Here is a 57,671-nt window from a genome sequence, read left to right as displayed (position 1 = left end):
GAGGGGCATGCCAGCCATCGTTGTCAATCACTTTTTCGTTTTCAATGTAGAGGTTAGCGCCGTCATCTGCCGTGAGGAAGAAGCTGTATATCGCTGTAGAAGGCACATCTATATAGCCGGTGATTTTTGCACCGAAAGACTGGCCACCATGACCTAAACTATCAGGCATGATCGCGTTATGTACATGGATAACGCTATCTGCTTTTTCTTTCAGTTTAGTAACACTCTTATATTCACCATAGTAGTAGTCCAGCCGTAAGCCTTGCTGTAAACCGGAAACATCAACAGGTTTGAAGTAAGACTGCTTGCGATAATTGAGCGTGTAGATATCACTACGGTTACCGGAAGGGCTAAACCCTGCCAGCTTAATACTTACAGTACCAGGGATGATATAGTTGGCCGGGAATTCGGCAGAGTGTACGTTAGGCGCAGTACCATCCGTAGTATAACGGATAGTCATATCCGCCATTGGCTTCGCAATGTTTAAGACAGTCTTATCAACGAAGACGTTGTCTTCTGTGAAGCCTTCGAGGTCTGGCATACGGTAATGAACATTCAGTCTGTCCAGGCGTTTGTATTGCGTGTTGAGGCGCTGAAGATAGCCGTCATAATCAGAACGGTGTGTCCACAGTACTTCAGCGAGGGCAGTCATACGGGGCATGAACATGAAATCAGCACGCTTCTCATTAGGGATCCATTCTGTCCAGATGTTGGCCTGTGCACCAATGATGTATTTGGCTTCATCAGCAGTGAGTGCTTTAGGCACCGGTTCGAAGTGATATACGTTGGAAACAGAATTGCGATCAGGGATACCATCGAAGTACAATGGGTTACCGGGAGTCATGATCACATAGTTGCCATTCTTTGCCGCTTTGATGGGTGCATCAGGTACCCAGCTGCGCCAGTACATCAACACCGCTGTAGGACTGATACCACCTTCCAGGATCTCATCCCAGCCGATCAGCTTTTTGCCTTTGGAGTTAAAGAACTTCTCCATGCGTTTTACGAAGTAGCTTTGTAGTTCTTCAACTGTTTGCAGGTTGTTCGCTTTCATCACTTCTTCGCAGCCGGGGAATGTTTTCCAGCTGCTCTTTTCTACTTCATCAGCACCAAGATGGATGTATTGAGAAGGGAATAAAGCCGCTATTTCAGTGAATACGTCTTCAGCAAAAGTGAAGGTAGTTTCTTTACAAGGGCAGATGGGCGTTGTAAAGAATTTACCCCAGGATGTGCCACCAGTACAGCTCAGGTAAGGATAAGCATTGATAGCCGCCATCATATGACCCGGCATATCTATCTCAGGAATGATCTCGATGTGACGCGCCGCTGCATATGCGATCACGTCTTTCATCTGTACCTGTGTATAAAAACCGCCGTATAAAGTTTTGCCATTCCGGTGAATGATATGGGATTTATCCATCTCCATATCAGGATTGGTCTTTGCCTTCTCCATACAGATAGAATCCTGGTTGTTGAATTCTCTCCAGGCTCCCTGTTGTGTCAGCAGCGGGTATTTTTTGATTTCAATACGCCAGCCCTGATCATCGGTAAGATGCAGATGAAGTTTATTCATTTTGTACAATGCCAGCAGGTCTATGAATTTCTTCAGGTAAGATACGGAGAAGAAATGCCTGGAAACGTCCAGGTGCATACCACGCCATGCATACACAGGATGGTCGGTGATATCTGCTGCAGGAATAGAGATCTTTGTTTGTTTACCGGTTTTTACCCCTTCAATGGAAGGAGGCATCAGCTGACGGATCGTTTCTACCGCACGGAAAGCACCGGTAGCTGTTTTAGCCGAGATCAGCACCTGGGTGGTACTAATATTCAGTTTGTAGTCTTCTTCTCCTTCCAGCTGGTTATCCTGCCGGAATACAATGCTGCCTTTGGCAGCCACGGGTAATACCCTGCCAATGCCCTGTGTGATCAGCGCCTGTAACTGCGCTGCTTCATTACGGAACATAGCCGGCGCTACTAATTTCGTGTTCGCGGTAATTACAAACTCACCCTGTTGCGGTACCAGCTGCTGCGGATATGGAATGATTCCGTAGCGTTCCTGTGCATTGACTGCGGAGTGCAGTAATACACAAAGTACCATAGACCATAATGGTTTAAACATAATATCTCTTTATTGCATGATTAGGAAGAAGGCAAAATACCAAGAATATCAACAGCAAACTGATGCCATATTGCTCTTTTATGCAGTTATATTCGCGCTATATCTAATCTTTAGCTGCTCGAAAAACAGGTGTTCTTCGATTTCACGGACATGCCCCGGAGCAAGTTCCCCCAGTTCAAGATCTTCAATTGAGGTACGGATCAGGCGCTGACAACGATGCCCGATGGCCATCACCATTTTACGTACCTGGTGGAATTTTCCTTCTGTCAGCGTAATTTCAAGCCAGGTATGCGGTAACAGCTCTCTGAATGCCTGTGGCCGGTGGAATAGTCCGGCAGGCTTTTCCACGATCGCGGCATGACAGGGAGTAGTGAGGTAATCCGCTCCGCCAGCGATAACAATTGTGATACCGGTTTTCAATTGTAACAGTTCTTCCGGGGTCACCACACCTTTTACCATCACAAGGTAAGTTCGCTTATGCGGCACCTCTCCCTGGAATAACAACTTTGTTACTTTTTTGTTGGTAGTGAGGATGAGCAATCCTTCAGAATGGTTATCCAGACGACCGATAGCATGTGTCCCCTCCGGGAAATCGAAATCAAGATCGCCCAGGAGCCGCACTTTATCAGGACTGATAAACTGGGAAACCATCTCAAAAGGTTTGTGTATTATAAAGTACCGGTGTCCCGAATCATTCATCTTGCTAAGATATGACCAAATCTGATCAATATTTATTCTATCATTTATGCTAACTATGAATAATTTACAACCATGAAACAAATATTGATTGCTTTTTTACTGGCAGGGACCTGCGCAAGTGCCCAGCTTAAAAAGGATTATCCTATTCAACCGGTGGCTTTTACACAAGTACATGTGTCCGATAGTTTCTGGGCGCCTAAAATAAGAGTGAATGCAGATGTGACCATTCCGTACACCCTGGAACAATGCCGGAAAACAGGACGCATCGATAATTTCAAAAGAGCGGCACATACTATTCCCGGCGATAAAATGACGGAATATACTTTTGATGATACTGATCTCTATAAAGTGATAGAAGGGGCTTCTTATGGCCTGCAAATGAAGAAGAACCCGGAACTGGAGAAGTACCTGGATACACTGATCGCAATCATTGGCGCTGCACAGGAAAAAGATGGTTATCTGTATACTTTCCGTACCGTAAACTCTTCCACTCCTCATCCCTGGATGGGCAGCAAACGCTGGGAAATGGAAGAAGACCTGAGCCATGAACTGTATAATTCAGGGCATCTTTTTGAAGCTGCAGTGGCGCATTATCAGGCTACCGGCAAACGCAACCTGCTGGATATCGCAATCAAAAATGCGGATTTACTGGTGAAGACTTTCGGATTTGGGAAAGAAGAGAAATTCCCTGGGCATCAGATCGTGGAAACAGGCCTCACTAAAATGTACCGCGTTACCGGCAAAAAAGAATACCTGGACCTGGCAAAGTTTTTTCTGGACGTACGTGGACCAGGCACACCTAATAGCGGAGAATATAATCAGTCGTACAAAAAAGTAACCGATCAGCATGAAGCAGTAGGGCATGCGGTCAGAGCTACCTACATGTACACCGGCATGGCCGATGTGGCAGCGCTTACCGGCGATCAGAAATACCTGCATGCGATAGATGATATCTGGGATAATGTGGTGGATAAGAAGCTGTATATCACCGGCGGTATCGGTGCTACCGGCAACGGGGAAGCTTTTGGGAAAGATTATGAACTGCCCAATATGTCTGCCTATGCAGAAACATGCGCAGCTATAGCGAATGTTTACTGGAACAGCCGGATGTTCCTGCTGCATGGAGATGCAAAATATATCGATATCCTGGAACGAACCCTGTATAACGGTCTGCTGTCGGGGGTTTCCCTTAGCGGTGACCGCTTTTTCTATCCGAACCCATTGGCGTCTATGGGGCAACACCAGCGTAGTGCCTGGTTTGGATGCGCCTGCTGTATTTCCAATATGACACGTTTTCTGCCGTCTATGCCGGGGTATATTTATGCGCAGGATAAGAATAACCTGTACGTGAATCTGTTTGTAGGCAGTACTGCCAGTATCCAATTGCCAGCCACTAAGGTTAGCTTAACGCAAAAAACTGATTATCCCTGGAACGGAGCGGTAGCCATCACCGTTAACCCAGCTAAAGCAGCTGCCTTTGCATTGCATATCAGGATACCAGAATGGGCTAAGGGGCAGCCGGTACCAGGAGACCTTTATCATGATAAAGACAGTACCTCAGCACCGGTGGTGATCACCTTAAACGGTAAACCGGTGAAGTATGAACTGGTGAAAGGATATGCGGTATTACAGAGAAGCTGGAAAGCCGGAGACAAGATCAATATTGATTTCCCGATGGAAGTACAGAAAGTACTGGCCAACAGTAATGTGAAAGAAGATAAGAACCGCTTTGCACTGGAACGCGGTCCTATCATGTATTGCCTGGAAGGACCAGATAACAAGGATGCTACCGTGCAGAATATTGTGGTGGATAAAAATGCGGTGATCAACGCCGTGTATAAACCGGATATGCTGAATGGCGTTACCATACTGCAAATGCCGGGCGCTTCTGCCAGCAGGCAGTTGAACAGCGATGAGCTGATCAATTCCGTACAGACGGTGACGGCTATCCCCTATTATGCCTGGGCTAACCGCGGCGCCAGTGAAATGACCGTATGGATCCCTTATGAGGCATCTGCAGCCAGGCCCAAACCTGCGCCAAGCATCGCTTCTAAAGCCACCATTACCGCTTCTGTACCTAATAAGCGTATGTACATGGCACTGAACGACCAGTACGAGCCGGTAGATTCAAAAGATAACAGCGCCCTTTATATGCATTGGTGGCCTAAGAAGAATTCACTGGAATGGGTACAGTACACTTTCGACCAGGAGTATACCGTCTCTTCTTCACAGGTATACTGGTATGATGACGGTCCGTTTGGCGGATGCAGAGTACCGCTTACCTGGCGGATCCTTTATATGAAAGATAATGAGTGGGTGCCTGTTGTGAATACGACTCCTTACGAAATAGCGAAAGACAAATACAATTCCGTACAGTTTGAACCGGTGAAAACAACGGCTTTGAAACTGGAAATACAACTGCCGGTAGAAAATGCATCAGGGATTCATGAATGGATTGTGAAGTAATACTAAAAAATTTAGTTTACTTTGTAGTCACATGTCACTTTTCATCACATCATTGAATTCGGGAAGCAACGGGAATTGCTATTATATCGGGAATGACCGGGAAGCTATCCTTGTTGATGCCGGCATTTCCTGCAAGGAAACGGAGAAGCGCATGCGTCGCCTGGGATTGAGTATGGATAAGATAAAGGCGATCTTTATCTCTCATGAACATACGGACCATATCAAAGGCGTACAGGTGATATCCAAAAAATACCAGTTACCGGTTTATATTACTAATGATACTTTACTGAATGGCGGACTTACCCTGAATGAACAACATGTGTTGTCCTTTCAGGCGTATGTCCCTGTTCAGATAGGAGATATTTCCGTGACAGCCTTCCCTAAATTTCATGATGCGGCAGAGCCTCATAGTTTTATAGTGGCCTGTAATGAAATAAAGATCGGGGTGTTTACGGATATAGGAGCCCCCTGCGAACATCTCATCAAACATTTCCAGCAATGCCATGCGGCATTTTTAGAAGCGAATTATGATGAGCAGATGCTCGAACAGGGACGGTACCCATATTATCTGAAAAAGCGTATCCGCGGCGGGCATGGGCATCTGTCCAATACACAGGCACTGGAGTTGTTCAGGACACATAAGCCTGCCTTTATGAGTCATCTGTTATTATCTCATCTCTCTAAGGATAATAATAACCCCGAGCTGGTGCTGAACCTGTTTAACCAGCATGCCGGCGATACTAAGATCATTGTTGCTTCCAGGCATGAAGAAACGGAAGTGTATTATATCAGTCAAACCACTCCCCCGGTCGTAAAGATCAAACCACTACAATTATCCATGTTCAACTAAGATCATCTTTTAACCTGATCCTCATCATATTCCTTTATTTACCTGCCGCATAATTTTGTACTATGTACAATGCAAATTATATCTCAGCAGCAGAAGCCGTGAAATGCGTAGAATCCGGCAACCGGGTATTTATCCATGGTAGCGCAGCTACTCCCCAATACCTGTTACAGGAACTTCAGCACAGACACGCAGAGTTACACGACGTGGAATTAGTGAGTATTACTACCCTTGGAAATGTTGATTTTGACAACCCGCTTTACCGCAAAAGTTTCTTCGTAAATTCTTTATTTGTCTCGGCGGCTACACGTTCAGTGGCGAATAGTCATGACGGCGATTATGTCCCCATCTTCCTCAGCCAGATTCCTCAGTTGTTCAGGAGGAGTATACTTCCGGTGGATGTAGCGCTGATATCTGTATCCCCTCCGGATGAACATGGTTACTGTTCCCTGGGAACCTCTGTGGATATTGCCCGGGCAGCCGTGGAAATGGCTAAATATGTGATTGCACAGGTAAATCCGTTAATGCCCAGGACGCATGGAGAGGGCTTTATACATATGTCCAAGATTCACGCTGCGGTATGGCAGTCCGCCGCTTTACCTGAGCTGGACTATTCCAAATGTACAGAGGTAACGGCTCAGATAGGCCGGAATGTGGCTTCCCTGGTGGAAGATGGCGCCACTTTGCAGTTGGGTATAGGCAGTATCCCCGACCAGGTATTAAGGAATTTAAGTCATCTTAAAAACCTGGGATTACATACAGAGATGTTGTCTGACGGAGTGATCCCTTTATTAGAAAGTGGTGTGATCAATAATACGCAGAAGAAAGTAAATATCGGCCGTTCTGTTACCGCTTTTATGGCGGGCACCCGTAAACTGTATGATTTTGTGCATGACAATCCGTCTATCAGGGTAATGGATATCGGTTATGTGAATGATACAAGCGTTATCCGTCAGAATCCCAAAGCTACGGCTATTAACAGCGCGATTGAAATAGATCTTACCGGACAGGTTTGTGCGGATTCCATTGGCACTTATCAATACTCCGGTATCGGCGGACAAATGGACTTTATGAGAGGTGCGTCTTTGTCTGATGGCGGCAAACCTATCATTGCGCTACCTTCTGTGACCAACAAAGGAGTTTCCAGGATCGTGCCTTTCCTGAAAGAAGGAGCCGGTGTGGTCACTACCCGTGGGCATGTACATTGGGTAATTACAGAATACGGCATTACCGACCTGTTTGGTAAAAATCTGAAACAACGGGGCAAGGCGCTGATAGAACTAGCCCATCCTGATCACAGGGAGCAACTGGAAAAGGCCTTCTTTGAACGGTACCATTAATTATCAGAGTGCATGATACGCTTACGGTGTTTCAGCCCCCATTTAGCTAATTCTCCTATAATATCTTCCAGGGTTTTACCATAAGGGGTGAGTTCGTACTCTACGGTTACCGGTTTGGTATCGTATACCGTTCTCTTTACCAACTCATTCATTTCCAGATCCCTGAGTTCTTTGGAGAGCATTTTAGAGCCAACGCCTTCTACTTCGCGTTGCAGCTCCATAAAGCGTCTTTTGCCAAAGCTCAGCGAGCCGATGATGGCTATTTTCCATTTGCCGTTAAGCAGGTCCAGGGTATCATGAATGGCTCTCAGTTGGCCGACACAGGCCTCGGTCATTTCTGTCGCTTCTATTTTCTTACTCATAACATCTCAGTTAGTTTCCTCAAAGAAAGTACTTTCGTATTGGAAAGCACTTCCAAAAGTAAAGTATGTTGCCGAAATTTGCAATTATGAAAATGAAAGTAGAAATCTGGTCGGATGTGATGTGTCCGTTCTGTTATATAGGTAAGCGCAAATTTGAGGCTGCCATGAGTAAATTTACCGACGCTGCCGGTATAGAAGTGGAATGGCACAGTTTTCAACTGGACCCGACCATAAAATCCGGGCATGACAAAGACCTGTACCAGTATTTATCTGAAAGAAAAGGTATTCCTTACGAACAGGCAGTGCAGATGAATGCTCAGGTGGCTGCAACGGCCGCAGCAGCGGGGATTACGTTTAATCCTGCCAATGCCGTAGTGGCTAACTCCTTTGATGCACACCGCTTAATTCATCTTGCCAAAAAGAATAACCTGGGTGATGAAGCAGAAGAGCGTTTATTCAAATCCTATTTTACAGAAAGCAAGGATTTCGGGGACCATGCGGTACTGACCCAATTGGGTAAGGAGATTGGCTTAGATGAGGCAAGTGTAAAGGAAACCCTGGCCAGCGATGCCTATGCAAAAGATGTGAATGCAGATATTAATGAGGCACAGGCATTGGGAATCAGAGGTGTCCCTTTCTTTGTATTTGACCGTAAATATGCTGTTTCAGGTGCGCAGGCATCTGAAATATTCCTGGAAGTATTAGATAAGTCTTTTGCTGAATGGCGTAAGGAAAATCCTGCTTCGCCATTTGAAACAATAGAAGGTGAAGTTTGTACACCGGATGGAGAATGTAAATAAGATATCAGGGGTTGCTGCCTTTCGGTAACCCCTGAGTACATGCTAATTAACTTCGGCATATACGCTGCGCGACTTTTTAATCCCCTTCATATTAGCATTTGCCCACTCTGCCAGGGCATTCAGCAACGGTACCAGCGTTACGCCTGTATCCGTTAAAGTATACTCTACTCTTGGTGGTATTTCCTGGTACATCTTACGGGATACTAACCCGTCTTCCTGCAGCTTTTTCAATGTTACCGTCAGCATCTTCTGAGAGATATCCCCAATGGTTTCATACAGATGGTTAAAACGCATGGTCCCTTCCTCTCCCAGGGTGGTGATCACCAAAACAGCCCATTTATCACCTATACGGTCCAGCACAGTTCTTACCGGGCAATCAGGATCTCTGTTACGATTTTTCAAATTATTTTCCATGTTAATCAGTTGATGTTCAGTATTACTTACCCCAAAGTAATTGGCAAACCTTTCAGTACCTTATTGTTTGATATTCAATAACTTAATATCTTTGACTTACCAAAAGTAACTTACTACCGTTGGGTATGTAAAGATACTATATATAGTCACTAAATAAACAATTATTATGATTCTTGTAACAGGAGCAACCGGTCATTTAGGAAAACTCACCATCGATTTCCTGCTCAAAAAACAATCTGCAGATACTATTGCTGCTTTAGTAAGAGATACTGCCAAAGCAAAAGACCTTACCGTACAACTGCGCAAAGGTGATTATTTCGATTACCCTTCCATGGTGGAAGCATTTAAAGGTGTGGATACATTGGTACTGGTATCCTCAGGTTCCCTGGAAGACAGGGTACAACAGCATAATAATGCTATTAATGCTGCTAAAGAAAGTGGTGTAAAACATATTATTTATACCAGTATGCTGCGTACTTCCCTTACATCCAAATTTACTGCCGGCATTGATCACTTTCATACAGAAGCTTCTCTGAAAAGTTCAGGTATCCCTTACACGGTATTACGCAATACCTTCTATGCAGATGTAATTACCCTGCTGGCTGGCGATGCACTTACAAGCGGTAACTGGTACTTTGCAGGGGGTACTGCCCAGGCTAACTTTGCTTCCCGTAAAGAGATGGCAGAAGCGCTGGCGAATGTAGCTGCTGATCCTTCCGCACATAAGAATAAAATATATGAGATCACATCAGGCAAAACTTACTCACTGCCTGAAGTAGCTGCTATCATCAGCAAAATCACCGGCAAGACTTTAAACTATACGCCTGTATCTCTGGATGACCAGACAGCTGCCCTGAAACAGGCTGGTTTACCAGAACCTGTTATTGGATTACTGAACAGTATTGCAGAAACAATTTCAAGCGGTGAACTGGACTTTGTAGATCCTGCTCTGGAGAATCTGTTACACAGAAAACCACTGGACCTGGAAGCAGCGCTGAGAGAAATACTGAAATAATTGATGCTGTCCGGATAAAAAAAGGTTGTTACACAATGACAACCTTTTTTTTATTAACGCAAATACACTCCAATTCTGAATTCTTTCTGGATTTATTATTAAAACCAAATTAAAACCTCCTTAAGTATTTTTAATAAATTCTCAATTCTGAATTCTTTCTGTAGTTAGCGTTACCAATGCGTTAAGGAAAGATTACGCTTACATTAATTCATTATTTGCCCTAAAATTTAATATGCCCCCTTCGTAGTATTGTCCCACCAAATCTACAGCTAACATGAAGGGACGTTCTTTCTTCTACATCCAATTATTTGCGTTATTATTTTTTTTCCAGACACTTGTTGCGGGAGATATCAAAGGACATATTTTTGATAAAAATACAAAAGAACAACTGATAGGTGCAGCTATTACACTGCAACCTTCAGGTAAAAAAGTACAGTCATCCCTGGATGGCAGCTTTAGCTTCAAAGGCCTTACGGCAGGGCATTACAGTCTATCCATATCCTATGTCGGTTATACTGTTTCAGATACCAGTATTGAAGTAACAGATAATGGTGTCAGCAACATCAGTATTTATCTTTCTTCAGGCATTTATAACCTGTCGGATGTTGTAATTAAATCAGGCAAAAATGAGGGTTCCGATGAATATGCCAAAAGAAGGGAGCAGACAGCCAACAACATTGTAAACATTGTTTCTGCGCATGCTATTGCGATATCACCTGATATCACGGTAGCCAATGTAATGCAGCGTATCTCCGGTGTTTCTATTGAACGCGGCAGTTCTGGTGATGGTCAGTATGCAATTATAAGAGGCATGGATAAAAGGTATAATACCACGCTTGTGAATGGCGTGAAAATCCCTAGTCCGGATAACAGGAACAGATATGTTCCACTGGACATATTCCCCGCAGAATTACTCGACAGAATAGAGGTGATCAAATCACTGACACCTGATATGGAAGCAGATGCTGCCGGTGGGGTGATCAATCTCGTAATGAAAAACGCACCGGATAAGTTTAAGCTGGAAGGCAACGTAGGTACGGGTTATAGCCAGATTATGCTGAACAGGGATTTTGCTTCTTATTCGAGATCTCATGTAAGTAGTAAATCACCTTCTGAAATCACAGGGCCAGGTCTATATGCACCCATATCAGCATTCCCTTATCAGAATATAATGACAACTACCGGTAAAGCGCCTGTGAATAAGAATGTTAATCTTACACTGGGCAACCGGTTTTTAGATAATAAATTAGGTGTTATTTTCTCAGGCAGTTATCAGAATGCATACAGGGGAAGCAATTCAAACTCATTATTGCAAAGCCCTACAGTACCACCGGCTGCGGATGCCGGTCATCAGCAGCAACCAGCCTTCTCTGATATATTTGCCCGTCAGTTTAATTCACGAACGGACCGTTCCGGACTTGAAACAAAGATTGACTATAACTTCAATGCAGGCAACTCTATCAGTCTGTTTGCCACTTACCTGCAGTTAAATGAACAACGGGTAAAAATAACCAGCGACTCACTGTTAGGTGGTTATTCTACTGCTTATAATTATGTAGGTTCCTACTCTATTTACCAGCGTCAGGAAATAAGAACAGACCTGCAAAACATTTCCAATGTTACTTTACAGGGTAAGAACACATTAACGAATAAGCTGACAACTGACTGGTCACTGGTAGCTTCAAAAGCAAAAAGGGAGGTACCTGATAATGCGCAATTCTCTACCGCACAAGCGGTAAATCCCAACACCAACGATGGTACATTCACCATTTCACCAGCCGTAGTAGGAAATGAATCCCGTGAATGGATCCATAATACAGATAAAGACCTTGCAGGCTATCTCCATCTTCATTATAAAGCGGGTACCAAAAGCCTGTTTGGGTTTGGAGGGATGTACCGTCATAAAGAAAGAGATAACTACGACAATGCATATAAACTTACACCTGTAAGTGATTCCAATTCAAATACCCAGCTGTATGTATCCATACCGGCATCGAAGTTCACATTCGTACCTGCCAATGCTGCTTTAGGTAACGCGGCAGGCAATCCCGGTATTTATAATTTCAAAGAGAATGTAGGCGCTGCTTATGCGGACCTGAAGTACAATGTGAATGACCGTATTGAATTATTAGGTGGCATAAGGGTAGAGAATACACATCAGAATTATGTATCGTCTTTACCGGTAACTGTAGATGGGAAGTCGGCCGATATCAGTTATCTGGACGTATTGCCCAGTCTCCAGGGTAAATATTCCCTTGATGCAAGAAGAGCTATACGGTTCTCTTATTTCAGGTCTATCTTCCGCCCTGCTTATGCAGACCTGATCGCATTCCCTGAGCGTGGAAGCTCCAATGACAATTATGAAACGCAGGGTAATCCGCATCTGCAGCATACTGTTATTGATAATATCGATCTGCGTTATGAGATGTTCCCTAAAGGGCTTGATCAGTTCATGGTCGGCGCGTTCTATAAATTCATCAGTAACCCGATCGAGTATGCTTTTACACAGAATGGTTTTGGTGGCATCATACTTTCTCCCAACAATTTCGGGAACGCCAATAACTTTGGATTTGAGGTAGTATTCAGAAAGTACTTCAGCAACTTTGGCGTATCGGGTAACTATACTTATACGCACTCTGTTATCAACTCCACGAAATTCTTTTATTATCAGTCTGCTTCAGGCGAAGCCATTAATGCAAAGGTGGATGAGAGAAGGCCCTTACAGGGACAGAGCGCTCATATAGGCAATTTCTCCCTGCTCTACAAGAGTACCAAAAACAAGATAGATGCACAACTGGCACTGGTGTATACCGGTGAAAGGATCAATACGCTTTCCCTGTACAGAGGGCTTGACAACTGGGAGAAACCGACTGTGAACCTCGACTTTTCCGCACAAAAGGAATTTGGTCATCACTTCATCATTTATGCAAAAGTGAATAACATCCTCAATACGCCTTTCCATTTAATTATCAAACAGAACAACAGTAGTTACAATGGTAAATACAAACTGCCATTCCAGGAAAGTCCGGATTATGTAACCGTACAATACGACAAATTTTACGCTTCATATTCTTTAGGGTTCAGATTCAATTTTTAAAAACAAAATAAACACACATGCAACAAATTAAAATTGGCAGTATCTATGCTTTACTGGCATTTGCAATTGCATTAACATCCTGCTCAAAGTCGGATTCTTCTAACGTTTCTGTTGGACAGATACAGGTAGGACAGGCAGTAAGCGCCTCCACACCTTTATCCGGCGCTATCAAGGGTACGATGCTGACAGGTGAAACCTACACGATCAATGGTGATGTAACCATAAACGCCGGCGATACACTACTGATCCAGAAGGGTGTAACTGTTAAAGTAAACAATGCAGCTGCTATCGTTGTAAAAGGAACGTTTGTTAGTCTGGGTACCAAAGATGCCCCGGTAACAATCACGGATCCATCAAGAACAAAAACTACCGGTTCATCTACGGCCACTTCAGACTCTGCTTATGCCGGCGGATGGTCAGGGATTTATTGTGATAAAACCTGTCCGTTGCTGGTAATCAAGTGGACGCATCTTGATTTCTCCGGAGCAGGTATACAGTCCATTCCTTTTACAGGTCCTTCTGTAGGAGATCAGTATTGCATTTACTTCGGCAATCCTAACGGTAACTTTATCCTGGAAGATTCCTGGATCTATGGTACACCGGATGATGCGGTACGTTTCTATGGTGGTCATGTTAACATCATGCGTAACACGCTTGAGAAATGCGGTGGTACTGGTGGAGATGGCTTCAATGCAAAAGGTGGTACACAGGGCAATATGGCGTACAACCTGATTATAGGAGGAGCTACCAATGGTACTAAATCTGCCAATGACGGTGGTATCCAGCCACAGTGTATGATCGCTATGTATAACAATACATATGTGAATGACGGTTACAGGAATGCAGGTACGTTTGGTGCAAGAGGTGGTTCTGTAGAAGTAGAGAACAACTCAAGAGCGCTGGTATATAATAACCTGATCGTTAACTGCCGCTTTGGTGTAAGGATCGCAGGTGGTAATAATGTGACTGCCAAAGTTTACCTGGCAGATACAACAGGCCCACACACAGGTGATCCGATTGCCCAGACAATGTATGGTCATAACTTCTATTACGCAGATGATGTAACACTGGCCAACCAGTTCTTACCAACTAATATTGCGCAGGCAGTGGTGACTCATCCACAGGCTTCAGATGTTCCTGATATGGCTACCTTCCTGGGCGCATCCTATACTTTTGGTATGCAGTACGATGGCACTTCACTGGTTAGTAAGAACGATCCTTTGTTCGTGAACTATCCGCTGCCTAATAAGAACTATCAGACACAAGCTTCTGTAGATAGCTATAATTTCCATTTACAGGCCACATCACCAGCCGTTGGCAGAGGTTACCAGTCATTCACTCCTATCTCAAATGTACCTGTTGATGCGAACTTTGGTTCCAGCGGTATTACTGGTCCGGGTAAAGACTTAGGCTGCTACCAGTTGGATGGTACAGGCAATCAGCACTAATATTTATTTGTATGTCAAATTTAGCTCCGTTAGGAGTCTCCTAAGTCGCGAATGTCAGGGGACTCCTAACGGAGTCTGGGTTTGATAAGATATTATATTCTACAAACACGTCGCTCCTAACGGAGCTAAATTTCATCAATACACATAATTAATCCTATATTGATAATTAGCATCACAGCTACCCAGCTCTTTAGTAACCCAATTATTGTTTTAATGTATGAATACTATCCGGCATTCCATTATTCTTTGCCTGGTTATATCCAGTGTTTCCTGTAAGAAAAATACTGCTCCTGTTACGACTACCATCACTATTGATACTACACTTATAACAGGTATAAAAGCAACCTTACCGGCAGTATTGAAAGAATCATCAGGATTATGTTATACAGATGGGCAGTTATGGAGTTTTGGAGACAGTGGTAACCCCAATAATATTTATAAGATTGATACCACTACCGGGGCTGTATTACAAACGGTAACCATCGCTAATTATGTGAATGTTGATTGGGAAGATATTACTGCCGATGCATCCTATATTTACATTGGCGATTTCGGGAATAATAGTGGAGACAGAACGGATCTGAAAATTTTACGGGTAAAAAAATCAGATCTCATTAATAGCACGAGTGTGAATGCAGAAGCGATCAATTTCTCCTATACAGATCAGACAGATTTCACGGCTAATGATAACAGTAATTTTGATTGCGAATCGCTGCTGGTTATGCATGACAGTCTGTATATTTTCACCAAGGATGCCGGTGATCTGAAAACCCGTTGTTACAAGATGCCTGCTATACCCGGTACTTACGCACTCTCTCCTTTTACAACATTTGATTCACAGGGGAAGATTACCGCTGCTGCCTATAATCCTGACACAAAAGAAGTGGCTTTACTGGGTTATATGAATAAGAAGATACAACCCTTCATCTGGTTATTGAATGGTTATACCTCGGATAATTTTTTCAGCGGCACAACCAAACGGTTTAATATAGGGAACCAGTCCGACTGGCAAACAGAAGGATTAGATTATATTACTTCAGGCAGGCTGTTTATGAGCTGCGAAAACAGTAGCAGTCATGCTGCTACCTTGTATTATGTGCAGAAAGAAGGGTTTTAGCTTATTTCTTTAATTGCTGATCGATCAGGGCGACCAGTTTATCAAATTCTTCCGGACTATATCCTGTAGACTGATAAATGATTTTCCCGCTGGCATCGATCAATACATTCCTGGGAATACCATCTGTTGCAAATTTGCTGAAGATGCTACGGTCCAGATCAGGAAGAATAGGGAATGTAAAGCCTTTCTTTGCTTTGAAAGGAATGAGTTTTTCCCAGCCTTCTTCTCTGCCAAAAACAAAAAAGGCAAATTTGGGATTGTCTTTGTGTTTATCCCATACTTTCTTTTGAGCTTCCGGTAGCTCTGCATTGCAGGGAGGACACCAGGTAGCAAAGAAATTAATCCATACCAGTTTACCTTTATAGTCGGAGATATTTACTTTTTTTCCTTTTTCTTTTTCAAAAGAAAAGGAAGGTACTTTATTACCGATAGCAGTATAAAAACCTGTCTGGGCAAAGGTGGCGATCGTGATAAAAGATAATAATACCGGGAATAATATCCTTTTCATATGTATAGTTTAAAACTTATTCTTCTGCTTCAATTGTATCTCCTTCCATTTCCAGATAAGTGACATTGATGTTGAGGATCTCTCTGGCAGGGATAATCACCATGTCACCGGGTAAACGGATAGGATCGCCGGGTTCATTGGCATAAAAACTGGATCTTTCCGTACCCGGTGCACCCTGCTGATCAGAAATAGCCCTGCTGCGCAGGTCCCTTCTCATTACCTGGGTAAGTACAATATAATCAAGTTCGGTAGATTTTGTCTGGAAGTAATAATTTTCAAGATACCCTGAATAGATCAATGTCGCTTCTTTGGAAGTAGTCACCACATGCAAAAGGATCACATCAAAGTTCTTATCTGCATATTTACCATCGAATAGTTCGTACCATTCATTTCCTGCCCCCAGGAGGGAGATGATCTTATTACTCAGCCATTCATTTTTAACGATACGCCAGCTTACCAGGAATGCCACGCCAAAGGCAAAGAGTACATATGAAAGGAATATCACGATATCCCATCCCAGTATCTTATTACTGATATGAAAATCGCGGTTGGAATAGATGATATTCAGGATGAGATCATACTTCACCTGTATGCCCAATAAATAGATAATTGGCAGCAACACAAGATGCGTACATATGGGTACTAATATAAAAAGCCAGATAGTGTCTGTGATGGAAAGAGCCCCTAGTAATTCCTTTAATTGGCGATGGTTGTTGAGGGCTAACCTGAAGGAAATGGCGGGTATAAAAAGCAATGTTATCAGGAACGCACCTATTGCAATGTTCATGTATTATATCAGGGTAGAGAAACGTTTACCTTGCGCACTGTAAATTCAATGATTTTGTTCGTATTGTCCAGGGCCGCCTTGAATTTTACCGGCTCCCCGTTTGAAATCCGGTCACTGTTATTATCCACCGCTTTTGATAAAGCACTTGCAGCTTTACTGTTGCGGAGAAATGCGAGCCCGAGTTTACTGATCTTTGCCTTCATAAAGTATTAATTTGATACCTACAACACAAATATAACAAAAAAGAGGCCATTTTGCAAACCGTAATATCATTACGATCATTTATGTTTATACACAAGTAAGCGTAAAGCATTGAATACCACTATAATAGTAGACCCTTCATGTCCTATTACAGCCGGACCGATACTCGCTATGCCCAGCAGGGTAAGCGGGATTAACACCGCGACCATACCCAGACTGATAAACAGGTTCTGTTTGATGATGCCGTTGGCCTTGCGGCTGAGTGCGATGGCGAAAGGCAGTTTGTCCAGCCGGTCTCCCATCAGGGCAATATCCGCAGTTTCCAGGGCTACATCTGAACCGGCGGCTCCCATAGCAATACCTACGGTACTGTTCGCCATTGCCGGGGCATCATTCACCCCATCTCCGACCATGGCCACTTTCCCTTCGGAAGCGATCAGCTCTTTGATGGCAGCGACTTTCTGTTCGGGTAACAGGTTTCCCCAGGCATCTGTAAGACCAATTGCCCTTGCAATCGCATCTGCGACCCGCTGACTATCCCCGGATAACATGATCATCTTCCGGATACCACCTTCTTTTAAAAGCTGCAATACTTCCTTTGCCTCTTCTCTGGGAGTGTCCATCATTGTAACGATCCCTAAAAATTTATCATTTTTCTTTACTATCATGGAAGTATGCCCCTCACTTTCCAGCGAAGTAATCTGATCACTTAATTCAGGCGTTATAGTGCTTTCAAACATCAAACGGTTGCCTATCTGAACAGTACTGTTCTGCCATTTCGCTTTCACTCCTTTGCCCTGTATTGCTTCCAGTTCCTGCGCCTGAGCGATCGTTATACCTTTCAGTTTTTCTGTACCGTCTGTAACCAGTGCCTTCGCCAGCGGATGATCACTCAATGCTTCTACAGCTACAACAGCTTCCAGTAAGTCCTCTTCGCTGATTCCTTCTGAAGGGATGATGTTGGTCAGCCGGGGTTTTCCGGCAGTAAGTGTACCTGTTTTATCGAATGCCAGGGCGGTGAGTGTACCAAGGTCTTCTAACGGTCTGCCACCTTTTATCAGCACACCTTCTCTGGCGGCCCGGGCTACACCACTTAACACAGCGCTGGGAGTGGCTATAGCCAATGCGCATGGACTGGCAGCTACCAGCACAGACATGGCACGGTAAAAACTCTGACTGAAGGTTTCGTTTATTACTAAAAATGCAAAGCATAACAGCACGACGAATATCAATACAACCGGTACAAAAACCTTTTGCAGTTTATCGGTAAACCGTTGAGTGGGAGATTTCTGCTGCTGCCCTTCGTTAACAAGTTTTATTAATCTTGAGATAGTAGAATCTGATGCAGGCCTTGATACTTTTATTTCCAGGGAACCGTTACCGTTGATGGATCCCGTGAATACATTGCTCTTTACCTGTTTTTCTACAGGCATACTTTCTCCGGTGATGGGCGCCTGGTTTACACTGCTGTTACCTTGTACTACTTCTCCATCTGCGGGGATTTTAGTGTTAGGTTTTACAACGATGATATCCCCCGGTTTTAACTGTTCAATTCCTACTTCCTTCCCGTCTTTCAGCCAGGCCGTTTTAGGCGCCAGTTCAGCCAGGGCAGATATCGATTTATGTGCCTTGTTCATGGCATAGTGTTCCAGCGAATGTCCCAGGCTAAAGAGGAACAGTAATAATGCACCTTCTGCCCAGTCGCCTAAGATAGCTGCCCCTACGGCAGCCACCAGCATTAAAGAATCGATATCAAAAGTGCCTGATCTGATATTTTCAATGGCTTCTTTGGCGGTGTAGAAACCACCAAAGAAATAAGCGCTTATATAAAATGCAAGAGGGACCCAGTGAATATTGGTGATAAATGACAAAGCGAAACCAGTTGCCAGCAGACCACCGCAGATCAGACTAAAAATGAGTTCCGTATTTTTACCAAACCAACCTCCGTGTTCATGATCGTGTGTGTGAGGATGCCCCTGCTTATGTTCATGATCGTGATTACAATTATGCTTTTGTTCCATTTTCATAGTTTAATGTTCTTCCTCTTCTTCACTATTTTTCATCTTCGAATATAAGGCATAAGCGCCTTTCAAAACTACCTTCGTATTTAATTTATCAAAGCCCTGCGGTAACATAATCTCTGTGAACCCCAATTCACTGCTACCCTTTTCAACAGCTATCATTTCATACTGATATTGTCCTTTCTCAATAAAAATGTAAGGTTTGTCCTCGAACTGTACAATGGCTTCATCAGGCAAGGCATCTACCATAGCGTTTCCTGTTTCTATCCAGGCTGTCAGGTACATACCAGGTAGTAGTTGTTTGTCTTCATTATCCAGGTGGCAATGTACCTGCACCGTACGTTCATCACTGATCTGCCGGCCTATCAGGTGTACTTTTGCTGTGCGCTGTTTACTTTCATTCGCCAGTGTGAAACGTACCCGTTGTCCTTCTTTCAGTTTGGGCAGGTCTCTTTCAAAGACGGTTAATTCAGCATGCAGGTGTTCCGTATTCACGATTTCAAACAGCTTGTCACTGGGGTTTACAAAAGCGCCTACATTGGTGTTCACTTCTGTAACATAGCCTGTGATGGGGCTATACAGGGAAATAATGCTTTGTATTTTTCCCGCGTCCAATGCTTTCATATCAATATTCAGCAGTTTTAGTTTTTCTTTAAGGCCATTGATCTTTGCCATTAAAGAGAAATAGTTTGCCTTCGACTGCTCATATACTTTTTTCGCGTTCACATTTTCTTTTGCCAGCGAGGTTTCCCGTTCATAATCCGCCTGCAGGTATTCTTCCTGGCTTTTATTCTCCAGGTAGTCCTGTTGCAACTGGATCAGGTCCGGGTGTTGCAGCGTAGCAACAACCTCGCCTTTTTTTATCAGAGAGCCCTGCAGCAGTTCTGTATTCTTAATAAATGCCCCAAAAGGAGCTGCAATGGTAATCAGGCTTTGCGGTGGAACATCCAGTTTCCCGTTGGCTTTGATATTACTGCTGATCTGCTTTAATCCGATTTTACCGGTTGTTATACCGGCATTGGTATATTGAGCGGATGTTAATTCAACTATGGAGGAAGCTCCTTCTTCATGAGGCGCTTCTGCTTTTGGGGTTTTACTCCCGCAGGCGGTGATGATAAAAAATAAGCTACTGTATATGAGGCGTTTCATTTTTTGTTGGTTTAATCATTTCAGATAACACATAAAGACAGGGCAATACCAGTAAAGTAAGGATGGTAGCTGTGAGCAATCCACCGATGACTACAGTGGCCAGCGGTTTCTGTACTTCTGCCCCGCTGCCGTGCGACAAAGCCATTGGCAGGAATCCCAGGGAGGCTACGGTGGCAGTCATGATTACAGGGCGTAAACGGGTACGTGTTCCCTGCAGGACAATCTCTTTCAGGCTGGTAAGTCCTTCTTTTTTCAGACGGTTGAATTCAGCTATTAATACGATACCGTTTAGTACGGCTACCCCAAATAAAGCAATGAACCCTACAGCGGCGGAGATACTGAAAGGCATGTCCCTTATCCACAGCGCGATGATACCGCCGATGGCAGAAAGCGGGATAGCGGTATAAATCAGCAGCCCCTGTTTGATAGAGCCGAAGGTAAAGTAGAGTAACACGAAGATGAGTAACAGGGCTACCGGAACGGCCACTTTTAAACGTGTTCTTGCCTGTTGCAGGTTTTCAAAAGTTCCTCCGTAGGTGATGTAATAACCGGGCGACATTTTTACTTTCTCTGTTATTTTCTGCTGTAGTTCGCTGACGATACTTTCCACATCGCGGCCGCGGACATTAAAGCCGACGGTGATGCGGCGTTTGGCATCGTCACGCTGTATCTGGTTAGGCCCTACTTTCAGTTCTATGTCTGCCAGCTCAGTGATGGGCACCTGCACACCATTGGGAGCGGTGATGTATAATCCTTTTACATCATCCAGGTACTGGCGGTTTTCCTTATCCAGTCGTACGACAAGGTCGAAGCGTTTTTCGCCCTCATATACAATGCCGGCGCTTTTACCTGCAAATGCGGTGTTGATGACATCATTGATGTCTTCAATGTTTAGTCCGAAGCGGGCTATCAGATCCCGTTTGTAGTTGATGACGATTTGTGGCAGTCCTGTTACCTGTTCTACGTAGAGGTCTTTTGCACCTTTGATCCTTCCCGCCACTGCCCCTACTTTTTGCGCATAAGCAGCTAACAGGTCCAGGTCTTCTCCGTAGATCTTTATCACTACGTCCTGACGGGCGCCGGTCATCAGTTCATTGAAGCGCATTTGAATCGGCTGCTGGAAACCGAAGGTAACACCGGGCATTTCTTCCAGCGCTGCGGACATCCTTTCTGCCAGTTCCGGCGTAGCGGTGGCTTTGTTTTTCAACACCACGATAAGATCGCAGGCTTCTACAGGCATAGGATCTGTAGGAATTTCCCCGCTTCCGATCTTGCCTACCACTTCTTTTACTTCATTGGGGAAGGTTTTTAAGATAATGCCTGCGGCTTTATCAGCAGCCGCAATTGTTTCAGACATGCTGCTGCCTTTTAATACACGCATTTCCACAGCAAAATCGCCTTCGTCTAAAGAGGGGATGAACTCAGCCCCCAGCCGGTTGAACAGTAGCAGGCTAAGGCCCAGTAATATCATGGCCGACATCACGATACTCTTTTTGAAACGCAGTGCAAAGCGGATCAGCGGGTTATACACCCGGTAAAAGAAGTCCATGATCTTATCGGAGAAGGTACGTCTGGAAGAGATGTTTTTGTTCAAAAACAAAGCGCTGACCATTGGCACATAGGTAAGCGATAAAATAAAGGCCCCTGCGATGGCAAATGCCACCGTTTGTGCCATTGGACGGAACATTTTACCTTCTATGCCCGCGAGGGCCAGAATGGGGAGATAAACGATCAATATGATGATTTCCCCGAAGGCTGCAGAAGTACGTATACGGCTGGCGGACTGGTATACTTCCTCATCCATTTCTTTCTGGGTAAGTTTGTTACCGGTATTACGTAATCCGAGGTGATGCATCGTTGCTTCCACGATAATCACGGCGCCATCTACTATCAATCCAAAATCTATAGCACCCAGGCTCATCAGGTTACCGGATACGTTGAAGAGTCGCATCATGCAAACCGCAAACAACATTGCCAGCGGGATTACGGAGGCCACTATCAGTCCTGCCCGGAAGTTGCCCAGCAGCAATACCAGTACAAAGATGACGATCAATGCCCCTTCTGCAAGGTTACGGGTGACTGTCGCGATCGCATTGTTCACCAGTTTTGTACGGTCCAGGAAGGGTTCTATCAGCACACCTTCGGGTAATGTCTTTTCTATCTGTGTAATGCGTTTTTTTACATCGGCAATTACAGCAGAGGAATTCGCCCCTTTCAGCATCATCACGATAGCGCCTACCCTTTCACCTTCGGTATTCCGCGTCATAGCCCCATAACGGATGGCATGTCCGAAGCTTACTTTCCCAACATTGGCAATCAGCACGGGAATACCATTGCGGTTGCTTTTGACCACGATGTTACTGATATCATCCAGTTGACTGATCAGCCCTTCACTCCTGATGAAATAGGCATTCGGTCTTTTATCTATATAAGCGCCGCCTGTATTCTGGTTGTTTTTCTCCAGGGCGGTAAATACGTCGCTGATACCCAGGTTCATGCTACGGAGTTTCTCCGGGTCCAGGGCTATTTCGTATTGTTTGAGGTATCCTCCCAAGCTACTTACGTCTGCTACTCCCGGTACGCCCAGTAACTGTCTGCGCACGATCCAGTCCTGTATAGTACGCAGGTCCATGGCAGAGTATTTCTTTTCGTAGCCGGGTTTGGTATGAATTACGTACTGGTAAATCTCTCCCAGTCCGGTAGTAAGCGGTGCCAGTTCAGGGTTCCCCACTCCTGCCGGGATCTGTTCCCGGACAGATGCCAGGCGTTCACTCACCTGTTGTCTGGCCCAGTACACATCTGTTTTATCTTCAAACACGACGGTCACCACGCTAAGGCCAAAGCGTGAGAAGGAACGTACTTCTGTAATTTCCGGGATAGTCGCCACGGACTGTTCTACCGGGAAAGTAACCAGCCGTTCAATATCCTGTGCAGCCTGTGAAGGCGCGGTAGTAATGATCTGTACCTGGTTATTTGTTATATCGGGTACGGCATCGATGGGCAGTCCTCTCAAACTGGAGATTCCCCATATGATCAGTACCAGTGTAAACAATGCTATGACCAGCTTATTCCGTATGGAAAAGCTGATGATCTTATCGAGCATGCAACTGATTTAATTGAGTAATAGATGATTCCTGCGATGTGGGATCAGGCCCGTGGAGGGTTCCAGCAGGAAAAGCTAAAGCTTTGGAGAGTAGCCGGTTGATAAGCTGCGTAATGTGGTTCGTTGGTGCTTTCAACGGCAGCCATCTGTAATGGCTTTTCGAGGATTACGGGAACGGAGCAACTATGGCAGCTGTAAAAAGGAGAACAGCTCCCTTGTGGTTCTTTATGACCGCCGGCACCCATTTCCTGATCTGCAGTACACTTATCGAAAGCGCAGCAGGGAATGACTGCCATCAGCAGTACATAAATGGATAATATGAGTGTGAGCATCTTCAAACCGGGTCAAATATAAAATATTCTGTACTTTAAAGGAGGATAAAAGATTGCAACGTTGATGAATATTATACTTTAAGACTCTCTGAAAGGCTTCGGAAGATACATCTCCTCCGTTTATCTTTCGTTAATTACGGAGGATAAACGGAAGAGATGTATCTTCCGAAGCTTTTAATGAGTTATTCTGGTGTACTTTTAGTTGCCTGGCACCGGAGAAATTAATACTTTGCTATTCTTCTGGCAGGAATATTTGTTACCTTGGCGGTCAGATCGTTTGCATACCCGAGTCCCTTCATCTTTCTCGCCATATGTTTTCGGAACTCTGTTTTACCATCTCTGTGGCCCATGTCGTAAAATATATCTAATCTTAGATTCTTGCGAAAATATCTAACCTTCAAATAGTCATCTAACATCTGCTCAGTTACGAGCCCCACCTCCTTCAGCTTTATCGCCATCTCTTTTTTCGCTTCGGCTTTACCATCTGCGTAACCAATCTTATAATATGTATCTAATTTTACGTTCGCACGATAATCTTTATCCTTCAAAAGGATCTCCATTGTTATTGGCATTGTATTCAATTTAAGATTAACATTGTAATTACGAAGTTTCAGGAGATAGATATGATTACTTACAACAGCTCTATTTCTTCAACAGGAATATTTGTTGCCCGGGCAATCAACTCAGTTGCGACCCCAAGCGCTTTCATATTTATTGCTATCTTTTTTTGGGCTTTTGCTTCCCCTTTTGCTTCCGCTATTTCTCCCCATCTCTTGTAAATGATATCTGATTCTACATTCTTGAGATAGTCTTCATCCTCTATAAATGTTTCCACTGATAATATCATGCTGTTTAATTTAAGATTAATATTGTCATTACGAAGTTTCCCTAAAACCTTCAACTGGTTATAGAAGTGGCTTTGCTGAAGGTTTCCATCAGCGGATGTCTTTACTTCCTGCAAAATATTTGCTATTGCTTTGTCTTCCCCATCCTTTTCAAAATTAGCCAAAATTGCAAATATTTTTGTTGCAGGGTCTTCTGATTCCAGAAAAAATTTATAGTCGAAATTTTTTAGTGAAAGAATGTGATACCAGAATTTTAAGTTTTCAAAATCGAGATTTGTAGACATTGTAACTTTACCTTTACCAATAAAAATGACGTATTGCTTTACAGGTATACGGTATTTACGTTGCAGCATCACCGCATACTCTGCCATGCGGTAAACCATGTTTTTATCATTCTGAGTTTGCCACTCTAAATGGAGTACAAACGTATTATCATTTTGGTCTGTGACTTTCTTTATTAAATCTGGCTTTCTTTCCTTTGTATACTGCAGCTCTCCGGGAATTTCCTCAGTATCAGAAATATCCAGATCTAATATATTTTTGATAACAACAGGCAATAGAGATTCCATATTCTCTTTGACAATCTTATCATATTTATTTCCCTGTATTGGGGACATAACTTCCTCTTTCATTTAATTAGTTAAATGATTAAAAAATAAAACGAGTTATGTTCAACAGGAGATAAAACGAATGAGAGTTAATATAAAAACAGCCCGTGATGATGATTCACCAGGGCTGCTTCAATATTGTTCAGCAAATGTAAGAGAAAAGTAAATCCGACAAAAAAAATATTTACTCAGATCGTAAACTTTTTACCGGATTTGACAATGCTGCTTTTACTGACTGATAACTAACAGAAAGGAATGCGATCAGAATGGCCATTATGCCAGCAAAGAGGAACATCCACCAGCTGATGGAAATGCGATAAGCGAAATTGTCCAGCCATTTGTTCATGACCAGCCAGGAAACAGGAAAAGCGATGATCAGGGCCACCGCTACCAGTTTGATGAAATCTTTTGAGAGCATTGCGACAATACCCGCCGCACTGGCGCCCAGCACTTTTCGCACACCGATCTCCTTGATACGCTTTTGCGTTGCGAAGGTGGCAAGGCCAAACAATCCAAGACAGGAAATAATAACAGACAGTACAGAAAATACGTTAAACAGTTTACCCATGCGTTGCTCCGCGATGTATAAGCGGCCCAGGTCATCATCAACAAAACCCTGTAAAAAGGGGTATTCGGGAAATATAGGTTGCAATATGTTTCTGACATCACTCATGCTACGCTCAATACCTGCGGTCCTGGTTTTTACAACAATGAAGCCGGCAGTACCGTTGGCATAGCCATCATACGTTCTAAGTATAAGCGGTTCGATGGTCTGTTGTATAGGTTTGAAATTGAAATCTTTCACAATCCCGATAATCTCTCCTTCCCGCTCATCTACTGTTATCTTTTTACCCACTGCAGTAGCAACATCCATGTTAAATTTCTTCAGCGCTGTTTCATTCACAACATAATTCTTACTATCTGCTATATCATCCTTCCGAAAAAATCTTCCAGCCAGCAGCTTCATTCCAAATACACGGACAAAGTTTTCATCAACCCATATCTCCGGAGCAATGAATAAAGTTTCCTGATCCATACCCGGCCAGGTTACCTTCTGCCCCGTCTGCAGATCTGTGGGCAAATGACTGATCAGTGTATAGTCAGTGATCCGCGATTGTTCACTCAATTTCGTTTTCAGGGCTCTGAAATTTGCACTGAAGTCGCCCGCATCAGGGACTTTAGTATACAACAGGTTATCCTTATTAAACCCGATATCACGGTGACGGATGTACTGCAGCTGGTTAAATACTACCAGTGTACTGATGATTAAAATCACTGAAATAGAGAACTGCAATACTACCAGTCCGTTGCGGAAATAATTGGTACGTCCATGCAAATACTTTACTCCTTTCAACACCTTTACCGGGTTAAAAGAAGACAGGAAAAGAGCGGGGTAACTTCCGGAGATCACTCCCACTGCCACTGCAATAGCTAAGAGCAATCCTATATTTTTTACACTTAAAAGGTTGATAGAAATGGATTTTGCAGCAAGTGCATTAAACAAAGGCAGCAATAATATGACCAGGCCAATGCTGATCACCAGGGAAACAAGCGATAATAATAATGACTCGCTTAAAAACTGGAGTATCAATTGAAAACGTTGCGCTCCCACTGTTTTACGTAGCCCTACTTCTTTCGCCCGCTGGCCTGAAATAGCTGTAGATAAATTCATGAAGTTAATACAGGCAATCAACAGAATAAATATGGCTACCAATAAAAAAATAGTCACATACTGCTTATTTCCTCCACCCGCAACATCCATAAATAAACCGGGCTGCAGATGAATATCGGGAAGGGCCTGCAAATTATACGTACTTTTTATGTGAAAATTATCATTGCGGTCATGCATACTATTTACCTGCTTTTCCAGGGATGCGATGGCGGCAGGATTTCCATCTGCGTGTTCGTCGATCCACAGGTAACTGTATACATCAAAATTCCCCCATATCTCGCTGGGGTTCCTCTTCTTATCATATTGTTGTTTGGGCAACAGCATATCGAACTGCAGGTGCGAGTTATGCGGAATATCTTTCAGGATAGCATTCACTGTCAAAGTCATAGGTACACCTCCCGCATTATTCTCTAAACGAATCACTTTCCCCATTGCATTTCCGATACCTCCGAAATATTTCTTAGCGGCACTTTCTGTGATCACTATTTCATCGGGACTGGTAAGTAAGGTAGCAGGATCTCCTTTAACAACCGGGTAATTGAACATTCTGAGGAAGTTCGAATCTGCGTAAAAGATATTCTTATCGTCAAACTTCTGATGACCGATGGTAACAGTACTTTTTAAGGGAGCAATAGTTGTGGCCATTTTAACAGCCGGAATCTCCTTCTTTGCTGTTATACTCATTGGAATGGGCGTGATCGCCATATTCATATCCATTACATGTGATGTAATGCGATAGATATGAGCAGCATTTGTATTGAACCTGTCATAGCTCCGCTCGTCCTGTACCCATAAAAAAATGAGAATACTACAGGCCATCCCTGTAGCCAGCCCTATAATATTTAATCCGGAGAATAATTTATTCCTGGTCAGATTACGAAAGGCTGTTTTCAGATAGTTCCGGAACATAGCGGATAATTTATTTAATGGGGCTTATGCTAAAAAAGGGCCACTTTACTATATAATTGATAATCAATTAATAAAGATATCTATTTTGACAGATAATGTCCGGCTTTGGTACGGAAGCTGTCCGTAATTGGACATTATCCAAAATATTATTTTGCAAATAATACCAATTGGTATATTTTTACATTGTCTTAAGCGATTGATATGAGTAAAGCAGAAAGAACCAGGCAATATATCGTGGAGAAAACCGCTCCCATTTTTAATACGAAAGGGTATGCGGGCACTTCTTTAACAGATATGACCGAGGCTACCGGCTTAACGAAGGGGAGCATCTATGGTAATTTCGCCAATAAAGATGAAGTAGCATTAGCATCATTTGATTATAATCATAAGAAAGTGATCGCTATTATTCAGCAGGAGATGGAGAAAGAGAAGACTATGAAAGGTAAATTACTGGTATATGCCAATGTGTATGAGAACTTCATGAAACTGCCTTTCCCAAAAGGAGGATGCCCACTGTTGAATACTGCCACTGAAGCAGACGACACGCATCCGCAGCTGAGAGAAAAAGTAGGCGACGCGATTACCAGCTGGAAAAACAAGCTCGTAGCTTATCTGAAAGAAGGGGCTGAGAACAAAGAATTTAAAATGCCGGCAAACCCCGATCAGTGGGCGCTGACGATGATAGCCACCATTGAAGGCGCTATCATGCTAGTACAGGCAACCGGTAAACTGAACTACAGGAAACTGGTGTTACAGTCAGTAGAAAAAATGATCCTCGATCTATAACTCTTTTTTTAATTATAAATATACCAATCGGTATAATATTAAAACAAACAAAATGAAAACAACAAACAATACCGTTCTTATCACTGGCGGTAGCCTGGGTATAGGCTTTGAAATAGCAAAATCTTTATCCGAACAGGGGAATCATGTGATCATCACCGGCAGAAATGCAGAAAGACTGGAAAAAGCTGCTGCTCAATTAAAGAATGTAACGCCGATCGTTTCCGATGTGGCCAATGAACAGGATATTGATAAACTGGTGCAGACGCTGAACACACAGTTTCCGAAACTGAACGTCGTGATTAATAACGCAGGTTTTTCTTACGTGTATAAACTGGCAGATCATGCAGACGCTGCAAAGAAAGCCAAAGAAGAAATGCAGACCAACTTCTTCTCCATCGTTTATCTGAATGAAAAACTATTACCGCTGTTAAGTAAACAAACTGAAGCAGCTATCGTAAATGTATCTTCTATCGTAGCTTTTACGCCTGGTATTAACCTTCCTGGTTACAGCGCCAGTAAAGCCGCTCTTCATTCCTATACACAGGCACTCAGATTTACCTATCAGGCCAGCAGCGTGAAAGTATTTGAACTGATGCCTCCTCTTGTGAATACAACTTTCTCTACCGAAATAGGCGGTGAAAATGGTATCCCTCCTAAAGTTGTAGCAGATGAACTGTTGCAGTCATTAGCAACAGATAACTACGAAATTCGTGTAGCTGGTACAAACGACTTCTACAAATTATACCTCTCCTCTCCTTCTGATGCATTAAATGCAATGAACGCAAACAGATAAAAAAAATTGACCCTTATTATACCGATCGGTATAATAAGGGTCTTTAAGTTTCTACCCATGAACAGAACAATATTGCTGGTTACCGTTATTGCTGCTGCAGTAATGGAACTGATAGACACCTCTATCGTTAATGTGGCGTTATCGCACATGAGCGGTAATCTTGGAGCTACCCTGGAAGACACTTCCTGGGTCATCACTTCCTATGCTATCGCCAATGTGATCATCATCCCTATTACCGGTTTCCTGACCACCAAACTGGGTAGACGTAATTACTATATCGGCTCCATCATCGCCTTTACCTTCTTCTCTTTCATGTGCGGACAAGCCAGCAATATCTGGGTGCTCGTTGCTTTCCGTTTCCTGCAGGGCATAGGCGGCGGTGCTTTGTTGTCCGTATCTCAGGCAATTGTGTATGAACTGTTCCCTAAAGAGAAACTGAATGTGGCCAGCGCATTGTTCGGGATCGGTGTGTTCATTGGCCCAACGATAGGCCCCACTTTAGGTGGCTATATCACGGAGTTCTATTCATGGCCCTGGATATTTTATATCAACATTCCTATTGGTATCACTGCAGCGTCTGTATGCTATTCATTATTACATGAACCACTGATCAAACAAACAGCGGGAAAGGTAGACTGGCTGGGGATATTCCTGCTGGCTACAGGAGTAGGCTCTTTGCAGACAGTACTCGAAAGAGGTGAAGTGGATGACTGGTTTGATGCTAACTACATCGTATGCCTTTCTGTGATGGCTTTCTTTGGGTTATTGCTGTTCATCTGGTGGGAATTAAGAACAAAAACACCTGTCGTCAATTTAAGGGTGTTGAGAAGTAAGAATCTGAGTGTGGCGGCAATACTCACCTTTGTATCTGGGATAGGGCTGTTCAGCTCTGTATTCCTCACACCAGTGTTTTCCCAACGACTACTTAATTTCACGCCTTCACAAACAGGGTTACTGTTGTTACCGGGTGCATTGCTGGCCATTGGCGGCCTGATAATATCGGCCAGATTGCTGCAACGCGGCATTTCTCCTGTGGTGATGATTACTACTGGCATGCTGCTGTTTATGCTGTTTAGCTGGCAGATGTCGAGGTTAAGCCTGGATGCCAATGCATCGGATATTACAGTATCACTGATATGGAGAGCGATAGGACTGGCAGTCATTACAGTGCCGCTGGCCTCGCTGGCCGTCTCTTCGCTGGAGCCAAAGGATATTCCCCAGGGGGCTGCGCTGAATAATATGATGCGACAGCTGGGCGGTTCATTCGGGCTGGCGATTGTGAATACCTACCTTACACAGCGGAATGCAGTACATCGTTCCGACCTGGTAGCCAATATTACTACGGATAATCCGCTGGCAGTGAAAAGGCTGGCCGACTATACCAATTCATTCATCAGTAAAGGCGCCGGATTACTGGAAGCAAAAGGAAAGGCATTGAGATTGATCGACATGAATGTAACCAGGCAATCCAGTCTGATGAGCTTTGATGATGCTTATCTGCTGATAGGGCTTGTTTTCCTTCTTTCTTTACCTATTCTTTTATTAGCTTCGGGGAGAAAAGGCAAACCGGTACAGGTAGCCTTGTCTGACCATTAATGAAAAACAACTACGATACAATAGCCAGGTATTATGATTTCCTTAGCAGGACAATCTTCCAGCGTTCTATTATCAATGCGCAGGTATATCTTTTATCCCATATAAAACCAAATACTACCGTGCTGATCGTAGGCGGCGGAACAGGCTGGATACTTGAAAAGTTCCAGCCTTCCGGTCTTGAGATCACTTATGTAGAGATCTCCGAAAGCATGCTGACACTCTCTAAAAAAAGAGTACAGTATAACAATGTACAGTTCGTACATCAATCTATTGAAGAATTTACTTCCTCTCGTCAATATGATATCATCCTCACTCCTTTTCTCTTTGATAACTTCTCTGCCACTAATGCAGCTGTTATTTTTGAGAAATTACACACTTGCCTGAAAACCGGTGGGGACTGGTTATTTGCAGATTTTGTTGATGATCCCAAACAATTATGGCAGCAGATCATGCTGAAAACAATGTACATCTTCTTTAAAGTGTTCGCAAGGATAGAAGCCGGGAAACTGAATGATATGGATGGCCTCTTCAGCCGTTATCAATACCAGAAAATTGATGAGAGATTTTATTATGGCCGGTTTATATGCGCTGCCGTGTACAGAAAAGAATTATAACTGTCACCATTGTATGACGAACCCTTAGTACACGTACAATATTTTTAGAGAAACGATAAGATTGTCTTTAATAGTTGTTCGTGAGTAATATAGTTACCTTTTTCAAATTCGGCTTCTGCGTCAGCAAGTTCGTTATTGTACTCGAGAATGTTGATATTTTCAATTGCAGCTTGGCGGCTTTTTATAAATGTCTTTAACATTAACACTACGGATTTCTCTTCCGCGTCATTTAGTTGCATAAAATAGTCATGCATCTCTTCATCAATAACTTTAGGCATATAATATTCTGCTTTATACATATTTAATGATTTTTCCTATCCAACCAGATATTCCCCCTTCCCCATAATTTCTTAAGCTATGTTAATGGTTTTACTCACTGTTTTATACGATATTTGTTGTAACAAACAAAAAAGATATGGCAAGTTACATTTTACATAAGGCAGATACACGGGGACATGCAGATCATGGGTGGTTGAGTAGTCATCATACCTTCAGTTTTGCCAGTTACTATAATCCGGAAAGGATGCAATTCGGCGCCCTGCGGGTGTTTAACGATGATAAGGTAGCGGGTGGAAGAGGTTTCGACGCCCATCCGCATGATAATATGGAGATTATCAGCATTCCGCTGGAAGGGGACCTGGAGCATAAAGATAACCTGGGGAATACCGAGATCATCCGGCAGGGAGATATACAGGTAATGAGTACCGGTACCGGCGTATTCCATAGTGAGTATAATGCCAATAAGGACAGACCGGTGTCTTTTTTACAGATATGGCTGTTTCCCAATCAATTGAACGTAACGCCCAGGTACGACCAGATATCACTGGATATCAGGGACAAGAAGAACCAGTTGCAACAGATCATTTCACCTGATAAGGATGATGCCGGTACCTGGATCTACCAGGATGCCTGGTTTAATATGGGACTGTTTGATAAGGGAAAAGAGGTTAATTACAAGGTTAAAAAAGAGGGGAATGGCGTGTACGTGTTCGTATTAAGTGGCTCATTTACAATAGATGGACAGGCAGTAGGGACCAGGGATGGTATAGGCGTTAGCGGAGCCGGTAGTATTAATATAGTAGCTACGGATGAAAATGCAGAACTGCTGATCATGGATGTACCAATGCTTTGATAACCAACTTTATTTTATTATAGAAAACTAAATTATTTATGTCGATTAAGTTTGCTCAGACGAAACACCAGGTAATAGATTTAATTAAGCACCGCTGGAGCGCACGCTCCTTTGCAGAAAAGGCGATATCAGAAAGGGATATGCAAACAATACTGGAAGCTGGTTCATGGGCTGCCAGTGCCAATAACTCCCAGCCATGGCGTTATGCCTATGCTCATAAGGGTACAGAAGGATTTGAGACGCTGCTGTCAACATTGGCTCCGGGTAATCAGCCATGGGCTAAAAATGCTGCGGTGCTGGTGGCAGGGATCGGTATCAAAGAATTACCGGATACACAACAGAAGAACGCTTATTATCTGCATGATATAGGGATGGCTAATTCCTTTATATTGTTACAGGCATCCAGCATGGATATTTACAGTCATGTGATGGCCGGGTTCAGTAAACAGCAGATCTCAGAAAAACTGTCCCTGCCGGAGAATGAGGAGCCGGTATGTATCATTGCACTGGGTTACCTGGCTGATGCAGAGAAACTGGAAGAGCCGTATAAATCAAGAGAGATGGCGCCACGCAGCCGCAAGCCGCTGGCCGAATTTACCACTTTGTTAGATTAAAGAATATGCAAATCGATCAACTGAACATACTGGCGCTGGGCCGTAATCCGGAAATCATGCTGGTCATGAACAGGCTGCTCAATGCTCCTGCAAGATGGTACGGCGTAACCGTGAACACAGAGGAAGAAATGCTGGCAGCTTTTGCCACAACTTCTTTCCACATTGTATTGTTATGTGCCGGGGTAACACCGGAGGAGGAAGTCCGGCTGAAGGCACAACTCTCTGCACTGAATCCGTCGGTGATCGTACGGCGGCATTATGGCGGTGGCAGCGGGTTGCTGAACAACGAAATCAAATTTGTATTAGACCAGGAAAATATTCAACTGGCATCATGAAAAAGAATATTGCTCATACCCTTGCAGCTTAATTTTATGGAAGAAGTAGTATTAAGATTAAATCAAAAAAATCACGGCGCTTTTTACCTGATGCAGAATGGCGAACAGGTGGGAGAAATGGTGATTGGCGTGAATGATAAGAACCTGACGGTTTATCATACGGAAATTATGCCACAGGCAGAAGGTCACGGTCTCGCCGTGAAATTGCTGGAAGCGATGGTGGCATATGCCCGCGAACATCACCTGATGGTGATACCGTTATGTGCTTATGTACATGCTCAGTTTAAAAAGCATCCGGAAACATATGCCGATATATGGCAGAAACAAACAAACGAATAAAATGCATACGAAGAACATGGTTACAGCAGGAAAGAAAATAAGCGAAGCATCCAAAGTGATGATCATGATTCATGGACGTGGTGCCAGTGCGGAAGATATTCTCTCCCTGGCTAATTACCTGCCGGTGAAAGATTTTGCACTCATTGCGCCACAGGCGTCTGGTGGCACCTGGTACCCTTACTCTTTTATGGCGCCTCCGGCACAGAATGAGCCTTATTTATCATCTGCTTTATCTGTGATAAAAGAGATTACTGCAGATGTTATTGCTCAGGGTATTTTACCTGAGAATATATACTTCCTCGGGTTTTCCCAGGGAGCATGTTTAACACTGGAATTTGTGACCAGGAATGCGCAGAGATATGGCGGAGCCGTTGCGTTTACAGGTGGATTGATCGGGGATAAGATTTATCAGGAGAATTATACGGGAGACTTTGGCGGAACGCCTGTATTTATCGGCACCAGTAACCCTGATCCGCATGTACCGGTGGACAGAGTGCTGGCCAGTGAAAAAATATTACAGCAGATGCATGCAGCTATAACCGTAAAGGTATATCCGAATATGGGACATACTGTGAGTCAGGATGAGATTGAGCAAGCGACTAAGCTGATCTTCAAAAGCCAGATATGAGCTTAAACAGCTAAAGCTTTTTATACATCGAACTTTTCACTTTACTTAAAAATTCAGGAGATACACCGATATACCTGGCAATCTGATGCTGAGGGACCCGCTGTACAATATGCGGGTACTTCTCTATAAATGCCAGGTATCTTTCTTCCGCCGTCTGGGAGACATTGGCATAGAAACGTTGCTGCAGCACGCCCAGAGAGCGTTGTACCATGTGCCTGAACAACCTTTCAAACTTCGGTACTTCCTGAAAAAGCCTCGCTTTATCTTCGTAGTTGATCATCAGCAGTTCACAATCTTCCAGTGTTTCGATGAACTGTATGGAAGGCTTTCTTTCTGAGAAACTGGATAAATCGCTCACCCACCAGTCTTCCACCGCAAACAACAATATTGTTTCTACCCCTTCTTTATTGACGTAATACGTACGGATACACCCCTTCAATATATACGCTTCAAAGTCACAGACCTCCCCTTCCTTCAGCAGGAAACTTTTCTTTTTCACTTTTTTATATTGCAGCATGGAGTGGAATACTTCCAGTTCTTCTGGTGTAAGTTGTATGTCCCTCGCTACAAACTGGTCTATCCTTTCGAACATAAATTGTCTTAAAATTGTCTTAAAATATCCGATTTAAGTACAATAATAAGCAAATGAAGCGTATCTATGAGCTACCGCTCCTGTATAAAATGATATGCTTATTCTATCTTAGCATATATTTTGACATAATTTTGTACTAAATAATAAATTCCGCATGGAATCTTCACGAGTTAAAAAGTTATCCCGTTTAAAGTGGATCTTACCGGTCATTTTGCTGGGAGCATTAACCAGCGCTGCTTATCTTCCTACAGAATGGCCCGAAAAGGTGACCGCTGCATTGGATTTATTTGGCAAACGCTTCCCACAGGAAAAAGTATACCTGCACCTTGACAAAGATTATTACGCTTCCGGCGAAACGATCTGGTTCAAAGCATATATCATGGTACAGGGCCTCCCCTCTCTTGGCGCCAGTAATCTTTACGTAGAACTGCTGGACAAAAGCGGCACCGTTATCATGAAGAAACGTATCATGGCAGGTGGCGCCGGCGCTGCAGGCGATATTGAACTACCTGAAACCCAGAAACCCGGGCAGTACCAGATCAGGGCATATACCGCCTGGATGCTGAATTTCGACCCTGCTTTCCTGTACTACAGGAACATCGAAGTATTTGATGCCAGGAACCGTACGCCTTCTACCGGTAAGGATAGTGTCCTACCCCGCGATTTTGCCGTACAGTTCTTCCCTGAAGGGGGGGACCTGCTGGAAAATATAGCTACACAGGTAGCCTTTAAGGCAGTTGATCAGAACGGCTACCCTATTGCGGTAAGCGGAAATATACAGAACAATAAAGGCAAAACCATTGCCACCGTACAGACGCTACACGATGGGATGGGTTCATTTGAACTGACAGCGCTCCCCGGGGAAACCTACCATGCCGTAGTGAAAAGCGCGAATGGCCAGGAAAAGAATGTGATACTGCCTGTGGCTAAAAATACCGGGGCCGCACTGAAAGTATACAACAGGGGTACACGTATATTCTACCAGGCTTCACCGGCGAATATCGAAGATACCACCTATGACCGGTTATTCTTAGTAGCACAGATGCAGCAACAGCTTGTATACAGGGCCTCTCTGAAAGTCTCTGACGGCAGGATAAGCGGTTTTATCCCTACCGCCAGTATTCCCAGCGGCATCTTGCAACTGACGTTATTCAGCGCCGACGGGAAACCGTTGTCTGAACGACTGGTATTTGTTAAGAAGAATGATCAACTGGTTATCAATCTGAAAAATCCTTATATCAATACAGATGAGAGGTCCAAGAATAAGATTGAAATAGAAATACCCGATACTTTAAAAACAAGTTTATCTATTTCTGTGACTGATGCAGACCTGGTGATGAAAGATCCCGATGAGAATAATATTTATTCCAATCTCCTGCTCACGTCCGATCTGAAAGGATACATTTATAATCCGGCCTGGTATTTCTCGGATACGAGTAAACTGGCCACAGATGCCTTAGACCTGGTGATGATGACCAACGGATGGAGAAGGTTCAGCTGGGAAAAGATCATCAACAATGATTTGCCACAGATCCGCTTCCCTTATGAACAGGGGATTTCTATAAAGGGTACTGCCTATGTGGAAGGCCGTGTTCCCCTTAACAACGGAAAGATTTCCATGATCCTGAAACATCCGCTGGACAGCACGACTGCCTTTACCTCTGCCACGACTAACCAGATGGGGGAATTTACTGTAGATAATTTACAGTTCATGGATACGCTGGATATATATTATAAAGGCAGTGACAAAGACAAATCGAAAGCAGTAAACGTAAAATTCAATTCTCATTTCTTTGATAACTATGTAGCGCTTAAATCACCTTATCCTTTCCGGGTACCGGCTCCTTTAGATAAGAGCGTGCTGACCAACTTCCTGAATGCAGCGAATGAAAGTAACCGGGTGAACAGGGCTATCAGTAACAGAACGATCCTGCTGAAAGAAGTGAATATCAAAGAAAGACGTATTGCTCCTGAGGAAACCATTGATAAGAAATATGCTTCGGGGATGTTTGCCGGCGGGGATGGGTATTCATTTGACCTGACCAAGGAAGCGCCTACTTCTTTTAACGTATTTCAGTATTTACAATCGAGGGTAGCCGGTTTGCAGATAACCGGGGATTATAATAACCCTACCTTATCATGGAGAGGTGGTACGCCCACGTTGTACCTCAATGAGATGCAAACACAGAAGGATATGATCAGCAGTCTGAATATCAATGATATTGCGCTGATCAAGGTATTCCGTCCTCCTTTTATGGGTGGCGTTGGCGGTGGTTCCGGTGGAGCGATTGCCATTTATACCAAGAAAGGCGGGGATAGCAATGATCCGGCAGTGAAAGGTTTTGAGTTGTATAAGAAAGGTGGATATAGTATCCTGAAAGAGTTTTATTCACCTGATTATTCTGTGAGGAAAGAGGTACATGCACTGGCAGACAAACGACTGACGCTTTACTGGAACCCAAGTGTGAATGTGGATTCTGCTTCTCATACGGCAAAGATCGCTTTTTATAATAATGACTTCACCAGGCATTTCAGGGTGATCGTAGAAGGAATTGCTGAGGATGGCCGTGTGGGACGTGTAGAGGATACTTTTTAGATTTATTCTGATCAAAGAACAATTTTTATATGATGGTGCTTCGCACCATCATATAAAAATTGAAGGGGGTTTTGCAGGGCTTCGCCCTGCACCCAAAAATCAAATTGAATGGATTCTCCGAGGGCGGCACGAATAGCGATTACATTATTCTTCTTTATTTCCGGATTTGGATATTCTTCCTGGGCTTCGAGGATTCCTGATATCCAGCGAAAATTAGCGCTCAATGAGGCGCAGCTGGGGTTTGTCCTGTTTGCTTTACCACTGGGGCTGATCCTCACCCTGCCAGTTACCGGTATGCTTTTAAGGAAGTTCAGTAGTCGCAATATCATGATGGTGGGCGCCATGGTGTTTAACCTGATGTTATGTCTGCTGGGGTTTGTGACCAGGAGCTGGCAGCTGGTGATCGTGTTGTTCTGCTTCGGCTCCTCCCGCAACCTGATGAATATCTCTATGAATGCACAGTCTGTGGGTGTGCAGGCGCTCTTTACCAGGTCTATCATTACTACTTTTCACGGGGTATGGAGCCTGGCCGGTTTCGCCGGGGCGTTACTCGGGTTGCTCATGGTATATATGCATTTCCCTACTTACTGGCACCTGCTTTTTGCAGGTACTTCTATGATCATTTTAGGGCTTTTCTTCTTCCCGACCACCTTACATCAGCCCCCTTCTACAGGCGGTGGTGGCAAGCGCCTGATATTACCAGATAAACACCTGTTAAAGTTCGGGTTCATCTCTTTTGCGGTAATGGCTTGTGAGGGTACTATGTACGACTGGAGCGGGATCTATTTCGAAAAAGCGGTGCACGCTATCTCTACCGTGGGATATGTAGCCTTTATGATCGCCATGGCCTGCGGAAGGTTCAGCGGTGATAGACTCGTTAACAGATTGGGGATCCCTGTTATTATAAAATTCAGTGGCCTGCTTATATTGTGCGGAATGCTGCTGGCAGCGGCATTGCCTTTTCCCGTTTCTGCAGGGATAGGATTTATGATGATAGGGTTGGGAACTTCCTGCGTGGTACCACTGGTATTCAGTATGGCGGGCAGGTCAAAAAATATGAGCAGCGGATCGGCTATAGCGGCCGTATCTACAGTGGGATATCTTGGGTTTTTAATCGTACCCCCCGTGGTAGGATTTTTAGCAGAAGCAGCAGGATTGCGCTGGGCATTTGCCACCATAGCCTGCCTGGGTTTAGTGATTACCTGGCTGATAAGACATGTTAAAGAAGAAGCTTAATATATGGAATGTATCATTTTCGATTGTGATGGCGTATTAGTAGATAGTGAGGTGATCAACAACAGGGTGTTGCTGGAGATGACAGCTGAATATGGGGTGAGTATGGACCTCTCAGAGGCTGTTGAAGAATTTAGCGGGATCAGGCTGAGAGAAGCTATCAGGGCTTTACAGCGACGTGCGACCCGCCCTTTTCCGGAGAATCTGGAACAGGATTTCCGCGCCAGGACCTATGAGATATTTAAGAAGGAAATGCAGCCCGTACCAGGAGTAAAAGCAGTGCTGGACGGATTGAAGATCCCTTTCTGTGTGGCTTCCAGCGGACCGGTGGAGAAGATAAAATTAAACCTTACCGTAACAGGTCTGATAGGTTATTTTGAGAACAGGATTTTTAGCGGATATGATATTGGCAGCTGGAAACCTGATCCGGGGATATTCTTATATGCAGCGGAAAACATGGGATTTGATCCTTCTGTTTGTGCAGTGGTGGAAGATAGTAAAGCCGGGATTACAGCAGCGGTGAGAGGTGGGTTTATTCCTTATGGTTATGCGAAGCCTTTTAATGGGAAAGAGCTGGAAAAAGAGGGCGCAAAAGTGTTTTATAATATGAGTGAATTACCGGGATTGTTATCATTATAAACTATCATGGCGGCATAACGCCCATGATGACTAACAGATACAGGCTTCCCTTCTAAAAAAGGGATCCCGTATTCATCTTTGCTGATGTTCCAATCTTCCCTTTGCCCTGTATAGACTTCCAGGGCATCAAATAACTCAGATCTTTCTACTGCAATGGTATGAATACAGTCATTTATCTGATAGCTTTTAAAGGGATATAATCTGCCTTCGTAAATAACGAAGTTTTCTTTCGAGCATTGATATTTAAGGGGAGCGTAAGTTCTTATATGAGATAACCTGTTTATGATCTTGTAAACGGCTTCTTTCCGGCTCCAGAGCTGCCATACCATTAACGTGGAATTTTCAGCATTTGCAATCATTGATTGCTCTCCGGCAGTAAATATTTTATCCAGATAACCGGGGCGCCGCCAGTGGCTTTCCCGGGCAGCAAGATCAAGATCGATTATGTCGTTCCCGATCACCGGACTGAACGTTTTATGATTGTCATAATCACTGCCCTGCGAGTTTTGCTTCAATGATCTCTATAGCAGCTTTTACACTCATCATGCGTTCCATGGAATCATTGTCAATAACGATGTTGAATTTTTCTTCAACGTCCAGGATGATATCTACGAGGTTAGCAGAATTGATCTGGAGGTCTGTTACAAAGTCAGTGTTTTCGTTGAGGTTATTCAGCGCCTCTTCCTCTTTCGTATAAGGCTTTACGATATCCCTGATTGCAGCGATTAACGTTTCTTTATTCATTTATTTATATTTCTTTAAAATAATACAAGCATTGACATCGCCAAATCCAAAACTGGCTTTAGCGATCAAATTTAATTCTTTATGCAGCAACTGCCGTGGTATTTTTTCTTCGTCAACAATGGCGCTGATAGCAGGATGAAGGTCTTCACAATTGATATTCGGAAACAGGAAATCTTCTTTTAACTGCAATACCGCGGCTACCAGTTCTATACTTCCCGAAGCGCTCAGGCAGTGACCGATCATACATTTTAATGCATTGATATAGGGAAAATCTTTTCCCTTACGGCCCAGTGCCACACTCCAGTTTTCTATTTCTAACGCATCTTTACCGGTGGCGGTCAGGTGACCATTAATAGCATCAATTTCGCGGGCGTTCACACCGGCATGTTGTAAGGCACTGGTAATGCAGCGTTGCACAGCCTCGCTGTTAGGCGCTGTCATCGTGCCATCGCCACGCTGTCCGCCGGAATTGACGTGGCCGCCCAGCACTTCCGCATAGATGGGTACGCCTCTTTCCAGGGCGCTGTCCAGCGATTCCAGGAGCAGGGCGCCAGCACCGCTGCCGGGTACGAAGCCGCTGGCAGTAGCGCTCATAGGGCGTGAGCCTCCGGCAGGATTATCGTTGTGTTTGAAGGTGCATACTTTGAGGGCGTCGAAGCCGCCCCAAATATAAGGTCCGCTATCGCTGGTACTACCGGCCAGCATGCGTGTTGCCTGTCCGGATACGATGCGGTCATACGCCATCAGCAGGCTTTCTGCGCCGGTGGTACAGGCGGAGGAGTTGGTAGTGACCTGGTTGCCGAGCCCCAGCTTCCCCCCCAGCCAGGCGCTGATACCGCTGGCCATGGTCTGCGGAACGACGGTGCTGCCCAGTCGGCGTACCTGCAGGTCATCCACTTTATAGATGGCTTCCCGCAGTTTATCTACACCGGCAGAACCAGCGCCGAAGATAGTCCCGCTGTCCCAGTCGGGCCCACCGGAACTGACAGGTAGTTGCGCGTCTTTCCAGGCGTCTATGCCGGCGATGAGACCGTAGAGGATACCATTGCTATTGAAGTTGCGCAGTTCTAATGGTTCCAGGTAAGCCAGTTGCAGGCTTTCAGGGACATCGGGTTTGCCACTGATCTGACAGGAGAACTGTAACGCTTCGAGTTGGGGATCATGGCGGATACCGGAGCGGCCTGCCTGGATAGCCTCTCTGAATGCAGGGATACCTACCCCATTGGGAGCAGCTACACCTAATCCTGTTATGACAACACGTTTATGCATCGGTTTTGAGAATCATACCGGAAATGGTACCACTACATACCTCTTTCCCTTCTTTGTTCTGCAGTTTTACTTTACACTTCAGTTTACCAAAACGGAAATATACTTTTTCGGAAATGACCGTTACTTTTTCTCCCGGGAAGACAGGGAGTCTGAACTCTATTTCTGAAGAAGTAAGCGCGAACGATCTTCCTCTGCAGGATTCCATATCAGCTGTGATATAGATACCCAGGCAAACCAGTCCTATCTGTGCCATTGTTTCTGTAAGCAACACGCCTGGCGTAACCGGGTATTTTTTAAAATGTCCTTTATAACAATCCATTTCTGCATTAAAAGTGTAGTGACCTCTTACACCGTTCTGATCGATGTGGTCCAGTCCGTCTACAAACAGAAAATCGGGTCCATAGGGCAAGCATTGCAAGATTTCTTCTATAGTCATGTATAAGCTGATATGTGATGCTCCTTTAGCAAAAGTAATAGGTATTTAAATAATATTAACTGATATGTGACCCTCCATCAACAGGAATAATAGCACCATTGATCCATGCAGCTTCATCTTTACATAAGAGATACACTACGTTGGCGATATCTTCCGGTGTGGTTAAACGTTGGAAAGGATTCCTTGTTTTATCATAACTGATCAATTGTTCACTTCCAGGTATCATCTGCAAAGAACGGGTATTTGTAATTCCCGCCTGTATGCAATTTGCCCGGAGCCCCTGTGCTGCATATTCCAGGGCTATGTTCCGTGTAATGGCTTCCAGAGCGGCTTTAGCGGCAGATACCGCTGCATAGTGCTTCCATGCTTTGCTGCTGCCCTCACTGGTAAAGGAAATGATCCGGGCATCCGGTGCAAATAAACCACTGTCTGCCAGCCCCTGCGTCCACTCGTACAGGCTGAAGGCCATGCCTTCCATGGTGAGGCGGAAGTCATCTAAACCCAGCACAGGCCCCTTCTCCGACACCATTGCCTTGAGGTTGCCCCTTGCTATGCTGTGCAGCAGGCAACGCACCTTTCCGCTCTCTGTCATCTGTTCTTTCAACTGTAGCAGGATCTCTGCACGTTTTTCGGGGTTGATGGCATCTGCGTTAAAGGAGATCAGCCGGACACCTTTGGCTCTCACCGCTTCGAAAGCCGCATTGATCTTTTCCATGTCTATACGCGGATCACGGTGAACGATACAGATGTTCATACCATGTTCTGCCAGTTTACGGACGGCAGCCAGTCCCAGGCCGCTACTTCCGCCCAGTACAACCGCCCAGTACTGGTGGCTTGCAAATTCCTTTACCATTGTAATAAGATTCTCTGTGCAGAAAAGCCCGGGCCAAAACTCAGCATCAGCCCCTTATCACCGGCGGGAATTCCCTTGTCCATCATTAGTTCCAGCACATACAGTACGGTAGCGCTGGACATATTACCATACAGGCGCAACACCTCTTTAGTATCATCTATATTTTTACCCAGCCCTCCAAACAGTTCTTCTACTGTTTGTATGATCTTTTTACCACCGGGGTGGAAGATCAGGTGATTGACCTCTTCAATGGAAGTACCGTACCTTGCCAGGAAAGGATGCACAATATCGGGGAAGTGAGCCGCGATACGTTCCGGCACTTCCACGTCCAGCACCATCTGTAAGCCGGTATTGGTGAGTTTAAAACCCATCATATGTATGGCATCAAAGAAGTGGTACATCTCTTCGGCAATGATCTCAGGCCCTTTATCTTCCTCAAAGGAAGACAATATTACACAGGCCGCTCCATCCCCAAAGATAGCAGCACTTACAATATTAGCCATAGAAAAATCGTCCAGTTGGAAAGTAGCGGTAGGCGATTCTACCGCAATAACGGCTGCACGCTTGCCTGGATTGGCTTCCAGGAACTTTTTGGCGTAGATCATGCCTGATATGCCGGCAGCACAGCCCATTTCTGTAACAGGCAGGCGAACGATATCCTGGCGTAACTGCATCTCATTGATCAGGTAAGCGTCCATAGAAGGGATCATGATCCCGGTACAGCTTACGGTGATGATATAGTCCAGGTCGCGGGGCTGCAAGCCTGCTTTTTCCAGGGCATCTTTGAGGCATTTTTTGCCCAGGATGGTTACTTCTCTTACATAAATGTCATTTTTCTCTTCGAAGGAAGTGTTGTTAAACACTTCTTCAGGACTCATGATCGAATAACGCTTATCTACCGCAGCATTCTCAAAAATCTTCTTCACTTTGCGGACGAAGCGGTCTTCCTGTCCGGCTAACCAGAGGTCCAGGAAAGGTATGATCTCTTCTGTAGTTCTTGAATACTGAGGTAAGGCCTTCGCAACAGCTTGTATTTTAACGCTCATAAATTTGAAATTATCCACTGGTAACGGAAAGCCCATTTCCATCTGAGGGTATAATGTACGATATTTAGTTTTTCTGACAATTCAACGATCTCCTTTCTTTTAAAGCCCCGGAGAATAGAGGTAAGCCCATCTTCCCTTGAAATTTTGCCCAACCGGCACACTATACATACCAGCTGGAACAAACGGTAAGCCAGAGCACTGCGTTGCAGGTCGTTAATCACGATACCTATCCTGGCTTTGCGGCGGAACCGGTTCATTAACTGTATGATCTCTCCTGTTTTAAAATGATGCAGGGTGAGGGTGCATAACAGGATATCATAGGAGATATGCTCAAACGACCCGTCCATGACATCTATACATTCGTAACTGATATCCGGATAGTTTGCGGATAAGGCAGTAGCGTGACTAACAGTAAAGTTATTTGCATCGATGCCCAATAGTTTCAGTTGTAGTTTATGTTCCTTTCCGTAATCCGATAGCTCTCTCAGCATATCGCCGTTGCCACAGCCGATGTCTGCGATGGTGATGGTCTGCCCGGGAGTTATCTGCAGCAGCAGGGCAGCTACTCCGCTTAAAGTAGCTTTATTGCCTCCCAGAAGGCGGTTGATCTGTGCAATCTCGTCGAGGTTGTCCTTCAGTTCATCCCCTTCCAGCAGAAAGTCGTCCATGATCTCGGGCGCCAGGGTCCTTTGCCGGGTGTTTATAAACATCAGTCGGTCACGTTTAATTCTTTCCCGTGTGTTTGCCGGATGATGACCGGCAACAGCATTGGGAACAGTACTAATCCTTTCATAATAGCTGTTGAAAGCCGGTGTTTTCTGAACAGGGCAGATAACAGTTTACCGGCAGCGATTCTCTTTCCAAAAGCATTGTTCCAGTTTTTAATATAGTTATTTTCCAGTGTATTACGGGAAGGAGAATTTGTTGTAAAGAAGTCCAGTACTTCTTCGGACGCTATTTTAGCGCTATGGATGGCCATTGCCATACCGTTTCCGCAAAGCGGATGTATTAAGCCGGCGGTATCGCCTGTCATTAAAATATGCTGATCTACTTTCTCCTTTGCAGCAAAGGATACCTGGCTGATGGTCAGTGGGCGGTCGAATATCGGTTCACTGTTCTCAAAGACCTCTTTCAGGTGTTTATTCCGGTATAGTACCTGTTCCCGGTGTGTATCTATGTTTTTGTATTGTTTGAAGGTGTTGTAGTTCACCAGGTAGCAGATATTGATAATATCATTCTCTACTTTAGAAACGCCGCAGTAGCCACCGCTGAAGTTATGCAAGGCTACGAGCCCGTCCGGGAAGCCGCCTTTATAATGCCCCTTTACCGCCAGCCAGGGAGAGCGTTCCTGTAAGAACGATCTTTTCAGTTGCTGATCCAGTATGGCACGTTTGCCATAAGCACCCAGTACGAAGCGGGCTTTTAACAAGCCGTTCTCTGCGGTGCTGACGTTGAAGCTGTTATCTTCAAAAAGGATATCCGTTACCGTATCTTCCAGCAGTTCACAACCATTGTTGACGGCCTGCTGCATCAGGAACTGATCGAAGGTATAGCGGCTGATGCCAAAACCGCCCATAGGCAGTATGGTTTCCACCATCTTACCGGTAATGGCGGAAATACTTACACGGTTGATCTGTGCAGGTTGCAGCACAGCGGGGTCTGCCCCTAACCATTGCAGGTAAGGCAATACTTCATTAGAGATGTACTCTCCGCAAACTTTATGTCTGGGATATGGGTGCTTCTCGACAACAGTAACGTGTAAACCCGCACGGGACAGATGGATAGCGCTGGTGAGCCCTGCCAGTCCCCCCCCGGCTATGATGACATCCCTCATTGTTCAAGTCAATAATCAGGCACAATTTAAACAATTTACGGTTTGTTTTCCCTGGTGAGTGTTTGTTTACCGAACCATTGCTCATTGTATAATGTTTCGGCCATTTCTCCGCCGCAAACAGTATGGAAAAGACGTTCCCACCCGGCCGTAAAGCGAATGATATTAAACCGCTTCATAGCGGTCAGCTGTGCTTCTCTTCCTATTTTTATTGCCAGTTCGGGATCATCCAGCAATAATCTCATTTTCTTTATCAGGTAAGTAATATCCGTATGGATAAAACCATTCTTCCCGTTTTCTATAACAGTCACCAGGTCTGTCGTGGCGAGTCCTACCACCGGCATTCCCTGCATCATGGCTTCGCATACGGACAGGGCCAGGCTGGTATGTCTTACAGGATGAAAGTAAAAACGGTATTTACCACGGAAAGCAGATAGCTGTGCATATGGTATCACACCCAGCCCTTCTTCCTCATTACCGGCACCTGCAAAATCTACCGGCAGGATATTCCTGACCTGTTTAAAAATGTCCCAGCCAACGGTACGGCCTCTCTGCGGCAGGTGATTGATGGTAGTGATACCGCGTTGCTGCTCGCCTGTATAAGGAACTTCGGGCATAGTGACCCCATGCTCTATTACGGTAGTGGGTGTACGGTTGTTATCCCACATCAACCTGTTATAATGTGTTACATGTACCAGGCAAATGCGGCGGTCATTGACGACATGTTTTGTTGAAACCGGACTTTTAGAAGGTGTATTATGTTCCAGGTAAATACGTGGCAGCTTTCGCTGGGCGGGCGATAGAATGGCATACTGATCTACCAGGTAATCTTTTGTAGACTGATACAGGATACAATCGAAAGACATATCCTTTACCATTTCGGCAGGCACTTCAAACACGTTGGCCCCAAATGGCAATGTCTTTCCTTTCCCTGTATAACCAGGCGTATCCTGTTTATTAACAGGAATGTAAATGTCATAATTCCCCTGTGATAAATAATACAGGTAGCTACTATGCGTATGCCAGGTAAAAATTTTCAGGCGCTGCCCATGCTCTTGAACGCTCATATTAATATTAGGATTTACAATGGAATAATGACTTCCCGTCTTGTACCGGCAAGAAGCAAACCAAAGTTCCTATTGTTGGGCAGAGCGATGTGTACCGGGCTTTTAAAGCGGCCACTACTTAAAAAAGCAGGTACACAACTGAGCAGATTGTTCCACAGGGTGTATCGTATTCACAGCTTCAGTAATACCTGAAACTGTGAATAATGTGTATCAGTAGCGTGCATATTGAATAGCTGTCTTTTTATAATTGGTAAAATTGAGTCCTGAGAGGTTTTTAAAGAACTTGCTGAAGTGAGAGATATCTTCAAAGCCCAGGTTATAGGCAATCTCTTTCATGCTGGCCCCTGAATAAGCAGCCTGTCTTTTTGCTTCCAGCAGCACGCGCTGGCGGATATGATGACTGGCAGGGAAACCGGAAGCCTTTTTTACAATTTCATTGAGATGATTAGGAGTGATACATAATTCTTCTGCGTATACGGATACCAGTTTGTGGGTCATGTATTTTTTCTCAACGATGTCGAAGAATTTGTTGACCAGGTCTATCGTCTTCGGTTTCACTGCATTGGTGGTGGAAGGTTCGTACTGCCGTGTTAAATAGATCAGGAAGATCTTCAGCAGGCCACGCAGGATCTCTGATCTTAACAGGAAAAAGTTATAATACTCTTTCAACATTTTCTGCAGCATGTCCAGCATCTCTTTCTGCATTTCTTCATTTACTTTTATGACCCTGGCGTAGGCATTCTTTTGCAGGGAGTTTGCACGAAAGATGAGGGAGGTCGTATCGTCCGGTATCAATAAAAAATCAGGGGAAAAGGTAAGTATATATCCTCTTACATCATCGTTGGCCCTGAAATGATGTAACTGGCCGGGAGTGATACAGTACACGCGATCAGGTGTCAGGTCCATCTGTTCCAGATCTATCTGACAGGTACCCGAACCTGCGGTGATCCATACTATTTTAAAGTAGTTATTGCGATGCGGAGCATCGTTGTTAAGTCGTAAAAGATGTTCTCCACATTCGATTGCATCTAATTCAAAAGAAGGCAAATTGGTGGTGGTGTGTTGCATTGCGAACCAGGATCTGTCATCTGGCTGCCGTTTACAGGAATACCGGATCATACTTGTCATAGAGAGGTAATTAATTGTTGTGTACTTAATGGGTCTATAAAACGCTAACTGGCTTGGCTAAGGAACAAGGCATTTTCATGGGTCTCAGATTTTCCCTCCTAAGAGGCAAAATACATACCACCCATTCAATTATTTGATTATCAATATATTAAGCGAATACTACTCAGCTCTAATTCACCAAATAGAGTGAATTCACTAATCGTTGTCACGCTATTTAGTGAATATCCAGGGCTGGATTTTTTGATTATTTTCACAAGTGTTTAGGCCAACATATACTCCGGAGCTTATTAGCTATGATCCAGTAAAACAGTTCAGCCCTGCATTGAGGATGCGATATTTATATACAGACCATGAAAAGAACAAGAAATGAACCGTCGGGAAAGGATCAACCTTATAATGTCAAAAATGCAGTTACGCCTGTTATTAACAGGAAACAGTTCATGAACAATACTAAAAAAGAGTTGCGCAGAATTATCAATTTTGATTCTTCTTATATCGTCGTGTATGCTGAGGGATATATCCACTACTCCTGCTTTACAGAGAATATGCATCCCCTCGTAAAACAGAATTTATTTAAAAACACGTTCATATGCGAGGGTGCACTGACCCAGTCGAAACCATTTATTATTCACCACCATCAAATTAATTCATTTTCCCGTTTTCCCTTGTCCTTGTTACATAAAGAAAGTGGTTTTAAAAGTGCCTGTATTATCCCGTTATATGTAAATAATGCATTGACCGGCTATCTGGCGATGGAGTCTTTTCAGGAGCATCATTTCCCTTCTCCTGAAATATTTGAGAAGCTGGCCGACCTTATCGCCATACAGGTTTCTTATATCCTGCTACATGAGAAATTAAACAATGAATTAATTCCCTCTTCTGTACCTGAGAACTATCCTTTTGAAGAAATGATCGGTAAAAGTAAACCGCTGCTTGAAGTGTTTGATCATATCAGCATGGTAAGCAGGACGGATACTTCTGTGCTTTTGCTGGGAGAAACAGGAACAGGGAAAGAGCTGATTGCGCAGGCTATCCACCGTCTGTCATCCCGTGCCGCCAAAACGCTGGTAAAGCTGAATTGCGCGGCCCTGCCACCGCAGCTGATCGAGTCCGAGTTGTTCGGTCATGAAAAGGGGGCTTTTACCGGCGCCATTGAGAAACGCATTGGTAAATTTGAGGTGGCGGACGGCAGCACACTGTTCCTGGATGAAATAGGCGAACTACCGCTTGAATTACAGGCGAAACTGCTGCGCGCCCTGCAGGAGAAAGAGATAGAACACCTGGGCAGCAACAAAGTGATTAAGGTGAATGTGCGGATCATTGCGGCCACCAACCGTGAGCTGGATAAGGAAGTAATGGCAGGCAGGTTCCGGGCCGACCTTTACTTTCGCCTGAACGTATTTCCTATCTACATCCCTCCGCTGCGGGAAAGGAAAGAGGATATTCCCCTGCTGGCCGGACATTTTCTGCAACAGATGGGGACTAAACTGGGAAAGGTATTCAGAGGGATCAGTCCAGAAGTGTTACAGCAATTATCAGCTTATGACTGGCCGGGGAATATCCGCGAGCTGGAACACGTGATCGAAAGGAATGCCATTTTATGCAAGGGCGATTACATACAGGACCTGCAGCTGGCATCGTCTTCCCATATCCGGTCAGAAACAGGGTTTGCCATTAAAACCTGGGAAGAGCATGAAAAAGAGTACATCCTCTATGTACTGGCGAAGTGTAATGGCAGGGTAAGCGGCGCAAAAGGGGCCGCCCAGGCACTGGGCATTCCTCCCACTACCCTGGAATCTAAAATGAAAAAACTGGGGATTAAGCGGCAACACTACCCCGGCACGAAGGAATAACGAAATATCGTTAAGAAAATAGTAAAACCGCGAAATATCGTTTTTTTCAAATGCCGGGAATGCCACTAAACAACTGACTAACAATATATTATATTCAGGCACGTATTTCGTCTTTATAGGGCCAAACCGTTAGCATATGAAGTATCCTGAATTCTTCCCTTTGTTAAGATTTGAAAATCAGCCAACTGAACTACCATTTGTGATCATGGAATTTTGCTGGACAGAAGAAAATGTAAGACTGCACAATGAGATGCCGCATATGCAGGATTATGTAGAATTGATCTGGATCACAAAAGGCACCGGTAGTATGAATGTAGATCTGAAAGAGTATGCGCTTGCCGAAAACAGCGTATTCTGTATCACTCCCGGGCAGGTGCACCAATTAAAAGTAGAACAGGATATGGAAGGGTATCTCTTTCTCTTTACAGAGAACTTCCTGTTTAAGAATGAACATGAATTTGATCCGATGTATCATTCCGGCTTCTTTGATACCTTCTCAAAATCAACGAACATCCGTATCCAGGATGATATCTCTGCCGAAATATATGAGATCACGCAGAAGATGATGAAGGAATGCGGGAACCGCTACCCGTTCAAAGCAGAAATACTCAGGCGTTATTTTAAGATCTTCCTCATTTACCTGACAAGACAATTCCCTACTGTACTGAAAACTACTATGCAATCCAGAAACATTGAACTGGCAGAGAAATTTAAATCATACCTGGAAAAGAATTTCCGCAAGCAGAAAAAGGTAGCAGACTACGCCAGATTACTGTCGGTCACTCCTAATTACCTGAACGAGATCGTAAAGAAAATCACCGGTTATCCTGCCAGTCATCATATCCGCCAGCGGATCGTACTGGAAGCGAAAAGGCAGGCGGCCTACTCTGATGTATGTATGAAAGAGGTGGCGTGGCAACTGGGATTTTCAGACATTGCACACTTTAGTAAATTCTTCAAGAACAGCACCGGTATTAACTTTTCGGAATTCAAAAAAGAATGTCACATTATGCCATCCTGAACAAAAATAGTTAGCTTTGGAGCTTAATTTTATTTTATGGAAGGTCAGAACAGGAAGGATATATACCCAGGCCTGGAAGTGGGTATTATTCTCAAAAAGGATCAGCGTAGCGGAAAGATCACTTATGGTATTGTTAAGGATCTTTTAACCTCCTCCCCGTTTCATTCGCGGGGTATAAAAGTTCGTCTTGAGGATGGACAAATAGGTCGCGTTGCCGAGATAGGCCCCCCTGAAGAGGATTAGTTTTTGTAATTTTGCAGGGAGTATAAAAATTACATATGGCTTTTATTGACTATTATAAGATTCTGGGGGTTGATAAAAAGGCTTCAGAAGCAGATATTAAAAAGGCTTACCGAAAACTGGCCAGGAAATATCATCCGGACATTAACCCCAACGACAAGGAAGCAAATACCAAATTTCAACAGGTTAACGAGGCGAATGAAGTACTGAGCGATCCGGAGAAGCGTAAGAAATACGACGAATACGGAGAGCATTGGAAACATGCCGACCAGTACGAGCAGGCTAAATCTCAGGGCGGCGGCAGATCACAGGCAGGTTATGCCAGTGGTGGCGGCTTCTCGGGCGACTTTGGAGACGAACATTTCTCCGATTTCTTTGAATCCCTCTTTGGTCAGCGTAGTGGTGGCGGCGGCGGTGGACGCAAGTACCGTGGTCAGGATTTTAATGCGGAGTTACACCTGAGCCTGCGCGATGCACATAAGACCCATCAGCAGACGTTAACCGTTAATGGCAAACAGGTGAGGATCACTATTCCTGCCGGTATTGCAAACGGACAGATCATTAAATTAAAAGGGCATGGTGCACCGGGCGCTAATGGCGGACCTAACGGCGACCTGTATATTACTTTTGTAATTGCGGAAGACCCTGTGTTCAAGCGACTGGATAATGACCTCTATACCTCTGTTGAAATTGATCTTTACACAGCAGTATTGGGTGGTGATGTAATGATAGAGACGCTGGACAGTAAAGTGAAACTGAAGGTGAAACCAGAGACGCAGAACGGAACGAAAGTAAGATTGAAAAGCAAAGGATTTCCTGTGTATAAAAAAGACGGTGAGTTCGGGGACCTTATCATCACGTATAATGTGAAGATACCGACTAACCTTACTGAAAAACAGAAAGAATTATTCAGGGAATTATCGAAGTCTTAATATTAAAATCCACGCTCTATGCAAACAGAATTAATAGCTATCAGTCAGTATTGCAGCGTACATAATATAGACAGTTCTTTTATCAGCGCTCTGGCTGATGAAGGACTGATAGCGGTAACCGTTGTTGAAGGCGGCAGTTATATAGAATCCGAACAGCTGTCCGACCTGGAGATCTACACCCGCTGGCATGCCGAGATGGGTATCAATACGGAAGGTATTGATATCATCAAATACCTGCTGGATAAAATTAAAATGATGCAGAGAGATATGGAACAGTTAGAGCATAAGCTACAGCTATACTCTGGCCTGTAAGATGGCGATACTGTGCGCCGCGATGGTATAGTTCTTTGCTGTTACCGTCCGCTGCTTATAATCCACTACGTTTGGACCTTTTAGTGTGTTTACAGCATCTATAGACGGTGCATTCAGTTCGTGGGCAGTCCAATTGCCTGTGACCTTTGCATTGATCTTTACGTCTATGGCATTTTTACTGTCCCTGTTTACGATAGCGATGGTGATCATGCCTGTTTTATCATTGATTGAAGTGGCAATGTCCAGGGCGTTGTTCGTATCGCTCATTTCGTTGGCGATGCTCCTGTTGCCGCAGAGCCTTCTGTAGAGTTCCATCGGGTAAAAGATGGTCTGGCAAACAGCCGAAGTGGCATCTGTCATAATGGGCGCCAGTACATTCACTGTTTGCGCCCAGGTAGCCAGTCCGATCACATCCGCATTACGCTGGAAGATATTCAGGAAGGTGGCCACTCCCAGGGCATGGTTCCAGTTGTACTTCATTTCCAGGCCATAGGCCCCTTCTCCGCCTGCTTCCCAGATACCCCATTCATCCAGTGCGATCTTCACCGGCTGCTGACGGCTGGGGAAGCGATACCATTTGCTGAAGTGCTCCACTTTTTCAGGCGTGAATGCTTTGATCTGTGCAGCGGTAGCGCGGATGTTCGTTTCCATTTCTGCAATGGAAGTGAACAAGGATACGGGATCACCGGGTTTAGTACTGGCGTAGAGGTGAAGGGAGATGTAGTCGCAGATGGGATGGAGTTCCTGTAAGATCTGTTTATTCCAGTTTTCCTTATCCCCTACCATGATCAGTGCGATCCCGGGGTCCTGCAGTTTCATCAGCTTGGCATAATACCAGGCTTTTTTTATGTAGTCCTGCGGGTCCTGTAAAGTACCGGCATCTTCTTTTGCCGCTTCTTCATTACCGAGGCCCCAGTATTTTACTTTATAAGGCCGTTCGTGACCGTTTTGCTTTCTTAAGCCGGCGTAGTAGGTATCTGTACCGTTGCAGTATTCTACCCAGTCGGCAGCTTCTTCAGCAGTACCGGTAGACATGTTTACGGTGAGGAAGGGCTCAGCGCCTATTAAACGGCTGTATTCCATGAATTCATCTGTACCGAAATGGTTGTTGTCGTTACCACCCCAGATAAGGTTTTTACGTACGGGCCTGTTCTGCCCTATGCCATCCTTCCAGTGATAGATTTTTGTAACGGTACCACCGGGATAACGCATCAGTGGTGTGTGTAATGCCTGTACTTTGCTTAATACATCTTTGCGGAAGCCTTCTTTTTCGTCGTAGATGCCCCCGTAAATAGCTCTTCCCAGGTGTTCTATGAACTGGCCGTAAATATTGGGAGAGATATCCCCGGTGATGGTTTCCGGGTGAACGGTGATCTCCGCTGTTTTGTTACTGAGCAGTCTTTTTACTGTACCCGGTACCATGGAACCAGCGAGAAGACCGGTATTCATCTTCATGAAATATCTTCTATTCATCCATTCCGTCGTTGTCGTTATTGCCTTTTGCCGTCTTGCTGCTGTTGGCCACCATTTCATTGATGGTAGTGGTCTCTTCTTTGGTAAAATACCGCCATTTGCCGGGAGCCAGGTCTTTCAGTGTCATGTTCATGATACGGATACGTTTCAGGCTTCTCACATTGTATCCGAGGGCTTCACACATGCGGCGGATCTGCCGGTTGAGTCCCTGGGTGAGGATGATACGGAACCGGTCGCTGCCTTCCTGGTGCACAAAACATTTCTGTGTGGTGGTGCCCATGATGCGTACACCGTTGCGCATGGCTTTTATAAATTCCAGGTTGATGGGTTTATCCACCACTACGTAGTATTCCTTTTCGTGCTGGTTACCAGCGCGTAATATTTTATTAACGATATCTCCGTCGTTGGTGAGGAAGATCAATCCTTCGGAAAGTTTATCCAGTCGCCCGATCGGGAAGATACGGGAGGAGAAATTGACGTAGTCGATAATATTGGTCTTATCTTTCGTGTCTGTGGTGCAGGTGATGCCTTTGGGTTTGTTAAGAGCAATCAAGACAGTTGCTTTCTTCTTTTTGAGTGGTTCCCCGTCTACTTCCACTACATCTCCCTCTTCGACACGGTTCCCTTTAGAAGCGATATTATCATTAATGGTAACGCGGCCCTGCTCTATGTACTTATCTGCTTCCCTGCGGCTGCAAAAGCCTGTTTCACTAATGTATTTATTGATGCTTTTATCCATATGACCCTAATATCCTGCAATATTACTTCAATATTAGTTATTGAAATGCCTGCTATACTGTTTTATCTTACTGTATAGTTCATCAGGATTGAAAGGTTTGCTGATGTAGTCGTTCATACCTATAACGAAGGCCTTGTCCTGGATATTGAGCATGGCAGAAGCGGTGAGGGCAATGATGGGCAGTTCTTTGTACCTGGTACCGTTTAGTTTACGGATTTGTTCGGTAGTTTCATAGCCGTCCATTTCGGGCATTTGTAAGTCCATGAGTATAAGGTCGTAGTCGTTTGTTTTCACCAGCTGAAGGGCAATGATCCCGTTTTCGGCCACATCGCAATCCACATCCCAGCGCCGGAAGAATTCCTTTGCCAGGACAACGTTGATCTGGTTGTCTTCAGCTATCAATACACGGGTGCCCTTTAGACTTTCCTTGAACATTTTGTGGAAGGTCTTGGATTTGCTGATCTTCCTGGTGCTGCTTCCGAAGCTAAGGTCAAAAGAGAAGACAGAGCCCTCTCCTTCTACGCTTTTCAGGCGGATTTCGCTACCCTGTAATTCCAGCAGGCGGCGGGTGATGGTAAGTCCCAGGCCGGTGCCTCCGTATTTGCGGGTTGTATCTGAACTTGCCTGTGTGAAACTTTCGAAAATGGAATCCTGTTTATCCTTTGGAATGCCGATGCCTGTATCCTTAACTTCAAAGTTGATCGTTGTTTTGCTGCCGTTGTTGGATATCAGCGTGGTACAGATAGTGACCTTCCCTTTGGTGGTGAATTTTACGGCGTTGCTGACCAGGTTTGTAAGGATCTGACCGAGTCTTACGGGATCTCCGGTTACTATTTCCGGGATATCGTCGTCGATCATGAGTTTTAACTGGATGTTTTTTTCACTTGCCTTTTGTGTGGTAGCCTGTTTGATATTGCTGATCAAATCCCTCACGCTAAATTCCACTTCTTCGAACTCTATCTTGCCGGCTTCTATCTTACTGAAATCCAGGATATCGTTGATGAGTACCAGCAGGTTTTCTGCAGAGAACTTTAAAGTTTTGAGATATTCCTTCTGGTCTTCCCGGGGGTCCTGCATCAGCAAATGGGTAAAACCTATGACAGCATTCATGGGTGTCCTGATCTCATGACTCATGGTGGACAGGAACTGTGATTTTGCAATGGCAGCCTGTTCCGCCTGGACTTTAGCCCTGATCAATGCTTCTTTGGCATCCTTCCACTCGGTGATGTCCATAATTGCCCCATGCAATTTTACGACCCTTCCCTGCTCATTATGCTGCGGTTTGCCAATGGCGTGGATATGTTTGATGGTACCATCTTTTAGTATGATACGAACGTCCAGGCTAGAGGTTTTTCCTTCGCGGAGCGCGTCCCTGATAGCGTTTAGATAGAATTCACGGTCGTCCGGATGGATCATGCTGTCGAATTCCGCGGTTTGCGGCCCTTCGTCCCGGGGTTCCAGTCCGAATATGTTACAGGCTTCTATTGACCAGTAATTACGGCCGGTGACGAGGTCCTGTTCCCAGCTACCGCTATGGGTAAGCTGCTGGGTTTCGTTTAACATGATTTCACTACGGCGGAGTTTATTTTCTCCCAGCTTCTGTTCGGTGATATCATGCCAGACAACGAGCAGTACTCTTTCATCATTGATGAATACAGGGTTGAGGGTGACTTCTACCATTATCTCTTCACCAGTGATACGCTTATGCAGCCATTCAAAACGATGCAGCCCCTTTTCATAGGCCAGTCTGTCCATCTCCACTGCTTTTTCCATGGACAGCCGTCCATCCGGCTGATACTTAGGAGAAAAGACAGCAGGATGGGGGTTCATTTCCAGCAATGCTTCTTTGGATTCAAAGCCCAGTAGTTCCAGGGCAGCCTTATTACAATCTATGATCCCTTTTTTCCCAAATAGCAAATGCGCATCTGTAGAGTATTCAAATATTACTTCCAGGTGTTCCTCTGTTTGTTTTCTACGGGTAATATCAATAATACCCCCGCCCATCTGGGTAGGATTCCCTTCACTATCCCATTTCAGGATACGACCAGAGGTGACTGTCCAGATGGTACTGCCATTTTTATGATAATAACGTATTTCGGTGGAGTAAGGAGCTTTGCCTTTATTTTGCCGGTACTCTTCTATTAATCTGGAGTAATTTTTATAATCATTTACGTGAATTAATGATTTCCAGGCCTCCAGCGTATCAGGTATTTCATGTGCTTCATACCCCAGTCTGGCTTTAAAGCCAACGCTGACATAAGTGGAATAATCCGGAAAATTCAGTGTCCAGTATCCTGCCTGAATATCTTCCAGGATAATTTTAAAAAAATTCTCCATTGTGAGGGTATAGATAAAATTGATTGTCCAGGTTAATTAACAATTATCTACGTATTTAGGTTCAATGGGTTTACTGATTGGCTTGTCTAAAAAGGAGTATTTATATGAAACAATCGTTATATTTACAAAAAACAGTATACATGAGACCGATCAGCCCGGAGATATTGATTGAGCATGGATTTGCGTTCCAGGAGACCAAGAAGTATTATAAAATTGAAGTAGGTAATGCTGCATATGGTGTTGTACCTCAGGGAGGTGTGTGGTTATTTTCTCCGCTGCCCATGCAATTTGCCTCACTGGAAAACGTGCTGACAATTGAAGATGTAGATAATATTATTTTTAAGAGTACCGGTAAGCATCTTGCTGGTCTTCAATGATTTTGATGTTTAACGTTCAGGAACCTGACGAGCAGGGGTAAACTCAGTCCCTGTACCACCAGTGTGATCAGGACCACTACCACCGAGATAAAAATAATCACATTTCTTTGCGGGAATGCTGTGCCGTCGCTTAATGTTAGCGGTAAAGCCAATGCTGTGGCCAGCGATACAATACCCCGCATGCCGGACCAGCCAATGATCAGGCATTCTTTCCAGTTTAACAATGCACGCCTGTGACGGGCTATACTTTTCCG

The 57,671-nt window shown here is 44.4% G+C and carries 56 protein-coding genes (2 of these 56 running past the window's edge); 26 read left to right on the top strand and 30 right to left on the bottom strand.

The genetic code is table 11. The features are described from left to right. A protein-coding gene (locus GO495_RS07380; RefSeq protein ID WP_157299029.1) for a family 20 glycosylhydrolase crosses the window boundary here: on the bottom strand, positions 1-2,122 show its 5' portion. 158 nt of this gene lie to the left of the window's left edge; 2,122 of the gene's 2,280 nt are visible here — the first part of the coding sequence; it begins with the start codon at positions 2,120-2,122; its stop codon lies beyond the left edge, outside the window. 78 nt (positions 2,123-2,200) lie between these two features. After that, positions 2,201-2,821, bottom strand: a complete 621-nt coding sequence (locus tag GO495_RS07375; protein WP_157299028.1) for a pseudouridine synthase — start codon at positions 2,819-2,821, stop codon at positions 2,201-2,203. A gap of 72 nt (positions 2,822-2,893) precedes the next feature. Here GO495_RS07375 and GO495_RS07370 point away from each other — a divergent pair, with 72 nt between their 5' ends. From GO495_RS07370 to GO495_RS07360, 3 genes are all read left to right on the top strand, one after another. Continuing rightward, on the top strand, positions 2,894-5,287 hold the full coding sequence (locus GO495_RS07370; protein ID WP_157299027.1) for a glycoside hydrolase family 127 protein: 2,394 nt from the start codon (positions 2,894-2,896) through the stop codon (positions 5,285-5,287). Positions 5,288-5,318: 31 nt separating this feature from the next. After that, positions 5,319-6,137 (top strand): MBL fold metallo-hydrolase, encoded by an 819-nt coding sequence (locus GO495_RS07365; protein WP_157299026.1) that lies wholly within the window; start codon positions 5,319-5,321, stop codon positions 6,135-6,137. A gap of 62 nt (positions 6,138-6,199) precedes the next feature. Further along, the gene (locus GO495_RS07360; RefSeq protein ID WP_157299025.1) at positions 6,200-7,474 is read left to right on the top strand and encodes an acetyl-CoA hydrolase/transferase family protein; all 1,275 of its coding nucleotides are present in this window, start codon (positions 6,200-6,202) and stop codon (positions 7,472-7,474) included. Here the strand turns inward: GO495_RS07360 and GO495_RS07355 are convergent. Continuing rightward, complete coding sequence (locus GO495_RS07355) at positions 7,471-7,836, bottom strand: winged helix-turn-helix transcriptional regulator (RefSeq protein ID WP_157299024.1); 366 nt, start codon at positions 7,834-7,836, stop codon at positions 7,471-7,473. The genes GO495_RS07360 and GO495_RS07355 overlap by 4 nt on opposite strands. Before the next feature lie 86 nt (positions 7,837-7,922). Here GO495_RS07355 and GO495_RS07350 point away from each other — a divergent pair, with 86 nt between their 5' ends. Continuing rightward, positions 7,923-8,636, top strand: coding sequence for a DsbA family oxidoreductase (locus GO495_RS07350; protein WP_240915164.1), 714 nt, complete (start codon positions 7,923-7,925; stop codon positions 8,634-8,636). A 42-nt stretch (positions 8,637-8,678) separates the two neighbouring features. On the opposite strand, the gene GO495_RS07345 is transcribed toward GO495_RS07350, so the two are convergent. After that, a complete protein-coding gene (locus tag GO495_RS07345) occupies positions 8,679-9,050 on the bottom strand; it encodes a winged helix-turn-helix transcriptional regulator (protein ID WP_205691211.1) in 372 nt (123 codons plus the stop codon). A 166-nt stretch (positions 9,051-9,216) separates the two neighbouring features. On the opposite strand from GO495_RS07345, the gene GO495_RS07340 reads away from it, so the two are divergent. From GO495_RS07340 to GO495_RS07325, 4 genes are all read left to right on the top strand, one after another. Then, positions 9,217-10,065 carry an SDR family oxidoreductase gene (locus GO495_RS07340; protein WP_157299023.1) on the top strand — a complete coding sequence of 283 codons (849 nt, stop codon included), beginning with the start codon at positions 9,217-9,219 and terminating at the stop codon, positions 10,063-10,065. A gap of 274 nt (positions 10,066-10,339) precedes the next feature. Further along, a complete protein-coding gene (locus GO495_RS07335) occupies positions 10,340-13,162 on the top strand; it encodes a TonB-dependent receptor (RefSeq protein ID WP_157299022.1) in 2,823 nt (940 codons plus the stop codon). A 17-nt stretch (positions 13,163-13,179) separates the two neighbouring features. Next, positions 13,180-14,610, top strand: coding sequence for a hypothetical protein (locus GO495_RS07330; protein WP_157299021.1), 1,431 nt, complete (start codon positions 13,180-13,182; stop codon positions 14,608-14,610). A 217-nt stretch (positions 14,611-14,827) separates the two neighbouring features. Beyond that, a complete protein-coding gene (locus GO495_RS07325; protein ID WP_157299020.1) occupies positions 14,828-15,727 on the top strand; it encodes a hypothetical protein in 900 nt (299 codons plus the stop codon). 1 nt (position 15,728) lies between these two features. Here the strand turns inward: GO495_RS07325 and GO495_RS07320 are convergent, their stop codons facing one another. The 10 genes from GO495_RS07320 to GO495_RS07275 form a co-directional block, all read right to left on the bottom strand. Continuing rightward, complete coding sequence (locus tag GO495_RS07320; protein WP_157299019.1) at positions 15,729-16,235, bottom strand: TlpA family protein disulfide reductase; 507 nt, start codon at positions 16,233-16,235, stop codon at positions 15,729-15,731. 16 nt (positions 16,236-16,251) lie between these two features. After that, positions 16,252-17,022: a hypothetical protein gene (locus GO495_RS07315; protein ID WP_157299018.1), complete on the bottom strand. Its 771-nt coding sequence runs from the start codon at positions 17,020-17,022 to the stop codon at positions 16,252-16,254. 8 nt (positions 17,023-17,030) lie between these two features. Then, positions 17,031-17,225, bottom strand: a complete 195-nt coding sequence (locus GO495_RS07310) for a hypothetical protein (RefSeq protein ID WP_157299017.1) — start codon at positions 17,223-17,225, stop codon at positions 17,031-17,033. A 75-nt stretch (positions 17,226-17,300) separates the two neighbouring features. After that, entirely contained in the window at positions 17,301-19,244 is a 1,944-nt protein-coding gene (locus tag GO495_RS07305) for a heavy metal translocating P-type ATPase (protein ID WP_205691210.1), read from the bottom strand. A gap of 9 nt (positions 19,245-19,253) precedes the next feature. Beyond that, complete coding sequence (locus GO495_RS07300; RefSeq protein WP_157299015.1) at positions 19,254-20,393, bottom strand: efflux RND transporter periplasmic adaptor subunit; 1,140 nt, start codon at positions 20,391-20,393, stop codon at positions 19,254-19,256. After that, a complete protein-coding gene (locus tag GO495_RS07295) occupies positions 20,371-23,496 on the bottom strand; it encodes an efflux RND transporter permease subunit (RefSeq protein WP_157299014.1) in 3,126 nt (1,041 codons plus the stop codon). Before GO495_RS07295 ends, GO495_RS07300 begins: the two co-directional genes overlap by 23 nt. 44 nt (positions 23,497-23,540) lie before the next feature. Further along, positions 23,541-23,828: a hypothetical protein gene (locus GO495_RS07290; RefSeq protein WP_157299013.1), complete on the bottom strand. Its 288-nt coding sequence runs from the start codon at positions 23,826-23,828 to the stop codon at positions 23,541-23,543. Positions 23,829-24,049: 221 nt separating this feature from the next. After that, entirely contained in the window at positions 24,050-24,400 is a 351-nt protein-coding gene (locus GO495_RS07285) for a hypothetical protein (RefSeq protein ID WP_157299012.1), read from the bottom strand. A gap of 59 nt (positions 24,401-24,459) precedes the next feature. Next, on the bottom strand, positions 24,460-25,305 hold the full coding sequence (locus GO495_RS07280) for an RpnC/YadD family protein (protein WP_157299011.1): 846 nt from the start codon (positions 25,303-25,305) through the stop codon (positions 24,460-24,462). 160 nt (positions 25,306-25,465) lie between these two features. Continuing rightward, positions 25,466-27,862: an ABC transporter permease gene (locus GO495_RS07275; protein WP_157299010.1), complete on the bottom strand. Its 2,397-nt coding sequence runs from the start codon at positions 27,860-27,862 to the stop codon at positions 25,466-25,468. 201 nt (positions 27,863-28,063) lie between these two features. Here GO495_RS07275 and GO495_RS07270 point away from each other — a divergent pair, with 201 nt between their 5' ends. Genes GO495_RS07270 through GO495_RS07255 form a run of 4 tightly spaced genes read left to right on the top strand, consistent with a single transcriptional unit; the run spans position 28,064 to position 31,651 of the window. Further along, positions 28,064-28,648: a TetR/AcrR family transcriptional regulator gene (locus GO495_RS07270; RefSeq protein ID WP_157299009.1), complete on the top strand. Its 585-nt coding sequence runs from the start codon at positions 28,064-28,066 to the stop codon at positions 28,646-28,648. Positions 28,649-28,700: 52 nt separating this feature from the next. Then, the gene (locus GO495_RS07265; RefSeq protein WP_157299008.1) at positions 28,701-29,441 is read left to right on the top strand and encodes an SDR family oxidoreductase; all 741 of its coding nucleotides are present in this window, start codon (positions 28,701-28,703) and stop codon (positions 29,439-29,441) included. Positions 29,442-29,498: 57 nt separating this feature from the next. Further along, positions 29,499-31,037 (top strand): DHA2 family efflux MFS transporter permease subunit, encoded by a 1,539-nt coding sequence (locus GO495_RS07260; RefSeq protein ID WP_157299007.1) that lies wholly within the window; start codon positions 29,499-29,501, stop codon positions 31,035-31,037. Next, on the top strand, positions 31,037-31,651 hold the full coding sequence (locus GO495_RS07255) for a class I SAM-dependent methyltransferase (protein WP_157299006.1): 615 nt from the start codon (positions 31,037-31,039) through the stop codon (positions 31,649-31,651). The genes GO495_RS07260 and GO495_RS07255 overlap by 1 nt, the downstream gene beginning before the upstream one ends. A 44-nt stretch (positions 31,652-31,695) precedes the next feature. Here GO495_RS07255 and GO495_RS07250 read toward each other — a convergent pair whose 3' ends face one another. Continuing rightward, the gene (locus GO495_RS07250; protein ID WP_157299005.1) at positions 31,696-31,950 is read right to left on the bottom strand and encodes a hypothetical protein; all 255 of its coding nucleotides are present in this window, start codon (positions 31,948-31,950) and stop codon (positions 31,696-31,698) included. A 116-nt stretch (positions 31,951-32,066) separates the two neighbouring features. On the opposite strand from GO495_RS07250, the gene GO495_RS07245 reads away from it, so the two are divergent. Genes GO495_RS07245 through GO495_RS07225 form a run of 5 tightly spaced genes read left to right on the top strand, consistent with a single transcriptional unit; the run spans position 32,067 to position 34,699 of the window. Next, a complete protein-coding gene (locus GO495_RS07245; RefSeq protein WP_157299004.1) occupies positions 32,067-32,783 on the top strand; it encodes a pirin family protein in 717 nt (238 codons plus the stop codon). Positions 32,784-32,821: 38 nt separating this feature from the next. Continuing rightward, positions 32,822-33,397, top strand: a complete 576-nt coding sequence (locus tag GO495_RS07240) for a nitroreductase family protein (RefSeq protein ID WP_157299003.1) — start codon at positions 32,822-32,824, stop codon at positions 33,395-33,397. A gap of 5 nt (positions 33,398-33,402) precedes the next feature. Further along, the gene (locus GO495_RS07235; RefSeq protein WP_157299002.1) at positions 33,403-33,732 is read left to right on the top strand and encodes a hypothetical protein; all 330 of its coding nucleotides are present in this window, start codon (positions 33,403-33,405) and stop codon (positions 33,730-33,732) included. Between the two features lie 36 nt (positions 33,733-33,768). After that, on the top strand, positions 33,769-34,071 hold the full coding sequence (locus tag GO495_RS07230; protein WP_157299001.1) for a GNAT family N-acetyltransferase: 303 nt from the start codon (positions 33,769-33,771) through the stop codon (positions 34,069-34,071). 1 nt (position 34,072) lies between these two features. Beyond that, complete coding sequence (locus GO495_RS07225) at positions 34,073-34,699, top strand: alpha/beta hydrolase (protein WP_157299000.1); 627 nt, start codon at positions 34,073-34,075, stop codon at positions 34,697-34,699. Between the two features lie 10 nt (positions 34,700-34,709). Here the strand turns inward: GO495_RS07225 and GO495_RS07220 are convergent, their stop codons facing one another. Further along, positions 34,710-35,291: a Crp/Fnr family transcriptional regulator gene (locus GO495_RS07220; protein WP_157298999.1), complete on the bottom strand. Its 582-nt coding sequence runs from the start codon at positions 35,289-35,291 to the stop codon at positions 34,710-34,712. A 154-nt stretch (positions 35,292-35,445) separates the two neighbouring features. Here GO495_RS07220 and GO495_RS07215 point away from each other — a divergent pair, with 154 nt between their 5' ends. The 3 genes from GO495_RS07215 to GO495_RS07205 all read left to right on the top strand — a co-directional run bounded on the left by GO495_RS07215 (position 35,446) and on the right by GO495_RS07205 (position 39,759). Next, complete coding sequence (locus GO495_RS07215) at positions 35,446-37,887, top strand: MG2 domain-containing protein (RefSeq protein WP_157298998.1); 2,442 nt, start codon at positions 35,446-35,448, stop codon at positions 37,885-37,887. A 108-nt stretch (positions 37,888-37,995) separates the two neighbouring features. Then, positions 37,996-39,123 (top strand): MFS transporter, encoded by a 1,128-nt coding sequence (locus GO495_RS07210; RefSeq protein WP_157298997.1) that lies wholly within the window; start codon positions 37,996-37,998, stop codon positions 39,121-39,123. Between the two features lie 3 nt (positions 39,124-39,126). Then, entirely contained in the window at positions 39,127-39,759 is a 633-nt protein-coding gene (locus GO495_RS07205; protein ID WP_157298996.1) for an HAD-IA family hydrolase, read from the top strand. On the opposite strand, the gene GO495_RS07200 is transcribed toward GO495_RS07205, so the two are convergent. From GO495_RS07200 to GO495_RS07155, 10 genes are all read right to left on the bottom strand, one after another. After that, positions 39,720-40,274, bottom strand: a complete 555-nt coding sequence (locus tag GO495_RS07200; RefSeq protein ID WP_157298995.1) for a 4'-phosphopantetheinyl transferase family protein — start codon at positions 40,272-40,274, stop codon at positions 39,720-39,722. The two genes, GO495_RS07205 and GO495_RS07200, sit on opposite strands and share 40 nt — an antisense overlap. Further along, the gene (locus tag GO495_RS07195) at positions 40,249-40,503 is read right to left on the bottom strand and encodes an acyl carrier protein (protein ID WP_157298994.1); all 255 of its coding nucleotides are present in this window, start codon (positions 40,501-40,503) and stop codon (positions 40,249-40,251) included. The genes GO495_RS07200 and GO495_RS07195 overlap by 26 nt, the downstream gene beginning before the upstream one ends. Next, positions 40,504-41,772: a beta-ketoacyl-[acyl-carrier-protein] synthase family protein gene (locus GO495_RS07190; protein ID WP_157298993.1), complete on the bottom strand. Its 1,269-nt coding sequence runs from the start codon at positions 41,770-41,772 to the stop codon at positions 40,504-40,506. It abuts the gene before it with no gap. Then, positions 41,765-42,208, bottom strand: a complete 444-nt coding sequence (locus GO495_RS07185) for a 3-hydroxyacyl-ACP dehydratase FabZ family protein (protein WP_157298992.1) — start codon at positions 42,206-42,208, stop codon at positions 41,765-41,767. The genes GO495_RS07190 and GO495_RS07185 overlap by 8 nt, the downstream gene beginning before the upstream one ends. A 55-nt stretch (positions 42,209-42,263) precedes the next feature. Beyond that, positions 42,264-43,061 carry an SDR family oxidoreductase gene (locus GO495_RS07180; RefSeq protein ID WP_157298991.1) on the bottom strand — a complete coding sequence of 266 codons (798 nt, stop codon included), beginning with the start codon at positions 43,059-43,061 and terminating at the stop codon, positions 42,264-42,266. Continuing rightward, positions 43,055-44,107 (bottom strand): type III polyketide synthase, encoded by a 1,053-nt coding sequence (locus GO495_RS07175; protein ID WP_157298990.1) that lies wholly within the window; start codon positions 44,105-44,107, stop codon positions 43,055-43,057. The genes GO495_RS07180 and GO495_RS07175 overlap by 7 nt, the downstream gene beginning before the upstream one ends. Further along, positions 44,104-44,817 (bottom strand): methyltransferase domain-containing protein, encoded by a 714-nt coding sequence (locus GO495_RS07170; protein ID WP_157298989.1) that lies wholly within the window; start codon positions 44,815-44,817, stop codon positions 44,104-44,106. Before GO495_RS07170 ends, GO495_RS07175 begins: the two co-directional genes overlap by 4 nt. Beyond that, positions 44,817-45,941 carry an NAD(P)/FAD-dependent oxidoreductase gene (locus tag GO495_RS07165; protein WP_157298988.1) on the bottom strand — a complete coding sequence of 375 codons (1,125 nt, stop codon included), beginning with the start codon at positions 45,939-45,941 and terminating at the stop codon, positions 44,817-44,819. Before GO495_RS07165 ends, GO495_RS07170 begins: the two co-directional genes overlap by 1 nt. A gap of 35 nt (positions 45,942-45,976) precedes the next feature. After that, on the bottom strand, positions 45,977-47,005 hold the full coding sequence (locus GO495_RS07160; RefSeq protein WP_157298987.1) for a glycosyltransferase: 1,029 nt from the start codon (positions 47,003-47,005) through the stop codon (positions 45,977-45,979). A gap of 210 nt (positions 47,006-47,215) precedes the next feature. Continuing rightward, positions 47,216-48,133: an AraC family transcriptional regulator gene (locus GO495_RS07155; RefSeq protein WP_157298986.1), complete on the bottom strand. Its 918-nt coding sequence runs from the start codon at positions 48,131-48,133 to the stop codon at positions 47,216-47,218. A 350-nt stretch (positions 48,134-48,483) separates the two neighbouring features. Here GO495_RS07155 and GO495_RS07150 point away from each other — a divergent pair, with 350 nt between their 5' ends. The 5 genes from GO495_RS07150 to GO495_RS07130 all read left to right on the top strand — a co-directional run bounded on the left by GO495_RS07150 (position 48,484) and on the right by GO495_RS07130 (position 52,491). Next, complete coding sequence (locus GO495_RS07150; protein WP_170302640.1) at positions 48,484-49,986, top strand: sigma-54 interaction domain-containing protein; 1,503 nt, start codon at positions 48,484-48,486, stop codon at positions 49,984-49,986. A 136-nt stretch (positions 49,987-50,122) separates the two neighbouring features. After that, the gene (locus GO495_RS07145; protein WP_157298985.1) at positions 50,123-51,007 is read left to right on the top strand and encodes a helix-turn-helix domain-containing protein; all 885 of its coding nucleotides are present in this window, start codon (positions 50,123-50,125) and stop codon (positions 51,005-51,007) included. A gap of 36 nt (positions 51,008-51,043) precedes the next feature. After that, positions 51,044-51,250 (top strand): YwbE family protein, encoded by a 207-nt coding sequence (locus GO495_RS07140; RefSeq protein ID WP_157298984.1) that lies wholly within the window; start codon positions 51,044-51,046, stop codon positions 51,248-51,250. Positions 51,251-51,285: 35 nt separating this feature from the next. Next, positions 51,286-52,179, top strand: coding sequence for a DnaJ C-terminal domain-containing protein (locus tag GO495_RS07135; protein ID WP_157298983.1), 894 nt, complete (start codon positions 51,286-51,288; stop codon positions 52,177-52,179). 18 nt (positions 52,180-52,197) lie between these two features. Then, a complete protein-coding gene (locus tag GO495_RS07130) occupies positions 52,198-52,491 on the top strand; it encodes a chaperone modulator CbpM (protein WP_157298982.1) in 294 nt (97 codons plus the stop codon). On the opposite strand, the gene GO495_RS07125 is transcribed toward GO495_RS07130, so the two are convergent. From GO495_RS07125 to GO495_RS07115, 3 genes are read right to left on the bottom strand one after another with little or no spacing between them, the layout of a single operon-like run. After that, on the bottom strand, positions 52,474-53,964 hold the full coding sequence (locus GO495_RS07125; protein ID WP_157298981.1) for an alpha-L-arabinofuranosidase C-terminal domain-containing protein: 1,491 nt from the start codon (positions 53,962-53,964) through the stop codon (positions 52,474-52,476). The genes GO495_RS07130 and GO495_RS07125 overlap by 18 nt on opposite strands. Further along, positions 53,957-54,703, bottom strand: coding sequence for a 23S rRNA pseudouridine(2604) synthase RluF (rluF, locus tag GO495_RS07120; protein ID WP_157298980.1), 747 nt, complete (start codon positions 54,701-54,703; stop codon positions 53,957-53,959). Before rluF ends, GO495_RS07125 begins: the two co-directional genes overlap by 8 nt. A 33-nt stretch (positions 54,704-54,736) precedes the next feature. After that, the gene (locus GO495_RS07115) at positions 54,737-57,040 is read right to left on the bottom strand and encodes a PAS domain-containing protein (protein WP_157298979.1); all 2,304 of its coding nucleotides are present in this window, start codon (positions 57,038-57,040) and stop codon (positions 54,737-54,739) included. 140 nt (positions 57,041-57,180) lie between these two features. Here GO495_RS07115 and GO495_RS07110 point away from each other — a divergent pair, with 140 nt between their 5' ends. Then, positions 57,181-57,417, top strand: coding sequence for a hypothetical protein (locus tag GO495_RS07110; protein WP_089786018.1), 237 nt, complete (start codon positions 57,181-57,183; stop codon positions 57,415-57,417). On the opposite strand, the gene GO495_RS07105 is transcribed toward GO495_RS07110, so the two are convergent. Then, positions 57,411-57,671: the end of a Na+/H+ antiporter gene (locus GO495_RS07105; RefSeq protein WP_157298978.1), read on the bottom strand. It continues 999 nt past the right edge of the window; 261 of the gene's 1,260 nt are visible here — the last part of the coding sequence; the start codon falls outside the window, past its right edge; it ends in the stop codon at positions 57,411-57,413. The two genes, GO495_RS07110 and GO495_RS07105, sit on opposite strands and share 7 nt — an antisense overlap.

Source organism: Chitinophaga oryziterrae (genome assembly GCF_009758125.1).
GTDB lineage: Bacteria > Bacteroidota > Bacteroidia > Chitinophagales > Chitinophagaceae > Chitinophaga > Chitinophaga oryziterrae.
Note: the sequence above shows the minus strand (reverse complement) of the source record. Positions and strands in the feature narration are given on the sequence as shown.

Coding starts and splice junctions, on each gene's coding strand:
- GO495_RS07375 (WP_157299028.1), bottom strand. CDS start 2,821: ATGAATGATTCGGGACACCGGTACTTTATAATACACAAACCTTTTGAG.
- GO495_RS07370 (WP_157299027.1), top strand. CDS start 2,894: ATGAAACAAATATTGATTGCTTTTTTACTGGCAGGGACCTGCGCAAGT.
- GO495_RS07365 (WP_157299026.1), top strand. CDS start 5,319: ATGTCACTTTTCATCACATCATTGAATTCGGGAAGCAACGGGAATTGC.
- GO495_RS07360 (WP_157299025.1), top strand. CDS start 6,200: ATGTACAATGCAAATTATATCTCAGCAGCAGAAGCCGTGAAATGCGTA.
- GO495_RS07355 (WP_157299024.1), bottom strand. CDS start 7,836: ATGAGTAAGAAAATAGAAGCGACAGAAATGACCGAGGCCTGTGTCGGC.
- GO495_RS07350 (WP_240915164.1), top strand. CDS start 7,923: ATGAAAATGAAAGTAGAAATCTGGTCGGATGTGATGTGTCCGTTCTGT.
- GO495_RS07345 (WP_205691211.1), bottom strand. CDS start 9,050: ATGGAAAATAATTTGAAAAATCGTAACAGAGATCCTGATTGCCCGGTA.
- GO495_RS07340 (WP_157299023.1), top strand. CDS start 9,217: ATGATTCTTGTAACAGGAGCAACCGGTCATTTAGGAAAACTCACCATC.
- GO495_RS07335 (WP_157299022.1), top strand. CDS start 10,340: ATGAAGGGACGTTCTTTCTTCTACATCCAATTATTTGCGTTATTATTT.
- GO495_RS07330 (WP_157299021.1), top strand. CDS start 13,180: ATGCAACAAATTAAAATTGGCAGTATCTATGCTTTACTGGCATTTGCA.
- GO495_RS07325 (WP_157299020.1), top strand. CDS start 14,828: ATGAATACTATCCGGCATTCCATTATTCTTTGCCTGGTTATATCCAGT.
- GO495_RS07320 (WP_157299019.1), bottom strand. CDS start 16,235: ATGAAAAGGATATTATTCCCGGTATTATTATCTTTTATCACGATCGCC.
- GO495_RS07315 (WP_157299018.1), bottom strand. CDS start 17,022: ATGAACATTGCAATAGGTGCGTTCCTGATAACATTGCTTTTTATACCC.
- GO495_RS07310 (WP_157299017.1), bottom strand. CDS start 17,225: ATGAAGGCAAAGATCAGTAAACTCGGGCTCGCATTTCTCCGCAACAGT.
- GO495_RS07305 (WP_205691210.1), bottom strand. CDS start 19,244: ATGGAACAAAAGCATAATTGTAATCACGATCATGAACATAAGCAGGGG.
- GO495_RS07300 (WP_157299015.1), bottom strand. CDS start 20,393: ATGAAACGCCTCATATACAGTAGCTTATTTTTTATCATCACCGCCTGC.
- GO495_RS07295 (WP_157299014.1), bottom strand. CDS start 23,496: ATGCTCGATAAGATCATCAGCTTTTCCATACGGAATAAGCTGGTCATA.
- GO495_RS07290 (WP_157299013.1), bottom strand. CDS start 23,828: ATGCTCACACTCATATTATCCATTTATGTACTGCTGATGGCAGTCATT.
- GO495_RS07285 (WP_157299012.1), bottom strand. CDS start 24,400: ATGCCAATAACAATGGAGATCCTTTTGAAGGATAAAGATTATCGTGCG.
- GO495_RS07280 (WP_157299011.1), bottom strand. CDS start 25,305: ATGAAAGAGGAAGTTATGTCCCCAATACAGGGAAATAAATATGATAAG.
- GO495_RS07275 (WP_157299010.1), bottom strand. CDS start 27,862: ATGTTCCGGAACTATCTGAAAACAGCCTTTCGTAATCTGACCAGGAAT.
- GO495_RS07270 (WP_157299009.1), top strand. CDS start 28,064: ATGAGTAAAGCAGAAAGAACCAGGCAATATATCGTGGAGAAAACCGCT.
- GO495_RS07265 (WP_157299008.1), top strand. CDS start 28,701: ATGAAAACAACAAACAATACCGTTCTTATCACTGGCGGTAGCCTGGGT.
- GO495_RS07260 (WP_157299007.1), top strand. CDS start 29,499: ATGAACAGAACAATATTGCTGGTTACCGTTATTGCTGCTGCAGTAATG.
- GO495_RS07255 (WP_157299006.1), top strand. CDS start 31,037: ATGAAAAACAACTACGATACAATAGCCAGGTATTATGATTTCCTTAGC.
- GO495_RS07250 (WP_157299005.1), bottom strand. CDS start 31,950: ATGTATAAAGCAGAATATTATATGCCTAAAGTTATTGATGAAGAGATG.
- GO495_RS07245 (WP_157299004.1), top strand. CDS start 32,067: ATGGCAAGTTACATTTTACATAAGGCAGATACACGGGGACATGCAGAT.
- GO495_RS07240 (WP_157299003.1), top strand. CDS start 32,822: ATGTCGATTAAGTTTGCTCAGACGAAACACCAGGTAATAGATTTAATT.
- GO495_RS07235 (WP_157299002.1), top strand. CDS start 33,403: ATGCAAATCGATCAACTGAACATACTGGCGCTGGGCCGTAATCCGGAA.
- GO495_RS07230 (WP_157299001.1), top strand. CDS start 33,769: ATGGAAGAAGTAGTATTAAGATTAAATCAAAAAAATCACGGCGCTTTT.
- GO495_RS07225 (WP_157299000.1), top strand. CDS start 34,073: ATGCATACGAAGAACATGGTTACAGCAGGAAAGAAAATAAGCGAAGCA.
- GO495_RS07220 (WP_157298999.1), bottom strand. CDS start 35,291: ATGTTCGAAAGGATAGACCAGTTTGTAGCGAGGGACATACAACTTACA.
- GO495_RS07215 (WP_157298998.1), top strand. CDS start 35,446: ATGGAATCTTCACGAGTTAAAAAGTTATCCCGTTTAAAGTGGATCTTA.
- GO495_RS07210 (WP_157298997.1), top strand. CDS start 37,996: ATGGATTCTCCGAGGGCGGCACGAATAGCGATTACATTATTCTTCTTT.
- GO495_RS07205 (WP_157298996.1), top strand. CDS start 39,127: ATGGAATGTATCATTTTCGATTGTGATGGCGTATTAGTAGATAGTGAG.
- GO495_RS07195 (WP_157298994.1), bottom strand. CDS start 40,503: ATGAATAAAGAAACGTTAATCGCTGCAATCAGGGATATCGTAAAGCCT.
- GO495_RS07190 (WP_157298993.1), bottom strand. CDS start 41,772: ATGCATAAACGTGTTGTCATAACAGGATTAGGTGTAGCTGCTCCCAAT.
- GO495_RS07185 (WP_157298992.1), bottom strand. CDS start 42,208: ATGACTATAGAAGAAATCTTGCAATGCTTGCCCTATGGACCCGATTTT.
- GO495_RS07180 (WP_157298991.1), bottom strand. CDS start 43,061: ATGGTAAAGGAATTTGCAAGCCACCAGTACTGGGCGGTTGTACTGGGC.
- GO495_RS07175 (WP_157298990.1), bottom strand. CDS start 44,107: ATGAGCGTTAAAATACAAGCTGTTGCGAAGGCCTTACCTCAGTATTCA.
- GO495_RS07170 (WP_157298989.1), bottom strand. CDS start 44,817: ATGTTTATAAACACCCGGCAAAGGACCCTGGCGCCCGAGATCATGGAC.
- GO495_RS07165 (WP_157298988.1), bottom strand. CDS start 45,941: ATGAGGGATGTCATCATAGCCGGGGGGGGACTGGCAGGGCTCACCAGC.
- GO495_RS07160 (WP_157298987.1), bottom strand. CDS start 47,005: ATGAGCGTTCAAGAGCATGGGCAGCGCCTGAAAATTTTTACCTGGCAT.
- GO495_RS07155 (WP_157298986.1), bottom strand. CDS start 48,133: ATGACAAGTATGATCCGGTATTCCTGTAAACGGCAGCCAGATGACAGA.
- GO495_RS07150 (WP_170302640.1), top strand. CDS start 48,484: ATGAAAAGAACAAGAAATGAACCGTCGGGAAAGGATCAACCTTATAAT.
- GO495_RS07145 (WP_157298985.1), top strand. CDS start 50,123: ATGAAGTATCCTGAATTCTTCCCTTTGTTAAGATTTGAAAATCAGCCA.
- GO495_RS07140 (WP_157298984.1), top strand. CDS start 51,044: ATGGAAGGTCAGAACAGGAAGGATATATACCCAGGCCTGGAAGTGGGT.
- GO495_RS07135 (WP_157298983.1), top strand. CDS start 51,286: ATGGCTTTTATTGACTATTATAAGATTCTGGGGGTTGATAAAAAGGCT.
- GO495_RS07130 (WP_157298982.1), top strand. CDS start 52,198: ATGCAAACAGAATTAATAGCTATCAGTCAGTATTGCAGCGTACATAAT.
- GO495_RS07125 (WP_157298981.1), bottom strand. CDS start 53,964: ATGAATAGAAGATATTTCATGAAGATGAATACCGGTCTTCTCGCTGGT.
- rluF (WP_157298980.1), bottom strand. CDS start 54,703: ATGGATAAAAGCATCAATAAATACATTAGTGAAACAGGCTTTTGCAGC.
- GO495_RS07115 (WP_157298979.1), bottom strand. CDS start 57,040: ATGGAGAATTTTTTTAAAATTATCCTGGAAGATATTCAGGCAGGATAC.
- GO495_RS07110 (WP_089786018.1), top strand. CDS start 57,181: ATGAGACCGATCAGCCCGGAGATATTGATTGAGCATGGATTTGCGTTC.